Genomic DNA, 57,671 nt, shown 5'->3' on the forward strand with positions numbered 1-57,671 from the left:
AGGCGATCGCTTATGCTCAGGTTTGGGAGTGCTTGGAGAATTTCTTTAGTTTCCATATTAATTCAGAGAGCAACTTATATTACTAATGGTAGTGAAATTATGATAAGCGATCGCCTACAAAAATCTCCACAGTGCGTAGGTGAAGCCTGCCGTTCGCGGAGCGTCTCGTAGAGAAGGCATCGCCTGCAAAATCTTCACCGTGCGATCGCTACGGTAAGCTACACTAACAAATAATCAACTTAACTTATATCGGTAATCGCCTTATCCGGAAAGTTTCGTTACTGACAGAAATAATCGCCCCTAGTTCTAAATCTGCCTGACATTCCCTTAAAACTTCTGTCAAACGCTCATTAATTGCGTTGTAATTTTCATTTCCTAATCTAAACAAAATTACACTGGGTAAATTATCCCCACTAGTGGCTAAAAGTTGGGCAAAATCCAAGTCTACAGTTAATAAAATCCTCTCTTCTGTACGAGCTTTCACTAAAATCTGATCATCTGGTAGTTTTTGCAATCCTTCATCGCGCAAATGTACCACATCATAACCAGAACTACGCAACCAAAACACAGTGCGTAGAGAAATTCCCATATCAGCTAAAAATTTCATTTTACTGAATTAAGCGGTTTTGAAGGGATAAACCCGTTCTTGAGTTAACCAAGCTGCGTAAAGTAAAGATTGACGAATATCCTCTAGTTCTAAATCAGGATATTCTTCTAAAATCTCTTCTACAGATTTGCCATTAGCTACCAAATTAACCACCAATGAAACTGGAATCCGCATCCCGCGAATACACGCTTGTCCCGCCATAATGCGAGGATCAAATGTAACTCTTTCCAAACCTAACATAAATTATTTTTTGTAATATCTTCTAGTTTCTCATAAATTTCCTGAGCATAGAGGGGATGCCTCCAGTTCACCTCTGTACATAATTCTTTGAGTTGTGGAAGTCTTCATCTGGATAGTCACAAAAGTCTTCTCCTTCTCAGTCAGAGAATATATCTAATTCACTACCAGGTGCATAGTCTACAATTGCTGTGATTGCGGCTAGTGCTAATTGGCGTTTTTGCTCATCTTTAGCTTGAAGAACCAATTGCAGGGCTGATTCAGCTATCTTCAGGCGATCGCTTATGCTCAGGTTTGGGAGTGCTTGGAGAATTTCTTTAGTTTCCATATTTATTCATAGAGCAACTTATATTAGTAATGGTAGTGAAATTATGATAAGCGATCGCCTGTAAAAATCTCCACAGTGCGTAGGTGAAGCCCGCCAAAGGCATCGCTCTCTTCTTACTCTGTATCCTCTGCATCTCTGTGGTTGGCTAAAAAGAGCGATCGCATAACCTACTTAATTAAAATACGTTCGCCCTAAACTCGTTTTGGAGTATCGCATTCCCCGATTTGCTGTAAGTGCGATATCTTGGGATTAATTAAGCGTCTAGACCTGACAATGCCAAAGAAAATCAGGGAACTTAAACAAATGTTGGTAAGAGCGAATTTTACAGAAATTCCAGGTAAAGGAAGTCATACAAACTGGATACATCCTTTATATGCAGGAAAACTCACGGTTTCTGGTAAAGACAGTTCAGACGCGAAACGCTATCAAGAGAAAGACGTTCAACAAGCAATTCAAGAAGTAGAAGAAAAACAGCGAGAGAATCAAGAAGATGAGCAAATTTAAATATCAAATGCTAATTCAATGGTCTGATGAAGACAACTGCTTTTTAGTCGGATTTCCCGATTTCCCTGGACAGCCTTTTCGGACACATGGCGATACTTATGAGGAAGCTGTTGCAAATGGTGCTGAAGCATTGGAGTCACTGATAATGGCTTATGAAGCCACCGGGGAAGCACTTCCAAAACCGACTGTTTGTAAGGCGGCTTAAATGGGTAGTGCGTTGACAAAGTGACTTGCTTGTTTTGTCTTGTCTAACCTGACTTTATAAGCTAGGCGATCGTTTGCTTTTTCTTGAAATGCGTAGGCAAAGCCCGCCGTACCCCTACGGGGAAGCAAGCTACACGTAGCGTCTGGTAGAGAAGGCATCGCCTCTTCTTCTTTGTGTCTTAATGTCTTTATGGTTCATTAATAAACAATCTGGTAACAGAGAAAAACCAGTTGTAAGACGCAAAAACGTAGTGATGTGATTATACAAAACACCCCACTCCACATTAGCCTCAGCCAAAGTGAAATGAGGTGCTTTTATTATTGGTAATTAAACAGACTTTAAAATTAATCCAATGACTTGCCAGCTTTACTTAAAAGCTTACCCAATCTTTGAATTGGCCCCTTAAATCCCCTTGGGGCTTCAGTTGCAGCTTGTTGAGTTTGTTCACTCAGTTTTGTCAGCACCTCGGCAAAGTCAGCACCTTTAGCGGTTTTGCGCTTCAAGAGTTGCTTAAGTTCTTTAAGTCCATTAGCAACTTCTTGGAGATTCTCGTTTTCAGACTTATGCAATAAGCTGTACCACGTATCAATTGCACCTTGCGCCGCCTCAGGTTCAATTTTAGTCAAGTCTCCTTCAAGGGTTTCTATTACTGATTCTATGTATTCAATCTGTTCGCGGTCTTCCGCCTTACCTAGTGAAACACCTATATTGCGAAGTTGCTTACCCAACTTCTGTAACGGAGTTTTTAGTTCCTTATCAGTATCAGAAGCAACATTACTTGTTTGCTCACCGATTTCAGTTAGCACTTCACCAATTTCATGACCTGTGGCCTTACCGCTTTTCACCAGTTGCTTGAGTTGCTTGAGGTTATCGGCAATTTCTTTGATTTCTGGCTCTTTAGTTTTGTGTAAATAAGTATACCACTCCTCGATTAAGCCAGTGGCAGTTTCGCTATCAAGAGCAGTCAAGTCTCCTTCTAGTGCAGAAACAAGTGAATCTAAATCCAAGTTATCAGCTTTATCAGCTTTTTTAGCTGCTGTGCTTTCTTTCTTGGCAGCAGTTTCCCCTTGTTTACTATTGGGTTTTTGTTGAGAACTCATGGTGTAATTTCCGTAACAAAATTAAATAAGTGTACAGGTATCACTTTATAAATACTCTACGGAATTGCCCTCATTCTTAGGTAAGACTTACGCACTATATAAATCTATAATTATGTATATTAATAGGAATCAAACTTTTCAGACCTTTAGTGAAAGCCTAACGACAAGTAGTATTCACTTTTTCTGTAAGCTTTCCTATAGAGTAGCTGTTCTCGAAACTAGGGGCTGATTGTAGCATAGGTGTAAAAGTACTAATAAATATTTCTACCTTTGAGCGAAATATAAAAAAATTATCGTCGTCTGACAGTGCTGTGTTGGGCTTAGAGTTCTTCTAGCTAACTCACAGTTTGCTCGGAATTTGGATACAGAACTCAGAGCCATTACCAGGTTCAGAAACATACTTGAGTTGACCGCCGTGTTTTTCTACAATAATTTGGTAGCTAATAGATAACCCCAAGCCAGTGCCTTGTCCAGGTTGTTTGGTGGTAAAGAAAGGTTCAAAAATGCGCGATTGCACAATCTCTGAAATTCCACAACCATTGTCAGCAATCGTAATCAGAACAGTATTCCCTTCTATGATTTCTGTACGTATGCAAATTTTAGGATTATTAATTATTTTTCCACTAGTTACTGAGTTTTCCAGTGCATCGATTGCATTGTTGAGAATATTCATAAACACCTGATTCATCTGGGCTGCATAGCAGACTACTGGGGGCAATTCACCATATTGCTTAACTACCTCAATGGCAAAAGAATTAGTTTGTGGTTGCAGGCGATGTTGTAAAATTAGCAAAGTACTGTCGATACCTTCATGAAGGTCAACAGGCTTCATTCCTGCTTCGTCAAGTCGAGAAAAACTTCGTAACGACAAGATTAATTGAGAGATCCGCTCTGCCCCCATCTTCATGGAAGTCAGAATTTTGGGCAAGTCATCACTAATGAAATCTAAATCCACTGCTGCTATTTGCTTTTGAATTTCTCCTGTTGTTATAGGATACTGTTTCTGATAAAAGCGCAGTAATTTAAATAAGTTTTCGCTATGTTCAGTAACATAAGTGATGTTGCCATAAATGAAACTGATCGGGTTATTAATTTCATGTGCTACACCAGCAACTAACTGCCCTAAGCCCGCCATTTTCTCACTTTGAATTAACTGGCTCTGAGTGTGCTGTAATTCTTTAAGAGTCTGGGTCAGCTCTTCTTTTTGATGTTGAGTTTGTTCGAGTAATTCCGCTTGCTGAAGTCCTACCCCTAACTGAGTACCGATCTGCATCAGCAAATCTACCTCATCTTCTTGCCAATCACGGGGTTTAATATTTTGATAAGCTGCTAGTAATCCCCAAAGTTTCTCACCTTGAAAAATCGGCACAATCATATATGCCCTAGCCTCCATTCGTTCAATCAAGGCAATACAAGGAATAGAATCATCTGTGCTGTAAATATCCTTAATGACCAGAGTTTTACCATTAGCAAAGTTTCCTACTTGATTTTTTTGCAAGTAATCATCTGCATGGGCGTAGCCCGTCGTAGACATCGCGGGTACAATTTTCTTTACTGATGTCCAACCTTGGGCTAAAGACTCAGCAACAAATTCGCCACTCCAATCAGCTCGGAATCGATAGATTGTCACTCGGTCAACTTCTAATAACCGTCGGACTTCTTCTGTACTAGTAGCAAAAATGGTGTCAATATCAAGAGAGTGGCGGATTTTCTCTACGGTTGCAGCCAGGGCCTTCTCTCTTTCGGCTGCTTTCCGTTCTCGTTCGGCGGCTTGAGCCAGTTTTTGGGCTTGCACCTGCATCTGTGTCAAGGATTCAGCTTGCTGTAATGCTACTCCCAATTGAACGCCAACTTGTGCTAGCAAGTTGATTTCTTCATCTTGCCAATAACGAGGCTGGGAGTTTTGATAGGCTACTAACAATCCCCAGAGTTTTTCGCCTTGAGAAATTGGGACAAAAACTTCATTACGTGCATATTTACCTGCTTGTTTTCCTTGCACAAGTACGCGTTCTGTCACTGGCTGCGGCTTAACCATTGGTGTCCAGCCATCAACGATGGAATCAGCCACAAATTCCCCACTCCAATCAGGATAGAAGCGATAAATTGCGACTCGTTCCACTTCTAATAGCCGACGAACTTCTTGAGTAGTGGTTTTAAATATGGCTTCAATTTCAAGAGACTGACGAATTTTTTCTACTGTGTGCGCCAACGCCCTTTGCCTTTCAGCAGCTTTACTGATATCTGCTGCTTGGATTTGCATTTGTTGGATAAATTCTGCTTGCTGCAAAGCTACACCTAGTTGGGTGCCCACTTGAGTAAGCAAGTAAACCTCATCTTTTTGCCAATCACGATATTCAGCATTTTGGTACGCTGCTAGCAAGCCCCAGAGCTTTTGACCGTGGTAAATGGCAACGATCGCATAAGCTCTTGCTTGATATATCTCTAAAATTTTAATGTAGCAGTCACTAAAGCCTGAATTGTAAATGTCATTACAAATTCGATACACTTCACACTGAGTGAAGTTACCACCCTCTGTATCTTGTAAGTAGGTATCAGCGACTGGGGGGTTAGCTAAATCTTTAGTGCTACATTCGCTGACGTTCTCTTTCAATTCTGGCCGTTGCGACTGTCTCTCTATAAGGGAAACCCAACCCTCTGCGACTGATTCAAACACGAATTCACCACTCCAATCGGAATTGAAGCGATAAATAGCCACGCGATCGGCATTTAGTAGCTGCCTAAGTTCTGCGGTGGTTGTGTGAAAAATACTTTCCAAATCGAGGGACTGACGAATTTTCTCAATGGTAATGGCTACGGTTTTCTGCCATAGGGCTGCTTTTTCTCTGGCTTTTGCTTGTGCTAGTTCTGCTGATTGTAGTTTGACTTGTTCCAGGAAATCTGATTGCTGTAAAGCAACTGCTAGATGTTCGGCGATTAATTGCACAAACTCAATTTCTGATGCTTCCCATTGTCGAGGATTACCACACTGATGAATACATAACAATCCCCATAAATCTTTACCTTTGATCAAGGGGGCAGTTATATTGGCACGTACTTGGAATTTTTCCAGAATCTGGATGTAGCAATCACTAGCATTAACTTGATAAATATCAGCTATTGCTCTAATCCGACCTTGCTGATACAAGTGTGCGAACTCTTCGCTAAAGCAGTGGTCGCACACTTTGGCTGCTAATGCCGAATTCCATTCTGTTGCTACATCTTCGTAGATAAATTCTCCTTCCCATGCCAAATCAGGATAAAAACGAAACACGCTAACCCGATCGCTTTTCAGAAGTTGGCGAACTTCAGTGACTGTAATTTTGAAGATAGTTTCTATGTCTAGAGACTCCCGAATGCGGGCAATAACTCTAGATAAGGCTTTTTGTTGCTCATTCTGACGCAAGGAGAATGTCACGTCTGAATAAGATTCTTGCGGTTCTGAATTTGGTTGTGTGGGTTGAGTAGTAGAGGAGTTTTCCATTCCCAGTGGAACTTTAAATATTGAAAGTCTTCTATTTCATGATTCCCGTTGCGATCGCAAAGGTAACAGTTATTTCCTGGGAATGTCATAAAAAACAGTCTAGGGACACGATAGTATCCTTTTGACTCAATCTCAGGGGTTTAAAACTCAGAGGCGATAGCAATGTGTAGATTTTTTGCTCTATTTCCTCTATTGGCGGCATCGGTACTTGTTTTTGCTGCCGCAGGTCTGGATTTCCTGTTTGCGCTGGTCGTTTTCTTGCCATGATGTATCTCTAAGAACATCATTATTCATGTTCCTAGATTACATCTTTTGCTTACTTTTTGCTTAAGTTGACACCAATGGATAGTATCGCGTCCCTACGGGTGTACCTCACGCAAACAAAAATGCTATATATATTACTTTGTTAATTAAGTAATTATTCTGAATTTAGCAGAGGACATATTGTTGACTTGCCCTGTTAGAAGTAAGAAACCTTTTTAAAGTCGGATGAGTATTCACTCCAAACTAATTTTCCACAACCCATCTAGCGGATTAGACAGTTGGAATTGATTATCATTGCTACCGAGCCAATTATTGTCATACACCAACCCAACACTGAATGTTCTATTTAGAGGATATTGTCCTAGTTTTCCAAAACCTTCAATATTCTTTGAGTCAGCGATCGCTTGCTGGTTCAACTGTATAGTTGTTTGGTTGCCGTCGTCAAAGTAAATTGTGGCTCGTTTGTTGTGAAAGCGCACCTGAACTTTGTAGACTCCACCAGTTGCATAGTAATAAGCTCTAGCAGGCAGCTTTTGACCATCAATATTTTGTCCTTTAAGCTCAACTGCCATAGCAGGACTGCATAGCAGCAACAGGACTGGCAAGATTAACCCTAAAACTTTCATTGGTAGTAACAAACACTTTCAATCAACTATTTCTACTTTAAAACATAAGTAGAGCGACTTAAAAAAAGCAGACTATGTGAAGATAAGTAAATACGGGTCGTGATCGCAGGAAAAAACAAGAAGCATACATTTCCGATTTTGACATCCAGCGATCGCTAAAAGATGAAATAAGTTTCACAGCCAATGCTAGAAAGTCGTCTTTCCATACTCTTGTAGAGAGACGCGATATATCGCGTCTCTAACCTTACTCCCTACTCATGAAATAAATCCAAGTCTGTGACAGCACCAACACTACTAGAGGAAACTAACTTAGCATATTTTGCTAAGATGCCTTTTGTATAACGGGGTGGACGGGGTTGCCATTTAGCGCGGCGACTAGTTAATTCTGCATCAGAAATGTTGATTTGTAACAAGCGAGAATTAGCATCGATAGTGATGCTATCACCTTCTTCGACCAGAGCGATCGCACCGCCAACGGCGGCTTCGGGAGCAACGTGTCCAACTACCATCCCGTAAGTACCGCCTGAAAAGCGTCCATCAGTAATTAACCCGACTGCATCACCTAAACCCGCACCAATAATTGCTGAGGTGGGTGCTAGCATTTCCCGCATACCAGGGCCACCTTTGGGCCCTTCATAACGGATGACAATCACATCACCGACTTTAATCTTACCTGCAAGGATGGCATCTAAGCATTCTTCCTCGGAATCAAAAACCCGTGCAGAACCGATAATGCCGGGATTTTTTATCCCTGTAATTTTTGCTACTGCTCCCTCTGTAGCGAGATTCCCTTTGAGGATGGCTAAATGACCTTGGGCATACATCGGGTTATTCCAAGGACGAATCACATCTTGATTGGTGGGTGGTTCATCGGGGACATCTGCTAAAATTTCGCCGATGGTTTTACCTGTGATGGTGATACAGTTACCGTGAAGTAATCCATGTACCAATAGCATTTTCATCACTTGGGGAATACCACCAGCTTGATGTAAGTCTGTGGCGACATATCTACCACTGGGTTTTAAATCACATAAAACAGGGACACGATCGCGGATAATTTCAAAATCATCTAGATTAAGTTCTACACCAGCCGCACGAGCGATCGCCAGAAAATGTAACACGGCGTTAGTTGAACCACCCACAGCCATAATTACAGAAATAGCATTTTCTATAGATTTGCGCGTGATAATGTGCCGGGGTAAAAGTTGATTACGAATTGCTTCTACTAATACCTTGGCTGATTCTTCGGTGCTATCGGCTTTTTCATCATCTGACGCCGCCATTGTGGAAGAATAGGGTAAACTCATGCCCATCGCTTCAAAGGCCGAAGACATAGTATTGGCTGTGAACATCCCACCGCAAGAACCAGCACCAGGACAAGCGCGGCGTTCTAATTCCATCAGTTCGGTGTCGTCAATTTTACCAGCACTGTATTCACCCACAGCCTCAAAGGAACTCACAACAGTCAAGTCGCGACCCTCATAGTGTCCGGGTTTAATTGTCCCACCGTAAACAAAGATAGCCGGGATATTCATCCTTGCTATTGCAATCATTGCCCCTGGCATATTTTTATCACAGCCACCGATGGCAATCACGCCATCCATACTTTGACCATTACAGACGGTTTCAATGGAGTCAGCAATCACTTCTCGTGACACTAGGGAATATTTCATCCCCTCAGTTCCCATCGAAATCCCATCACTAATAGTAATTGTGCCGAACATTTGCGGCATTGCCCCAGCTAGTTTAATTCCAGCTTCAGCGATGAATGCTAGTTTATTAATCCCCATGTTACAGGGAGTGATGGTGCTGTAGGCATTAGCCACACCGACAATTGCTTTTTTAAAGTCTTCATCTTGAAAACCTACTGCACGCAGCATAGCGCGATTTGGCGATCGCTGTACTCCTTGTGTGACAACTTTACTTCTAAAATTATCTGAGGTTGTTTTTTCACTCATTGCTCTGGCCTCAATCAAATCTCTGTACGAGTATGATATGTAGCCTTTTTTGAGATGTCCAATATATATTTATTTAAAATTGAGACCTATAAAGTATCAAAAATATGGGACTATGACACCTGCGCTACTTCATTGCTGTAGCTGAGGAATTACATTTCAGCAGGACTTACACAAACGTATAATTTTATTCAGCAATAAATCGAATGGCTCTCTGCGTTAATATTACTCACCCGCAGAAATTATCAACCCTCAACTCGCGCCACACATCAGACGGTTGCCAGCCAGAGTTACCAACAGAGCGCAAAGGGCGATAATCTTCCCAGGTGTAGTCCGATTCGGATGCTTCGATGTACACAGGTGGATTTGGTTCAACCACCGATTCAGGAATATCTCGACTCTCAGGCATCTCAATGGGTTCAGTCGATGATGGAGTTACTTCTGTTTTCTTGCGAATTGGGTTAGAGGTTTTTTTGATGAGTCGTTGCATATTCATAGTCATCATTTGGCTCTCCACAAGGTAGGATATCCCAGAATACAGTAAGTTATCAGAAAATCCGAAATATTTTGTCGAAAAATTTCATCAAAAATTCCATACTAAAAGATAATCGTTCACAGAATCTGACTGGAAAGTGCTGTTAGCGGTAGCGGGGCGTTTAGCCCGTGCTGTTAGCGGTAACGCTCTTTTGGTTCTACCGCTCCCTTTATGTAAAAAAAATAAATAAGACGAATAAAACAAAATAAATATATAAAAAATAAACACCTGAAAGTCTTGCTATGTAACCTTTTTTAGCATTGAGAATTAAGTGCGATCGCTAACTAGTATCTAATCAGAATAGCATAAATTAAATTCGGGGGTGCTAATAATGACATTAGCTATTGAAAAAATTCTGAATATACCAGGAATAAAGGTATTAAATTGTCAGGAATTTGAAGGTATAGGAATAATTATAGAAATCGAGGCAGAAACGAATTCTTGTAGTTGTCCTAAGTATGGGACTAGAAGTCAAAGCATATACCAAAACCACTGGCACATAGTTCAAGATTTACCAAGCCCCGTTGGGGCGGGTGTGGGGGTGTGGGGTTGCATGGTGGTAGGGGATATCTAGCCCCAACCACCCGCATGAGTCAAAAGCCCAGCTATAAGTTGGGCAACCGTGAAGTCCTTTAATCTCAATCCAAAGGACTTCACCTTACACTCTTAAACCCTTACACCCTTACACCCCTAATGAACCTGGAGCGGCAAAACAGTATTACTCCGAATAAATCGCCGTCAGTTTCGATGTAAAAAGTGTCGTAAAGCCGAAGCGTGAGAATTTAAATTTTGCAAAATTTAAATTGGTATTGTCCCCAATTGTGTAAAAAGGCGCTAATTTCCTAAAAGCACGAAATGAGAAATTTGTACAGTACCTAAATCCTATTTATAACAAAGAGGTAGGAGGATAAGAGTAAAAATGATTATTTATGAGATTATTATACGTTGTTAACGTATTTAGTATTGATAAAAGCATCATACTTAAGAAAAAAACATGACGTATTTAATACTCATTAAGATAGATATTCACGCGAAAATAAACCAGTATTTTATTATTAATTCTACAAAGTATTAATTGTACCAATTAACAACAAATTAACAACAAAAATACGTCAAGCTATGATAAAACTGATTGACTCTGCCATTGCAGCCCGTGATAGTGAAGACAAAGTTAACTCAAAAAGTACAGATGATAAACAAGCAGCAAATATCATTACCAGAGAATTTGTCTTCGATTACTTAATTGTCGGCGCTGGTTTCTCTGGTAGCGTTATTGCTGAACGTTTGGCAACTCAGTCTAGTAAAAAAGTGCTGGTTGTAGATAAGCGCAACCATATCGGTGGCAATGCTTACGATCATTATGATCAACATGGCATCCTCGTACACAAATACGGCCCCCACATCTTTCACACCAACTCCCGTGAAGTCTTTGAATATCTCTCACGCTTTACTCAATGGCGGTCTTACGAACATCGCGTCCTTGCAAGTGTAGACGGGCAACTTGTTCCTATTCCTATCAACCTCGACACCATCAACAAGCTGTATGGTATGAATCTCAATTCCTTTGAGGTAGAGGAGTTTTACAAATCGCTTGCTGAACCAATAGAACACATTAGCACTAGTGAGGATGTGGTAGTAAGTAAAGTTGGTCGAGTACTGTATGAAAAGTTTTTCCAGGGTTATACCAAAAAGCAATGGGGACTCGACCCGTCGGAACTTGATAAATCAGTAATTGCCAGAATTCCTACACGTACTAATCGTGACGATCGCTATTTTACTGATACCTACCAAGCGATGCCCCTACACGGCTTTACGCGGATGTTTGAGAATATGCTTAATCACCCGAACATCAAGATAATGCTCAACACAGATTATCAGGAAATTGAAAAAGCAATACCTTGTCGCGAGATGGTTTACACGGGGCCTGTTGACGAATTCTTTGATTATCGCCACGGCAAACTACCATATCGTTCGCTTGATTTCAAGCATGAGACGCACAACACCACTGTGTTTCAACCAGCGCCAGTAATTAACTATCCCAATCAACACCTTTATACTCGTGTTACAGAGTTTAAATATTTAACTGGTCAGGAACACTCTAAAACTAGTATTGTTTACGAGTTTCCGAAACCTGAGGGAGACCCTTATTATCCTATACCGCGTTCTGAGAATCAGGAAATTTATAAGAAATATAAGGCGCTGGCAGATGAAACTCCAGGGATCTATTTTGTGGGACGATTAGCAACCTACAAGTACTATAACATGGATCAATGTGTCGCTCAGGCTCTGTCTGTGTATAAACAAATCGCGGTCAAGGCTTAAATGATTCGTAATTCGTGAGGGAGTCGGAGTCTTGGTGAGTCCACTTGCCGTCTTGGCGCTTTGCGTCGTTAGCGCAGCGTTAGCGAGTCTTCTCCCTTGGCAGTTAGCCTCTCCCTTTGGGAGAAGCTAACGCCAAGGGCGAACGAGCGTCTGGCAAAGTGGCGAACCCGTTAGCGCAGCGTTAGCGACGAAGGAGCGTCAGGGCGGTTCCCGTCGAGTCCGAACTCCCGTTAGCGAGCTTGCGTACTCTGTAAGAGTTGCAAGCTACGCGCAGCGTCTCGTAGAGAGCGTCACCCGAAGGGTAATTCCGAGGGGGAATCGTAGCTTTTGCGTCCCGTGAGGCAGGCGATCGCATTCCTGCTGGTGCAAAGTGCGATGTCTACGACGGGCTACGCCTACGCACCACAACAAAATTTAGAAAAGTAATACTTCTTGATTAAAAAATGTCTAATTATCCGAGTAATGCCATAGGTTTTATCTTACTAACTCATAATAAGCCTTTACAAACTTACAGGCTAATTAATAAGTTAAATAGTATGTTTAATTATCCTCTAATTGTGTGCCATCATGATTTTTCAAAATCTGATTTATCTGTAAACAGTTTGTCAAAAAATGTTTTATTAGTACGCCCTCACATAGAGACGAAGTGGGCAGATTTTTCTGTTGAAGAGGCTACAGTGAAGGCAATTAAAGTAATGTACGAAAATACAGAACCACCGGATTGGTTTGTATACCTTAGTGGAGCAGACTATCCTATTAAAACTGCAAGAGAAATATTAGATGAGCTAACCTCAAGTTCATATGATGCTTATGTTGAGCATGAGCAAATCACATACGAAAATTATATATCTGATGTAATACCACCAGATATGTTGTGGCTAAAAAATTCCTATCAAAGATACTGTACGAAGTCGTTTTCTTTTCAGTTTTTAAGAAAATACTTTGCTCAACTGAATATAGAAATACGCTTAGAACATCCTTTATTAACGAAACCTTTTCTTCCTTTTTCAAAGAAACTTGCTTGTTTCAGTGGAAGTCAATGGTTTAGTGCCAATCGCAAAGCTGCTGAGTACATTATCGATTTCCACGAACAAAGAAATGCCGTAACCTTACATTACAGTCAGGTCAGGTATACAGAAGAGGGGTATATTCAAACTATACTTGGTAATTCACCTCACCTTAAACTAAAAAATGACTGTCGGCGATATGTCGATTGGTCAACTGGAGGCCCTCATCCAAAAATATTACTTACGGAAGACCTGCCAAATCTGCTTGCATCATCTGCTCATTTTGCTCGGAAATTTGACATTGATATAGATAGCAATATTCTCGATGAACTTGATAGAATTACATCTGAATAGGCATCAAAATGCAGTTAACAATTGCTTCAGAGAAGGTGATGGCAGAGCAAGCAAAGCAATTAACTCAGCGCAGTTTAGAACCAAGCGATACAAGAACTCATCGAATATTTTTAAACAGCAACCAAATGCAGCGCATTTATTTGGATGAGTTAGGCACTCCCAATACTCTTTCGCCATTTTTATAATTTTAGATTGCGAGCTTTATTCAAGTGGCATTTTAATATGAATTATTCATAAAGGGAACGGTAGAACCAATGATATTTTAGTGATTCTGATGGCACAGGTATTAAAAGAGCTTTCTGTATATTATCAGATTGATACTGCCTTAGATTGGCTGGAAGAACATAAGAAGGAAGTTATAGATGTGGTCGAGGGAATAGATTTTAAATACAAGAATGTTTAACAAATATTGCACTTTGTGCTATCTACATCTATCCTACGGGTTCTGCTTGCAGTATGCGCGAAACACAAAAAAAGGATAAGCTAAAAAGCCTATCCCCTCAAAAAAAAATCAACTAATCAGTGTATCAAGTTCCACTTGTCCAAGAATTGATGTACTCAATTTGATCGGGTGTTAGGCTATCAATCGTGATACCAATAGCCTGCAATTTCAACCGAGCAATTTCTTGATCGACTTCAACCGGAATTGAGTGCAAACCAGGTTGCAACTTACCTTTATTCTTCACCAGGAATTCACAAGCCAAAGCTTGGTTCGCAAAACTCATATCCATTACTGCGCTGGGGTGTCCTTCAGCCGCAGCTAGGTTAATCAAGCGTCCTTGTCCAAGAACGACAACTGATTTACCATTTTTCAACTTGTACTCTTCAGTGAAAGGACGAACTTCTTTGATTTCCTTAGCTTGTGCAGCCAAGTATTTCAAATCAAGTTCCAAGTCAAAGTGACCAGAGTTACAAACGATCGCACCATCTTTCATGACATCGAAGTGTTCACCACGAACGACGTGCTTGTTACCAGTCACAGTGACAAAAATATCACCTTGGGGTGCAGCTTCAGCCATTGGCAGAACGCGGAAGCCATCCATTACGGCTTCAATTGCCTTGATGGGGTCGATTTCGGTGACGATGACGTTAGCACCCATCCCACGGGCGCGGAGGGCTGTACCTTTACCACACCAGCCATAACCGACGACGACAATGTTCTTTCCAGCCAACAAAACATTTGTGGCGCGGATAATGCCATCTAGGGTTGATTGCCCAGTACCATAGCGATTATCAAAGAAGTGCTTGGTATCAGCATCGTTAACGTTGACTGCGGGGAAGGTGAGAACGCCTTCTCTAAACATGGCACGTAACCGCACAATACCAGTGGTGGTTTCTTCGGTGCTACCAATCAAATCAGCAATTTGGTGTTGGCGTTCTTGTACCAAAGTTGCAACCACATCGCTACCGTCATCAACAATAATGTTGGGGCGATGATCTAAAGCTATTTGGACGTGGCGGCTATAAGTTGCGTTATCTTCGCCTTTTTGAGCAAAGACGGGAATTTCATGATCGAGGACGAGGCTAGCGGCTACGTCATCTTGTGTTGATAAGGGATTGCTAGCAATTAAAAGCGCATCTGCACCACCGGCTTTCAGAGCGATCGCCAAATGTGCTGTTTCTGTTGTAATGTGGGCACAAGCTACAAGGCGTAAACCAGCGAAGGGCTTTTCAATAGCAAAGCGATCGCGAATTTGCCGCAAAACTGGCATTTCGCGTCCAGCCCATTCAATGCGCTGTCTTCCCAAGGCAGCTAGGCCGAGGTCTTTAACCTCGTGCTTTAATCGGGGAGAAGTTGCGGTCATCAAAAGTTACCTCAAAAAATTAAGAAAGCTGCGTAAAGTTTACGCACTCTACTAGGTTATTCTACTACTGGCGATTTTTGCTTGTATGAAAGCAAATCACTAGTGAATAGTCTTCAGGACTAGCTTGACGTTTGATCGGCAGAATGTCAACTTCCTCCCCAGCTTCTTCCTTTTTGTTTTATCTTTGGTAAGAGTAAGATTCTAATCAGCCTTATCTGCTAATTTTCAATATTTTGTCATCTGTCCAAAGATAGAGGATAAAAAAATCTCAAAATTTCATCGTCTAAAGGGAAAACCCCAACTTTAGATAGGTACATTTACCCAAAATAATTGCGGAGGATAGTTATAGAAGTAGTCACTAGTAGATTTGATTTAAGGAGGTGTTTGAGTGCGTTTTCAATTTTTGGCGATCGCCAGTTCAATGGCCATATGCGTTGTATCTGTGCCAAAAGCCACAGCCCAGATTCCTTTTTTACCGCAACTGCAAGCTCCTAGCAGTGTGAGTAATGATTCAGATAACAGAGTTGTTTCGGGCTGGATTTATTTAGATGGTCGTCGGTTATTTCAAATAGCGGCAACAAGAACCAATTTTCCTGAGCGTTCAGAAGATATTCAAAAGAAGTTGCAGAAAATTGGCCAAAATTACTTTCAATCACCAGTAAAAACAGCAGTTAAGGTAGAAGTTCGCCAAGTAAACGAATTACCAGTAATTTATGTCAACGGTCAATATCTGATGACCGTTACTTCTGAAGATGCTGCACTGCGACAGGTAGATGTATCGACATCGGCAAATCAAGTCAAAGAATCGTTAGAAGAAGACTTACAACAAGCAAAGCAAGAAAGACAAACTCCATCTCTAATCGACCAAGGTAAAATTGCTGCTGGTACCGGAGTGGCAATGGTGATTATCAGTTTGGGGCTATATGGCTGGCAGCGGCGTTCCCAAGAGGATTTAGAACGCTCTATTGCCTCCCAACCGCAAAGGGAACTCTTCAACTACCCAAAACCAGCAGATCAAGCAATTACAACACAACTCAATCAACGGCAACAGCAACATCTCCAAGAAGCCAAGAGACGATTATTTCAGCTCGGTCAAGCCGGAATTTGGGGAGGTGGAAGCTTCTTTATATTGGGTCTATTTCCCTATACACGAGCTTTTCAGGTAGCAATTCTCATAGCCGCCCAATTTCCTTTGCGATTAGGTGTCGTATGTCTAGGTATCTATGTAACAATTCGTTTGACCTACGCCCTAATTGACCGCTTCGCCTCCACTCTGATTAGCAGTGGTGCCTTCCTCACCCCAGAAAGTTCTGAACGGCTGCAACTGCGAGTTTCCACATTTTCTGGTGTAACTAAAAGTATCACTACTGTTATCTGGGTAGGAGTAGGTTTCTTGATAGCGCTGATATCCTTGGGTATAGATATCGTTCCCTTGCTAGCGGGTGCGAGTTTAGTTGGTGTTGCGGTGTCTTTGGCGTCGCAAAACTTAATTAAAGATGCGATTAACGGTTTCTTAATCATTTTAGAAGACCAGTATGCTTTAGGCGATGTGATTAGTGTGGGAGACGTAGGAGGCTTAGTAGAAAATTTGAATCTGCGGATGACCCAACTGCGGGATTCTGAAGGACGCTTGATCACAATTCCCAATGGTGAAATTAAAGTTGTTGCCAATCTTTCTAGTCGTTGGTCGCGAGCCGATTTAACAATTCCCATCGCCTACCAAGCCGATACAGAAGAGGCTTTGAAGTTGATTGCAACTATTGCCGATAAGATGAATCAAGAAATGCAATGGCAGAGTCAAATTTTGGAACCGCCGCAAGTTTTGGGAATAGATCAATTTGGCGATCGCGGTTTGATTATTCGTGTCTGGATTAAAACACAGCCCCTCAAACAATGGGATGTCGCACGGGAATTTCGCCGCCGCCTGAAAGTTGCCCTAGACGAAGCTGGAATTTCCATCTCTGTGCCTCAACAAGCAATTTGGGTCAATGACGATCAGTTGTTAAATGTTCCGAGTAATGGCAAAGATAATTAGAAATTTAGATTCATTACCGCATTTTTCAGTTGATTAGACCCAACTGTGACTTCTCCTAGCAGGAGAGCAGGGGGGACTCGGGGCCCCCTCTGGGGATAGGGGGGAGAGGGGAGCAAGGGAGCAAGGGAGCAGAGGAGAAATTGCAGTAAGTTTTTCCCCTCTGCACCTCTGCACCTCTGCCTCTCTGCGCCTTTGCCCCTCTGCCTCTTGTACCCAATCGCCAATTTCCAATCTTGCGCGATCGCCGACACTAAACCTTAATAAATTCTTATATTAATAAAAAGCTACTATCTCACTAACAAGTATTGAACTTTTCCTTGATTTATGTTTGTCAATACCTTCATCAAACGTCCAGTCCTGACGACGGTCTGTACGTTCATCATTTTGTTGCTGGGAAGTATCTGTATTCCGATCCTGCCTATTTCTCAGCTACCAGACCTCGCTCCGGTGCAAATCACCGTTAGCTCCAACAATATTGGTGCGGATGCTCAAACAACAGAAAGCACTGTTACCAACATTATTGAGCGACAAATTAATGGTGTTAAAGATGTATCTTATATATCTTCTAACACGGGTAATGATGGTTCCAGTAATATAACTGTCTCCTTCCCAACTAACGTTAATAGCGATATTGCTCAAGTAAACGTTCAAAATAAACAATCACTTGCCGATCCTCAACTGCCAGATGTTGTTCAACGAACAGGTGTCACTGTTGAAACGGCATCGAGCAGTCTGCTTCTGGTTTATGGGTTTTACTCAGAAAATAATGAGTATGACAACATTTTTATCAGTAACTATGTTGACCTGTATATTTTCGATCAGATCAAACGGCTTCCTGGTGTAGGAAAAGCCACAATTTTTGGGGAGCGCAAATATGCCATGCGTCTTTGGCTCGATCCCAACAAGCTTGCCCAACATCAACTAACTCCTCAAGATGTGACAACTGCCCTGCAAGAACAAAATATTCAGGTGGGTGCAGGGGCGATTGGTAAGGAACCAGCACCAGATAATCAAAGCTTTGAATTTGCTTTACGGGCAACCAGTCGATTTAAAGATGCGGCTGAATTTGAAGACATGGTGCTGAAGGTGAGTCGAGGTGGCACTAATAGCACCACTAATAGCACCGACACCACTAATAGCACCACTAATAGCGCCACTAATAGTACCCTAGTTAAGGTCAGAGACATCGGTAGAGTTGAACTGGGAGCAGAGAACTATCTTGCTGATGCCAAATTCACCATCCCAGGAAATGCTCCCAAGGCAGCCGTGGGTTTGGGTATATATCAACTTCCGGGTAGTAATGCCCTGAACGTTGCTCATGCTGTTGAAAACCAGATCAAAATATTAGAGAAGAATTTTCCACCTGGACTAAAAGCACAGGTGGCATTTGATACCACTCCATTTGTAGAAATTTCTTTAGAAGAAGTTCTGCACACTCTAGTTGAGGCGATTGTCTTGGTGGTCTTGGTAATTTTTGTCTTTTTGCAAGACTGGCGTACCACGATTATTCCTACTGTTGCGATCCCCGTTTCCTTGATTGGGACGTGTGCGGCTTTGTTGGTTTTAGGATTTCAAATTAATACACTGACCTTATTTGGTTTCGTTCTCGCGATCGGGATCGTCGTCGATGATGCGATTATTGTAGTGGAGGCAGTTGCGGTCAAACTAGAGGAGGGCATGAGGCCCTTTGAGGCGGCTGTCGAAGCCATGAAGGAGTTAACTGGGGCAATCATTGCCACTTCACTTGTGCTCATGGCGGTATTCATTCCAGTTGCATTTATTCCGGGCACTACTGGGATTGTCTACAAACAATTTGCGTTAACGGTTGCTTGCTCGATTGGCATCTCGACCTTCAATGCCTTAACCTTCTCTCCGAGTATGGCAGCCATTCTCATGCGCCCAGCTCAGACTCCACGGGGCCCTTTAGGTTGGTTCTTTACGCAGTTTAATCGGGGATTTAGCTGGTTCACGCGCCGATATGTCGGGTTTGTTAGCTACCTTACCCATGTCAAGCCGATTGTAATTGGGGTTTTCATTACTGGTTTAGTCGCAACGGTTTTGATGTACAGAGCAGTGCCTACCGGATTTATTCCAGAGGAAGACCAAGGTTACTTCTTTGTCATTGTCCAAGGGCCAGACGGGGTTTCTTTGAAATACACTGAATCTGTTATGGATCGGGTTGTCAAGGAAGTCACATCGCTTCCCGAAGTTCAAGCTAGTTTTATGATCAGTGGGTTTGGTTTCGATGGTAATGCTTCTAATTTAGGCATTGCCTTTGCTAACCTGAAACCCTGGAAAGAAAGAACTGAAGAATCTCAATCTGTCTATGGAATACTTCAGAGACTGAACAAAAAGCTCTCTGCAATTACAGATGCTAGAGCGATCGCAGTGAATGCTCCTCCAGTGAGAGGATTAAGTACTACGGGTGGTTTTGAGTTTATCATTCAAGACAAAACTGGAAGTGCGCCGATTGAAACCCTAATTGAGAATGCTCAAAAATTGATTGGGGCGGCAAATAAAAATCCTGTTCTCCAAAGAGTCTTCACTCAGTTCACCGCAGACACTCCTCAATTTGATATTCAGGTAAACCGCAATCAAGCCAAAGCTCTCAACGTCGAACTCAACGATATCTTTGGAACGTTGCAAAGTTACTTGGGGTCGCAATATGTGAATGACTTTGTGCAGGGACAGCGACAGTATCGAGTGTATGTCCAAGCAGATGGGGTGTTCCGCTCTAATCCAGATGATATTAGCAAGCTGTATGTTCGCTCTGCAAATGGTGCAATGATTCCGTTGAGCAGTTTGGTGAAAATTACTCCCTTTGTGGGGCCGAAAACCATCTCCCATTACAACTTGTACAGGTCAATCAAAGTACAGGGCGCTCCTGCTCCCGGTGCTAGTTCTGGACAGGCAATTAAAGCGATGGAGCAAATTGCAGCAGAAGTCTTGCCTCAAGGATTTGGTTATGAGTGGACAGGGACTTATCTCCAAGAGAAGACATCTGGGGGAGCTACGGGCTTGATTTTTGCCTTAGCGATCGTGATTGTCTTTCTGGTGCTATCGGCTCAGTATGAAAGCTACGTTGACCCGATTATTATTTTGCTGACGGTTCCTCTAGCAGTCTTGGGAGCGATGACAGCCCTTTGGCTACGATCAAATATTTTCATGGTAGGTAGCCTCTTCCCCAAAGTGGTGGATGATATCTATTGCCAGGTAGGTCTGGTGACTTTGATTGGTCTAGCTGCAAAAAACGCAATTCTAGTCGTAGAATTTGCCAATCAGCTGCATGAGCAGGGCATGAGCTACACAAGGGCAGCAGTGAAAGCGGGGCAAGAACGTCTGCGACCGATCTTAATGACTTCCTTTGCAGCGCTGTTAGGATTTTTACCCTTGGTAATCTCTCAAGGGGCTGGAGCTAGCAGCCGTTGGTCTTTAGGAACAGCGCTCTTTGGGGGGCTGCTGCTTTCGACGTTCTTGAGTTTGTTCTTAGTGCCAATTCTTTACATCTTAGTCAAGACTCTGGCTCAGGCTATATTTTCTCGCAAGCGATTAGGAGGTTCAAAACCTCCAGATTCTCCAAATGGAACTTCGGGATCAAGACATGAGGCTCTACCTGCTGGCTCAAGTCAGCCAGAGACGCAACTTAGGTCTCAGCAGGATGGGATAACCTAATTGCCCTTAAGTCTCCTAGCAAAGTGCAGATAACCTGAGAATGCTTGCCAGTGTTAGGGGACTTCTCTTAGTCCCCGCATCTTTTTTTTAGCGATTTGAACTATGCAGGTTATAAAGCGTATCAGCTTATCCACAACATCCTCTAACTCTGATACCATTTTCTGTAATTTCCTGCTTGCTAAAAAAATTAGTCGAATAGAAATTAAGTACTTAGATAAGGAAGAGTGAAATGGGACTTAGCGACGGACTTTTGAACCCGACCAAAAAGACTATGGTCATAGAGGACTGTTGCAACATGATCGAAGGACAGCTTGCATCCAAGTCAGGGATGAGTGGTATCGCTTTGAAAACTGCCTTTGCTGCTTTGAAGGGGGTTAAACCAGGGTACATTCCCTATGTCGTTGAGCAGATATTACCGCAATGCTTTACCGCTCTCGATCCCATCTGGAGTCAAGGCCTAGAGAAAGGCGACCCAGTTGAATATCTAAGTGCAAATCGCTCTAATACAGCAGATGCACTACTGAGTGTTACTGATGCGAGAGTCAAGAACTCAAACCGCCAAATCGTACGAGGAACTTATGAAAAACTTCGCGGTTCAGCCAAAAAGCACGTAGAAGAAGCAGTGCCAGACTTAGCCAAAGTAATCGATAATTACACTAAGGTCTAAGCCAGAGAAGTAGAGACGCGATTAATCGCGTCTTTTAGATTAATCGATCGCGCAGTGTCTCTTCTGGAGAATCGCCTTTTTATATCAGTCGATCGATTAGTTCAATTGTCTCGTCTGGCAAGGTGATGTTAATCTGGCGATGCATAATTTTTCACTCAGTTTTGCCCATCAAATTTAATATAGACATCTAAAGCAATACAGTTCAGACCACCTCAAGAAAGTATCTAAAAATACTGCCTAACGCTTTTGCTCTCACTCATTTCTCTGGTTGTTCGACATGAAGTCAATGGAATCCACTGTCGAGCTATTTTCGTTTGCTTTAGTACTGGAGTTTAGATAAAACTTTAATTATTTTCTGTAACATCTGGTAGAACCACTTACACCAAATTGGTCAGAACTAACTTTAAGAAACCATTCACCAAAATTGTCATATACATTTACGTTTTCTTTACCCCCTTGAAATTTCCCTGCAATCCCTATTAAAAAACAAGCAGCATAATTAGAACCTAAATCAACGGTAGATTCACCTTTATCTAGTGGTTGCAGCAAAGTAGTTTCGTTCGTTAATTTAGTATAATTGTAGGCAGTTGGGATACAGTATGCACTGGCACTAACCCCACCCCCAATCTGTTTGGAATTTATTTTTAATATCCATTCTCTAGAATAAGGATCAAGAGTAACTTGTACCTTTTCGGCACCACCCCTAAATTTGCCTGAAATGCTACCTAAGAAACAAACACCATCCCCCTCATTAAAGCCATTTAGATTTATACTAGCTTCTGTTTCGTCGTCATTTTGGCTGAGATTGTAAGGACCAAAAACTGCTCCACTTGCACCTACTAAGTCAGTCCATTGAACACAATAAGCTTCCCCCCTGACACCACCACCAGATTGATCAGAATCCCCGTTGAGAAACCACTGACCGTTTTTTATGTTGATTTCAATCTTCTCTCTACCACCTTCAAATTTACCTTGAATAGTTTTTAGAAAACATACCCCTTTCCTAGCGTTTATCATAGGTTTAGGATTTCTATCAAAGTCTTGATTCCATTCAAACGACTCGCCTGCCATAGCTGAAGATGGCGAAAACACCCCAGAACTGATTAAGACCACGAAACCTAGCTGCTTTCCTAACTGTTTGATAAATTGCATTACTTAATCTCCATTAACAACAAGTGAACTGTACAGTTTCGCTATTGAGGATGTTGATTTTTCCAAACTACCTAAGACAGCCATAGTTTGAACCTCTGTAGTTTCAAAGGATTAATTGTGTTGCAGAGTGTATTATTGCTCTTACAACTTGATATTAGCAGTATACAAAAATTTTAGATAGTACTTAGACTGCATAAAATTTAGAACTTACGCACTGTACAAATTTATAATTTTGTGTGTTAACGAAAATACGTTGTTACAGGCTGCGATTAATCATCCTTTGATAAATACTGGAATTTATACTAAAAGCCATACGAGAGAACCGCAAATCAAATAGTGGTCAGAGTTTCTACTCCATCCATTCCGCCAAAACCATGAGGTATAGCCGTAGCCACATAGTTAGGACAATGTTGATTGCTAAAAGCCTTGATTTCACGCTTGTTTATACTCAGCACGGGCTAAACGCCCCGCTGACGCTAACAGCACTTTGCACTTTGCTATAAATCTCCTGACTGGAAGACCGGACAGTCGCGGGCTAGTAGAATTCGCTATTCAATCGTTAAAAAGCGTACTAGTACTTCACGTAAGACTGAGCAAAAACCTGCTTGATTTCTAATTTTTTTAATTTTTCTTTTTGCTTCTGCTCAACTCAGCTTCCCTGAGTCATTTTGTGCTTTTTAGTCTAAAGTCCAGTTAGTATCGTTACGCAAAAAAAGCGATAATGCTATAGTAGTATGGAAATCCAGCAAGATTTCCCTAAATTTATCGCATTTGAGTGTAGAATAAATACTCAAATGTCTGAATAATATAGTTGGAGAGGTGTCCGAGCGGTTCATGGTGACGCACTCGAAATGCGTTTTGGGGAAACTCAACGGGGGTTCGAATCCCCCCCTCTCCGTCCAAAAGATTACTGAAAATTTAGGCGTTGCTGAATCAAGGGATGATTCTTGTAGGGTGGGCGACACGAGAGCCCTGAAATACAAGGGACGGGCTTTTCGGCCCATCCCACAAAACTAGCAAAATCATCCCGCAAATATGCAACGCCAAAATTTACTACAATGTGGCTGAAATTTGCCTACCTTTAACAATAATCTTGAGCAACTTGTCTGTTTATTTGCAAGTGAAATAGGATTATCGCTTAATAATTACGTAGTCAAATATTTGCTAATAAGCACTAAAATATACATCACTAACACAGATTTTTGGGATAAACTAATGCCATCGTGTGAGGAGTGAACGATGGTAGATCGCAGCTTGAAGCAAGTATTCTCATTTAGTCTTATTAGCATTTGTTTATATCTGGGTATTAGTATAGGAGTCATTATCCGGCTTGGGCAATCACAGCGATTAAACGCTGCTACTACACCTACTGAGCCTGGGCAATTTCCATTAGCTATTCCTGAACTTACGCCATTAATAACAGAACAACAAACCTTTCCAGATACTATTACCATCAAAGCCGTTGGAGATATTATTCCCGGCACTAATTTCCCTAACTATAGATTACCCCGCTTTCAAGATCAATTATTACCAAAGTCAGTGAGAACTCACTTGCAAGGAGCTGATATCTTGTTTGGTAATTTTGAAAGTAGCCTAACTAATTATCCCTATACTGCCAAAGATATTAGCCGAGGACAAGTCTTTGCCTTTCGCTCTCCACCTGGATATGCTCGGTTTTTTGCTGAAGCTGGTTTTGATGTGTTCAATATGGCAAATAACCATGCAATGGACTTCGGCCCGATAGGGTTCAAAGATACAATGAAAAATCTTCAGACTGTGGGTATTGCAACATTAGGTCATAAAAATCAAATTCTTTATTTGGAAGCTAACAATATCCCCGTGGCAATGGTCGGGTTTTCTCCTTATGAAATGTATAATTCCATCCATAATTTAGGAGCAGCTAAAGCACTCGTGGCAGAAGCCAAAAATAAAGCCAATATTGTAGTAGTATCGATGCACGCTGGAGCGGAAGGAACGGGGGCACTACACGTTAAGAATCAAACAGAGTTTTTTTATGGAGAAAACCGAGGTAATGCGATCGCCTTTGCTCGAAACATGATTGATGCAGGAGCAGACTTAGTACTAGGACATGGACCTCACGTTCCCAGAGCGATGGAAATTTATAAGGGAAAAATCATTGCCTATTCTTTAGGAAACTTTTTGGGATATCGGACTTTATCTACAAATGCCCAAACAGGTGACTCAATGATTTTAGAAGTCAAACTCAACTCAGCAGGAGATTTGGTTTCAAGTAAAATTATTCCCGTTCGGATGGATCGGCAGGGAATTCCTCATATTGATCGGAGTTTTCAAACTGTGAGACTTATGCGTTATTTGAATAATCAAGCTTTTCCCAAGAATCCGGTAAAGATTAATAAGAAGGGGGAAGTTGTTATACAGACTAGTACAGCACGGCGTAAATAAACATACCATTTCAAATGGTGTAAAAGCCCGAAATACAATTATGCGTGACTTTTGACTTTTGACTTCCGCCTTGCGGTACTAGGCTCGATCCTTCCTAAAATAATTACTAATTCGGAATTCGGAATTCGTAATTAGTTAATAGGAGTCAGCGCTGTGCTGGACTCACCGCGCTGCTTCACCAAAATCCCAAATTGAAAATCTCAAATTGACTAGTTATTGTCATCCTGTGGCTTTTCCTCAAACTTTTGAATATTCTGGGATTGACTATTAGTCGGTGAATTTTGCTTTTCCAGTGTTGGTACTACCACAGCAGAAGGATCTGATTGTTTGGATTCTGTTGGTGGTGCTGGTGGTATAAGTACGGGTTTTGACGGACTTACGGGTTGAGGGGAGGCAGGATTTTGACTAGAAGCGGGTAAGTTATTTTGTGGAAATGGCAATGGTGCGGGGGAAGCATTTCGAGATGAGCGGATTGCCCGTAGTTTCTCCACTAAGGAGGGTGTGGGTGAAACGCTAGGCGAAGGTGTGGATTGTTCGGAATTACCGCGTTGCGATTCTCTTGTAGGGCTGCTGGTAGATTCTTCTTGGGAAGAACGACGATTGCGGCGACGCTGCTTGGAATTAGAGCCAGATCCTGTTTCCGTTCTTGAGGTAGTGTTAGTCTTTTCACCTGAAGGTGAAGATGTAGTATCAAAATTAGGTGCTTTCGCGCCTGATTCTTGAGTTGGCTTTTCAACAATTGGCTTTGCGGACGGCTGCTGAGATTTGGGTAATATACTCGCGATCCCAAAACCTGCTGTAGCAGCAACTAGGGCTACACCCATACCAATAAATATCTTAGACGATCCTAGCTTTTTAGCCAGTACGGTTTCCTTGGCGATGCCTGGGTTGGGTTGCGCCAACACAGATGGTCTATGAATAGAATTTTGGGCTGTTTTCCCAATTAAAGTTGCTGCTTGCTGGGCTGATAAATTGACAGTTGGCACTGCGTAAGTGGGTAAAACTTGCGATGTCCCATTCACCTCATTTCCAGGTAGCAATTGCAGCCATTCAGCAACTGTCGCTGGCCGAAAACGAGACTCTACCGCCATCCCACGCATTACTGCCTGGTTGACAACAGCACTCAAGTGTGGTTGCAGTTCGCGGGGGGAAGGCATTTGTTCGCGATCGCGCAATAATGCTGGCATAGGAACTTGGGCTGTCAACAGTGCATACAAAGTTGCTGCCAAACCATAAACATCCGTGGCGGGTGTACGCGCCGCTTGCGTCATATACTGCTCAATGGGAGAATAACCCTCAGAAACCAGACCTGTGTGAGTCTGTCTGACACCGCCATTAAATTCTCTGGCAATACCAAAATCAATCAGTACTACTTCCTGTGTTCCTTGGCGAAGAATGATATTATCTGGTTTGACATCGCGGTGTAACAAACCGTTGTTATGTACTACCTGCAACGCTGCTCCAATTTGCCGGATGTAATGAATTGCTGTGGCTTCAGGCAAAGTTATCCCTGGTAATACAAATGCGTCTCCCAAGGTTTCGCCAGGAATGTATTCCATCACCATATAAGGCAGTCCGGCTTCCACAAAAAAGTCACTAACTCGGACTATATTTGGGTGAATACACGTCGCTAATCGTCTGGCTTCATCTTGGAATTGGCGCTCGAATTTGGCAAAATCAGGATGTTGTCGCAGCCGTTCATTGATGGTTTTCATCACCACCTTCTGACCCAAGTAGTGATGTGTAGCTTTAAAGGTAATGCCAAAGCCACCCCGCCCTATTTCTTGAATTAAGGTATATTTTCCATCCTGCAAAATTGTGCCTGCTAACATAAAGAGTCCTGAGTCCTGAGTGAGCAGATAAGTACCGAGTCCTGAGTTTTAAGAGATTTCTCAAAAATTTTCCCATATTTTTATCAGGCAGGGTTCTTGCCTGTCTATTTTACGGGATGATTTAGTTGTTGAAATTCCTGAAGTGAGAAAGACCTCCCCACGATCGCAACAGTTTTATCTTTCTCAGATGATAGCGCGGGAGTGCGGCAAGCTTAAAGCGGAAGACGGGCTAAGGCTATTTTTTAGGTTTTATAGAAAAGTAGGCTAAAGTTTCGTGTCACGCAATAGTTTTGTTATTAAAACAGAATTCAGGAGTCAGGAGCAAAGCCAAAGACGCTCCGCCAAAGCGTCAGAATTCAGGATGAATTCTTTACAACTAGCGAATTTTGTTAAATTTCTGTTTCAACTCACTAGAATCTTGCTTAGTTTTGGATTTTAGATGTATCTGAAATCTAAAATCCAAAATCTAAAATCCAAAATTCTTACAGTTGCCGCACTAATGGCTGACCATCTTTGACTTCACCAATCAAAACTAAATCGACACAGTTAACGAAGATGCCATTTTCCAGAACGCCGGGAATGTTATTCAATGTCTTTTCTAGTCCGGCTGGATCTTCAATAGAGTCAAATCTGACATCTAAGACAAAGTTCCCTTGGTCAGTGATTACTGGCCCAGCTTTTTTTACACCCATGCGGAGTTCTGGTTGACCACCGAGTTTTTTGATGGCACTGGTTACAGGAGTAATTGCCATTGGAATTACTTCCACGGGCACAGCGAAACTAGAACCTAAGCGGTCTACTAACTTACCACTGTCTACTACGACGATGAACTGTTCTGCTAGGTAGTCTACGACTTTTTCGCGGGTATGTGCTGCACCACCGCCTTTAATCAAATTCTTCTGCGGATCGACTTCATCTGCGCCATCAATGGCAATATCGATGCGATCAATAGCATCTAAGGTGGCCAGAGGAACACCGTACTGCTTCGCCAGCACTTCTGACTGAAACGAGGTAGGTATACCAATGATATCTTTGAGTTCACCAGACTTGAGGCGATCGCCCAAAAACTGAATCGTATATGCTGTAGTTGACCCCGTACCCAACCCGACAATGGAACCCGACTTGACTAGGGCGGCGGCGGCTTTGCCAACTTCTTGCTTCATCAACTTTACGGGATCTGCTGCTGTCATTCCCAAAACTCCTGAAAAACTGACTATAGTCCATAGTAGTGGGCAGATAACGTCAAAAGATAAAAGGTAAAAAACAAGTTTTTGCTAGTTTCTACTTCCTTGATTAGGGACTTCCAAAAAATAAAACATCCTAGTGTCCGGAACAAAGGAGATGACTGATGTAGAAATAATGTATATTAATATACGAATTTAATGAACCACCCCCAGTACACCGTTCCTACTTTTAAGCAACTTTTCGCTGAGATTGACCCGGAAATAGCAAATACCTTCACGGTAGAGCAATTAGAAGCGATAAAAAAGGGTTTGTCCTCTCGTGCTAGGACACGTCATTCTATAGACATAAGAGTTTCAGTACCAATTCCCGGATTAAGGTTTTATCTGGTGTTGCTAGCAGGTTCAGAACGTCGCTCTCAAGTGCGTTTACGCTCTGAAAAAGGTTTATATCCTTTTTGGACTCCTGCCAATATCTTGTTCCTCATAGGATTTCTAATCATTCTATCGACTTGTAGCTACACTATATTTTCTTTTGCATTGTCTTCACTTACTCCCACATCTAGCTCCTATTACCCTACTTCAATTCCTTGGATTGACGATAAATCAGAATGTGAACACACTGGTAGAATCTGGAATCATGGGAAGTGCTGGGATACTGAACACAGTCCTAATTTTTAAAATTTATAGCCACACCCTGCGTAGCTAAAGCAACATTGCCCAGCCTAAATTCGTCACTAGCTGAGTTACAGGTTATTAGAAACACCAAATTTTGCGTTAACCTCAGTAACGTAGTTTTTTAAATTCACGTTAGTAGTTAAAAGTGCTTATCATGATGCGTCAGCTTTCAATTTCTCTATCTTTAATGGCACTACTACAAAGCTTGCCAGCAATTGCTCAAGTACCAGAATCTACTTCTGGAATCCCATCTGATTCCATTCAACAGGTAACTGCTGTCAAATGGATGACAAACTTTCCCGATGGCAAATTTTATCCCGAAAGGTTAGTGAGTCGGGCAGAATTAGCCTCGATTATGGTAAAAGCATTTCGCCTAGATAAAAGAGAAGCTGTTACCAAAGAAAATTTAACTATTCCAGATGTTCCTCGTTCTTATTGGGCATTTAATGATATACAGACAGTCTTAAAAACTGACATCATGAAAGGCTATCGAGGCAATGAATTCTTCCCTAACCAAAAGGTGACAAGGGCAGAAGCTTTGGCTATTTTCGCCCAGGCTTATGGTGTATTTCAATTTCCTGATGCCGCTGTGAATGAGATTCTAGCTTCACATCCAGATGAAAAATCTATCCCAGCTTGGGCTAGAAAAGCGATCGCTACAGTCGCTACTGAGGGATTTCTGAATACAGATGCTCAAGGCAATATTTCTCCATTAAAACCCGTAACCCGTGGGGATATGGCTTATGTATTGAGTAAATATTTGCAACGACAACAGCAACAACCCGAAACACCAGAAGTTCCGATGATTCCAAATAGCCCACAATCACCTTAACTAGACTTTATCAAGCCAACGTACTCAAAATCTAGTTTTGACCCGGATTTCTATACTTGTCTTGAAGTTGACGAAGAAGATATAAGGAATTAGATTGTGTTGGTTGCTGCAAGACATTATTCCCATAATTAGTTTGTGGTGGTTGGGTCGGTTGCTGCAAGCCATTATTCCCATAATTAGTTTGTGGTAGTTGGGTCGGTTGCTGCAAGCCATTATTCCCATAATTAGTTTGTGGTAGTTGGGTCGGTTGCTGCAAGCCATAATTCCCATATCCCACAGGGTTTGTGGGTGTGACAACACTTTGACTCGGACTTTGGCTAGAGTAAGGTACAGTATTACTTGGTACTACATTAGGCACTACTTGACCGTTATTTAAATTATTGTAGGGATTTTGCGGTAAGTTCGTACCCGTAGTTAACCCATTATTAGGCAATACCTGACCGTTATTTAAATTCCTGTAGGAATTTTGTGGTAAGTTCGTACCCGTTGACGTGTTGCCTGTCACAGGAGTTAACCCAGTGCTTGGTATAGAATTCTGACTGGTTAAGCTATTGATGGGTGGCATTAAGGTTGTTCCTGGAACGGAGACTTGCCCTAAAGCATTTGTCTGAGTTGCAGTGGTACTATTGAAGCTAGACAATTTCTGGTTTGTCGATTGATTAAGCGCTGCTTGCAGAGGGTTGATAGAGAGAGAATTTTGATTCTTATTGGTTTGATTAGTGAATCCAACATCCAGGCTAGAAGATGTTTGGTCTCCCCCTGTTGGTGCAGACGCCGCATTTAAGGTTTTAAAACCTAGAAACTGGTTACTACTATTAACTGTTCCAGTACGCAATAAATTGTCTGTTTGTTGGACAAAGGGATTTTTCGCGGTTGAGGAGGTGTCGCCGTTAACGCCTAAATCAGGATTTAATTTGGTATTATTAGCAGACTTTTGTTTGTTAATTACATCATCTAATAAGCCTTTGCTCTTTTTTGCCTCAGTCTTTTGCTCAGACCCATTTGCGGTTGATGAGACAGTTGCTTGCTCAAAGTCATTAAATAAAACTGGCAGGTTATCAATATCTGCGGCAATAGCTTTGTTTTCTTGTGACAGGGAGGAATCAGCAGATTTTTCTAAAACGACAGGTTTTTTTTGCTTATAAACGAAAATATCTGGGTTTGACCAGTATTCCCAGGTTGCTAGCCCAACTACAGATAAAAAAATCGCAGTTCCCCAAAAACCAGGCCGCCCTAGATTCCATAACCTGGCTTTTAGATAGCGTAAGTAGGCGGGAGGATAATGACGATTTGGCATGGGATTTGGTAAGTGAGATTTACTAGAAATTGATGAAATTCGACGGAAGAGGCATTGCTGTTTGATGCTTTTATCTGCCTGGGAAGGAAATGTCTCAACTAAAGTTCGATTGTGATTTCATCGTAACTTCTCAAGAAATTATTAGTCATTAGGAAGTCAAAAATTTACTATTTACGTTTTTATACTAAACATTTTAGTTTAACAGGTTTTGAGTATCTTAGCTGCGATCGCCCCAGCTTCCATTTTCGCTATCTTGATTTTCTACAGGACTAACAACTTATTGATGGTGCTTACCGAAGAATGGATAGCTTTTACAATATCTACAATATTCACTTTGAGTAGCAGAGGTGGCATCTGTGTGGTGGAAATATTTAAAATACCCCGCTTTTGTCACTCTCCGAAAACTTTTGCCATAGAAAACTGCTGTAGTTAATAAAAAATAATTACCAACTGTAACTTTTTTGTAACGATTCAGGTGCAGGGATAGGGCAAATGCATCTCAATTTTGACAAACTGGTAAGTAGAGGTGTGTTTAAAGTAGTATAAATAGACTAAATGACTAATTAAGTGAGCGATCGCTAGTTCTACCTCTTTCAATAAATCCTAAATATGTCAGAGATTGCTGATTTCTCGGCTTCTAAGCTTTTGTCGTTAGATTGCGATCGGGGTTTGCGGTGCAGTTTCCGAAATAAGCAGGCGCAGGGATGCGTTGATGTTTAATATAAACCTGTTTTTCAATTTTCAATTAATACCTTTGCCACTTTTTGTAGCAAAGATGATTGACTATTATCACTGATCTTTAAAACATTTTGAGTTAATGTACTAAAATGTAAAGCTGTGATAGGATGCTCGATAAGTTCAGATGTATGAATTGGCGTTTGGGAATATGTCTTCCCAATCAAATGATAAACTCTAAACCCTTTATTAAGAGAACTATCCATATTTTTACCAGGCGGAACATAATACTGAACAAATATTTTGTTTTGCAAATCAAAACATATCATATTTTGTATTCGCTTAATGGGTCTAACTTCACCACTATAATACGATACCAAGGGGAATAATCTACTACTATTCTCATCTTGAATTTCTCGGTTAATTTTTAAAGTTCCCTTTTCCATGTCTTCAATAATACCATTGCGTCCAATTAAAGTTGGTGTATAAAAGTCATTTGTATAGCAACTAATATATAACTGCTCCGATTCATCTACAAAATATTGTTGATCGTCAATTAACTTTTCTGACTTATTTTTCTGTCTTCTTAAAAATGGAAATTCCTTTTCGATCTGTTTCATATCGCGCATTATATTTTTAATATATATGCAACTATCTTTATATAAGAATTCTACTGCTACTGCTTTAGCTTTCTTTTTTCGTGGGCTACGTACATATATAGTAAAAAACTTTTTTTCGGTAAATGATTGAGGAGCAATTTGCAAGCCAAAGCTAGAATCTACAAGACTTTGCCTCATCCAATTCTTAATTCCCAATTCAATCAAGACCTTCTGAAATTCAGGTGCAATATTTACCTTGTAATTATCGCAGAAATTTTTCCATTGTTCGCCATCTGTTTGACCTTTTAAATAGCATAAAATAGAATCCTCTACGTCCAAAAATTTCCCATTCGTAAAAGCTTGTGTATCCTGGCGCAGAGTATCTTCATCAATTTTCTTATCTATATAATTGAGAACAGACCCAGAATATTTTACTCCAACAGCCCTAAATTCTGTTATGTTTATCCCCTGTGTGCTAAAAAACTCTCCTGTATCCAAATATTTAAATTTTCTCTTTAACTGTGAATAGAAATCTACTTTCACTTTATTATCTATTTGTGTTGATGGATACCAGAAACCATCGTCTTTCTGGTAAGCCATTGAACCCACTTCTTTCTCCAACTGTTTATTAAAAACTAAATAATTTTTTCCCTTATCAAGTTTAATATTCGACCAGGAAACCACTTCAGTAATTTTCCAGCAAGGCTCGTCCTCATTTTCCACTACTTGTTCATAAGTACTAACAGTCTTTCCTGAATTATAAAATGTGAGTAAAAATATCCCTTGATGTTTAAGAAAATTTTTCATAAATTGTTTGTCAGATTCAGTCAGATCAATTCCCGTATTGTTAATAATCTCTAATAATTCTACAGATTCTATATTTTTGATAAAATGGTTTTCTAAGTAATGGTCAGCCTGAAAATGAAGGAGATTAAAATTAATACCACACTCACTTAAAAAGCTCTCAAGTTTTGTCATAAGATTTTGATAATGATAAACCTGAGTCTTTTTGAACTTGTCAAAATCTTCCTGAACTTTAGGAAATTGCATAAAATGAATAGAATTTTGGCGACGAGCATCAAGGTCACGTTCAAAGTAGTAGTTCTTATTTTTATAGACTAACAACTCTCCCAAATCATCACTATCTGTAGTTATATACTCATCATTTGGTAACAATAGTCGCCTTTTTCGAGATAAGGTTAATGTGAGTACATTATGGTTGTTGTATTTGATTAAAAGATTCTGTCCCCAGACTATTAGAGCATTTTCTGATTTGCTAAGACTCCTAGAATGCTGTAATAGTAATTCCTCAAATCCATTCATTGTTTCTACAGATAAACCTTGAGACAGAAGATAAAATTTAAAAACTAAGTTAAAAATTCTTTCTTGATTCTTACTAAATAACTGTTTCCATCCAGAATGACTATTATTTGGGGATAAAAAGAACACATTTTTTTTATCATCAACGTAGGAAAGAAAGTATTGAATATCTGAATATTTAGATTTTACTCCATTCACAGAAAGTCGTTCTTGTATTTGACTTTTAATGAATTTATGCCGTTTTTTATAATAATTAGTCTGTGAATCTTCATCTTGGGAATTCTCATCTTCAGGAACTTGATATTCAGGAGTAAAATGCTCAATCCCTATATTGTTCTTAAACAGATATAGGAAAAGTTTTTCAGCAACCTCTTCTGGCTTCATTAATATCTCTAACTGGTTGGTTCTTGATTTATCTGAGAATGCTTTAGTCATTTTATCTTTCATTTTATTTTCCTGTTTGGAATAAAAATTTTTTGAGTATATTAGATTCGACTGGAATATTGTAGCGATCAAAGTAAATCAAATTGCCTGAAAATAAGGTTGATGAGTATTGATGATTTTTTTCTTGTTTTGCGTGCAAATTTAGAAGTAAACCTTTCACAGTAATAAATTCTGGATAGTCTGAAACAATAGCATTCAGCTTTTTTTGGGTTTTTTCCAACGTCTGATTTGAAAGGCGATTTCCCGAAGCTATACTCCATGCTTTAACATCAATACAAAACAGCGTATTGTCCTTGATATAGTACAAATCAAACCGCTCATACAACTTGGGATATTTTTTGAAATCTAACAATTGCTCAAAACCGTAGGTGTCTTTTATAGCTTTCCAGTCTTTATCTTTGAAAACTACATCTTTAATCCAGCGTTCCGTGAAATTTTCGGTCAGTGATGGATACAACACATCATAAAAGAAATGTGGACGCGGAATGTAATTATTAAAAATTTCCGGTTGTGGGATCAACTCGTTGTACAATCTGTAAATTGAATCAGTTGAAGGATTCAACAAGCCAATTTCATTTCCTTCTAAGTCATAGCTTTGAGCGTTTGTTTTGAGATATTCAGGATATAACCGCTTCTGATAAGGATAGATTTTTTCTCCATTGATGCTATCACTGATAATCTGAAACTTTTTCCCATCTTCCTTTACAGAAGCTAAATATGGGGTAAATTCAGATTGTTCAACGTTGTGATAAAATAATGAGTCAAGAAATTCATCAGGAAATAGCTTTAACTCTCTTAAATTTTTTAGATATCTATCTGGCTCTTTAAAAACAACAGGCTCGCGTAAAGCATTCCACTTTTTTGTGATAGCAAAGGTATTGTTATCTTGGTGATGGTGAAAATTATCAATTTCATCTAACATTTTTTCTCTAAAGTTTTGGAAATATAGAAAAGCATTAGCCTCATGATAAACATGCTCATCATAATCATTAATTACTCTTTTTTTCTCTTCTTCTTGAACACTTAAATAAACTTTGTAATTATTAACGGAAAATTTACGGATTTCATTAGGTTCTTCTTGCTTCAGATATCTGTAAAAATTCACTAAATTTTTTCTGGTTTCTTCATTTACAAAAATTTTAATCGCTTGGTTGGGAAAATCACGTCTCTCAGATCTGCCAATAGCTTGCAAAATTGCTTTTCCTAATAAAATTTGGTGTTGCTGGTCTCGAAATGCTCCAGCTTCTGGTTGACTCAGATATTTGTTGAAATCTTTGATTTCCAGATTAGAGTCTCCCAAATTTACAATACTTTTCATCAATGCAAAATGATAACGTGTCGTAGATTTCTCAGACTCTTTTGATTTCTTAAGTGATGGTTTCATGACTGTATAGTAACTGTCCATTAACAAAACCAAAGAGTCAAAATCTTTTTCATCGCCGTTGTGATTTTTTATGATAGGGTTCAATCCTTTTGATGCTGACTGATAAGCCGAGATAAAGAAAATTTTCTGCCCTTCTTCTTCAACAAGCTCATTCAAATATGTTTTTTTAGTTGTTTTATCAAAGTAAAGACTATTGAAGGATGCTTCATAAAAAATTATTTTAATACGAATATTACTCTGATATTTTTTATGCCTTAAGTTGACGTAATATATGTTTGGATGTTCTGATGATTTCTCAAGTCCAAAGTTACCATGATGAAGTTTATCCCAAAAATTCATCAACTTTTTAATCCAGCGTAGGGTTTGAGTAAAAGCGATTGTTTCTTTAATTAAATCTTCTTCAAAGAGGTAAAATAAAAAACGAATAAAATTTTTTATTTCTTGAATTTTGTAAATACTAAACCAAGTACCATCATTTTTACAATCATTAATAAAATCTTTTAAAATATTGTTTTCAAATCTTTCTGCAACTTCTTGAGTTTTGTTATTGGGAAAAGATGATAAATTTTCGTTGAAAAAACTTACTGTAATCTGTCGCTTGGAACCACGCTGATTTCTGATCTCTTCACAAAGCAATATTTCTTCTTCAACCATTGCCTTAAATGAACTTTTACCAGATTCATTACGTAAATTATCTTCTAAATAACGCATATCATAACTTGTACTTAAATCTCCAAAGACCCCTCCTGTTGCTGAGATAAGAAAAATTACATTACTATTATTACATAACATTGAATTTATCTTGAATTCTGGTGAGGTCAATATTGCAGTACTCCCAATAGAAACTTCCCTAAGCGTGTGATCAATCAAGTTATTTTTGGGATTTTGATAACGAGAAATTTCTTTAATATTTATGATAGACTTATAACTTTCATAGACATAGGTACGGTTTAAGTATTTTAGCAGTTGATTTGGTAATGAGCTTTCTTCACTTGCTTTTTGGACTTTAGCTATCTGTTTTGACCAAATATCTAAAGAACGAGATTGAGAATCTTCAGCATCTAAAACATTAGCCAGAAAATCTTTGATGGTTTTGATTTGTAATCGAACAGTCAGAATGGCATAAATCAATTCTGCTACAGAGGTATTGTCTGCAATTTTTTCCTCAGTTATGTGAACATGACCACCGGCAGGTCTGGTTAAAAACAATTTTTTCAGAGATTCAATATTGTAGATGTATAGGTTGTTATATGAGAAAATGCTCATCAATTCATCACTGATTTTGTTGTAAAGCTGCTGAGGAATCAATAAACTTCTATTGTTCTCAAATTTTGAAAAAACTCTGCATAACATTTCAAAATTTAATACAATGGGATTCTCTTGCTTGGAATCATTTAAAATTGCAATAATTTCTTCCCTTGATTTATCAAGCCCTTTTTTAATCGTTACTACCTTTTCTAAAAATTTGATAGAGTTTCCTTCCTCGAAGGTTAGCCGTTGATATACGGGGGCAAACTTTTGCAATTTTGGGTCAATATCTTTGTTTTTATCAAAATGTTCTTGAAATTCGTGGAAAGCTCCTTTATTCTTCTCTACAAAATTTAGAAATTCTCTGTTTTGAATAGAAAAAAGAATAGAAAGTTCCCTAGTAATAGATGATAGTGCATTATTAATTGCCAACATTTGAGGTGAGATGATATCAATTTTTTTATCTAGCATAATTTGATAACCATCTTCCTGCTCATCAAATGCAAGGATAAACTTTCTGGAGTTATTCGTGTGCTGAATAATGTATTTGTCAAGCTCGTTGCTTTTTTTTACCCATGTTTTATCTTTATAGACAAAGTATGGAATAAAGGTTTCAAATTTATCATAAGTAAGCATTAAAATACCAGATTTATCTTGCAGGAGATGAAGGGGAAAAAATATCTCAATTAACTTTAAACATTCATCAGTCCAACTTGAACGCTCCAATTTAGATTTGATTGTAAATTCTAAAAAGTCTTCAAGTAAATTATTTATTTCACGTCTTGCTTTTGTAGTCTCAGAGCTATTCAATTCCTCATCTCCAAAGCCCACAGTTTTGATATACTCAAGACGGCTTATGACTTTTTCTACTGTCTTAAGTTTTTGTTGATTTTCCTGAACCTTTTCATGAGGATATACTTTTGGATCAATCTTCCAAAACTGTTTATTTTTAAGGATTGAATGTATACATTTTTTGTATAATTTTATATATTTATCCGCCATTTTCATTTCTAATGAATTTAGTTTATAGACGGGAATATCTGGATATTGAGTAACGATTGAATTTGGAACACATAAATGTTCTCTTAATGGGGCAACATATATTCCAATTATCTGAGTATTTGGATACTGTTGAATCGTTTTATAAATTGCTTGAAACAATTGGTGAGTCTTTCCTGACCCTGTACCATAATTGATGAGTTTGAGTTGGGAACGGTTTTCTCGAAAACTATCTTCAATTGTTGTAAGGTAGGAATTCAGAATTTGGGAACGAGCAGATTCTGAATGCTGGCTAAAAGAGTTTTGTGGCTTTTGCATTACGTGTCATAGCTTGATTTAAAGTAATACATAATACCTAAGCTTGCTTAACTGACATATCTTTAGCTCAAGGCGGTTGAAATCGCTGTATATTAGGGCAAATTTGGACTGCACTTACTATATATAAAACTTTTCTTAAATCTCAAAAATATACCAGAATCCTCCGTTGATTTACCCAATCTGTCATAAATATATAACAAATATCCGTGTAATTCACCCTGATATTTAGAACTTTTGCGAATATCATTCACTAGCGCTACTCGACTCTATCGATAGCTGTACAGACGCGCTCCTAACTTCTTCTTTGCTTATGCTATACAAGCACCATCAACAAAAGCTGTTGAGATGGATTGCATTGTTTCTAATTGGAACATTTCTGCAATTTTTGTTTTACATCCCGACACCAGTCTTATCTCAAAATTCTAATAGCTGTAGCAATATTACAACCCCGCTCACATCTGAAGAACAAACTTATGCTCGTGCGGCTTGGCAGTATTTTGTCAAAAATTATCAGCCAGCAACGGGATTTACCAATTCTACTGGGGGTTATCCTTCAGGTACACTCTGGGATATGGGTAACTACCTGATGGCATTAAATGCTGCACGATGGTTGAATCTTACCGATCAAGCAGACTTTGATTCCCGCCTCAATAAGTTTTTGACGACTCTCAACAGCCTGAAATTATTTGAAGATGCTTTGCCCAATAAAGTCTATAACGCAGCTACCGCAAAGATGGTTGATTATGGTAACAATCCACTAGAACAAGGTATTGGTTGGTCTGCTTTGGATGTTGGGCGAATACTGGCTGCGTTTGATGTCATTCGTACCTGTCATCCTCAATATAATGACTGGCTCAAGGGAATTGTCGCAAAATGGCAGGTGGCGCGATCGCTCAAAGATGGACAACTTTTTGGCGCTACTGTTCTCCCTGACAAAAAAACCTTACTCGTGCAAGAAGGACGACTCGGCTACGAAGAATACGGCGCTAGGGGTTATCAACTTTGGGGTTTCTCAGCACCCAAGGCTATTGCTTTAGAACCGTTTAAGTTAGTTGAAATTAATGGTGTGCAAATTCCTGTTGATAGCCGTGACTTTCAAAGCACCAACGCTAATAATTATGTTGTGAGTGAGTCTTATATCCTTGATGGGATTGAATTTGGCTTACAAGGTGAGTTAGCTGATTTTGCTGCCAGGGTTTTAGATGTGCAAAAACGACGTTTTGATACCACAGGTCAGTTAACTGCGGTAACAGAAGATAATATCGACCAAGCACCTTATTTTCTCTACAACACCGTTTATGCCAACGGTGCAAACTGGGCAACTATTACCGATGCCAATCAACCTTATCCACAGTTTCGCAGCATCAGTACAAAAGCTGCTTTTGGCTGGCGCTATCTGTTTCCAGATAATGCTTATGCCCAAAAAGTTTTTGATGCAGTCAAGGATCTCCGCAGTCCTGATGATAGTGGTTACTATGCTGGGATCTATGAAGAATCAAAACAACCCAATAAAGCTTTGACGGGTAATACTAATGGGTTAATTTTGGAGATTTTATACTACAAAGCTAGGGGAAATCACCCTTTAATTGCTTCCACTTCTGCGAGTGTGTCTAGTGGTAAGCCGAGTGAAAATGCTTCTGGTGTAACACCCTCAAATCAACCGAATTCTACTGGTAATCCCAGTGAAAATGCTTCTGGTGCAACACCTGCAAATCAACCGAATTCTACTGGCAACCCCAGTGAAAATGCTTCTGGTGCAACACCTGCAAATCAACCGAATTCTACTGTTAAGACACCGATCGCAACTCCTGCGGATACTTCTAAACCTACAGAAGTGACCGTTGCACCTATTCCAGCAGTGGATAGTCCCCAGCCATCATCTAATCTGAAACTAGATCGATCGCTGACGCCTGTTGAACGGCGCTATGCAGAGGCGGCTTGGCGATACTTTCAAGCGAATTATCACGCCAAGAGTGGGCTGATAGACGATCGCAGTGATTTCAAAGGTGCAACCCTTTGGGGATTGGGAGATTATCTCGCAGCACTCCATGCGGCGGGATCGCTCGATACAATTACTCCCAAAGAATTTGACCAGCGCACTCGCCATCTCTTAGCAGCCTTGACAAAGTTACCGTTATTTGCTGGGGAATTGCCGAGTCGGAGTTATGATACCAGAACTCTCCAACCAGTTGATTATGGTGGAAATCCAGTTCCAGAAGGAAACGGTTGGTCAGCTTTAGATTTAGGTAGAATGCTGGCAGCGCTGTACAACTTAAAAAGCTGTCATCCAGAATACACGGCTGCCGTAGATAAAATTGTGCTGGATTGGTCATACTTGCGTGTGGTGCGCGAAGGTATTCTTTCTAGTGCCACCGTTACCAAAGAGCAAGATGGGCGATATCTCACCCGCGTTAACCCCGAAACTCGCTTGGGTTATGAGGAATATGCCGCTCGTGCTTTTCAATTATGGGGGTTTAATCTTGATCGTTCTGCTGTTGGGGGTGAATATCAAACTACCTCAGTGGAGGGATTGAAAGTCCCAATTCAACGCCATCGCACAGATACTAATTCCAAAAACCAATACACAGTTAGCAATCCTTTTGTACTCTATGCATTGGAGTTTGGATTAGATCGACAAATGCGATCGCTCTTTGAACCAATTTTTCAAGCACAAGCTGAACGTTACCGTCGCACCGGCATCTTCACAGCCTCAGCCACCACCTTAATCGATCGTAAACCTTACACTGTCCACAGTACAATTACTGGACAAGGGAAGTCTTGGGTAGCTTTAGGAGATGACGGTAAACCTCTACCAAAGGAGCGATTGGTAAGTACAGCAGTAGCTTTTGCCTATAATTCTCTGCTTCCAGAAAATAAGTATAGTCAACAGTTACTGCAAGGAACCACTGACTTATATAATCCATTAGTTGGATTTTATGAGGGCTTCTATGAAACCACAGGCAAAACAGCAGTTGGTTTTACCAGCAGCACCAACAGTATGATTTTGCAATCCTTGCTATACAATGTGACAAATCGACAACCCTTAATTCGTCCGATTACCACTATGAACTCCCTTTGGTGGCAGACAGTTACTAAGGGAGATTCTGGGCGAGGTCTACCAAACAGCGCCACACAACAAACCAAGTTAACTTCTGATAGTTCTGGAAGTTACTGGGTTTCAAATAGTGAAAATACTCAACTAGTAACTGGCACAAAATAAGATAACTGAAACCCTGTGTTCTAGGGTTGCCCTCATCCCCTAACCCCTTCTCCAATATGGGAGAAGGGGAACTAAAGTAGAGAATTTGCTCCCCTCTCCTAATTTTGGGAGAGAGAGGGGCTGGGGGTGAGGGCAAAACTCATACAGTCAGAAGATTTCAGCTTAAGTTGATACCAAATGATTAATAAATTGCCCCTACAGTGTGTAGTTTTGCATAAATCCTAGTAATATCAAAATTCTTGTAGAGACGTAGCTCAATAGAGCAACACAAATTTTGGGTTGGTCGAGAAAAATTTGTTAGTTACAAATTTAACTAGGGAATACTTGTTTTGATGAGGATGCAGATACATTAACTATTGAGTACTAAGATGACTTCAGTTTCTCTTACAAACTTTTCTGGTAACAGCCGCTCATTACTCAAAAAAAGAACGCTGTTATTTCGCTACCTGGCAGAAATCAATTTAATTTTTGGTATCTGGTATTTGCAATGGCGCGTCACCCATTCCATCAATTTTGATGCCCTCTGGATCTCGATTCCTTTGCTGATAGCAGAAATTTATAGCTATTTCGGTGGCATGATGTTTGTAATTGGGTTATGGCGACCTTTAGTCAGACAGATTAAGTCTCTCGACCAGATGATCCCACCTCTACCCAGATCCGACTGGCCAACAGTGGATGTGTTTGTCACCTGCTACAACGAGCCACCAGAAATTGTCGAAGAAACTGCCAAAGCTGCTCTAGCAATGGATTACCCGCCAACAAAGTTACGGGTTTATGTGCTGGATGATGGTAACTCGGCTGATATACGAGCTATGACAGAAAGATTGTGTATTCAGGATTTGCAATCACCACAACTACAACAAGAAGCAAATCGGATTGATGCAGAACACTCTTGTTTGTTAGAGCGCCTGAAGCAACTGGAAAATCTAACACCTAATACTCAAGCCGCAGAACAATGGCTGCAAGCATCATCAGAATCAGTGGTGAACCAGCCTGCTACTGGATTTGTGCAAAGTTTGCGACAGTTTATTCTTTGGCTACCTTCGACTCATCAAAGTATTAGCGATTCTCCTGCAAAGACGCTACGCGATCGTCTAACTACCGAACGCAAAGCTTTAGAAGAAGCTATTCGTAATAAAGAACTAGAACTAGTTGAACTCGCTCGTTTTCGCTACATTGCTCGTCCCAAACCGGCTGGTGTACCCCACCACGCTAAAGCGGGTAACCTCAATTACGCTATTTTTTCTGGAGAAACTTCAGGACAGTTTATTCTTACCCTAGATGCTGACCATATTCCCAAACCACAATTTCTCAAGCGAGTTGTGCCTTATTTTTACACCTATAATCTTTTAACAGGGAAATATGAGCATAATCAAATTGCTTTTGTACAGACACCCCAAGATTTTTACAACATTCCTCCAGGCGATCCCTTTGGGCATCAAGCACATTTATTTTATGGCCCACTCCAACAGGGAAAAGATGGCATGAATGCCGCCTTCTATACAGGAACAGATGCAGTATTAAGGCGTGAGGCATTGATTAGTGTTGGACTGCAATATTTTGCTGATGAGTATGCCAAAGATGAAAAACGTTTAGATGAATTTCAATTAGTTGGGGGTGTATCCAGTAACAGTATTACAGAAGATATGAATACAGCCATGCGTCTACATGGTGCTGGCTGGAAATCTGTTTATCATCATGAAGTTTTAGCAGAAGGTTTAGCACCAGATGACTTAAAATCTACCCTAAAACAGCGACTACGTTGGGCACAAGGTACTATCCAAGTGCTACTGAGAGAAAATCCATTGACAAAACCAGGGCTAACGTTTTGGCAACGATTGCATTACTTTAAGACAATGTATAGCTATTTTTCTGGTTTTGCTACTGTTGTGTTTATTTCTTGCCCAATCATCTATTTTTTCACAGACATTGTTCCAGTTAAATCCTACGGCCCTGATTTTGCCCTGCACTTTTTCCCAGCTTTTATTATCAACCGGTTGACTTTCATTGCCGCTACTTGGGGCATTCCGGCTAGAGAAGTTTGGCGAGCCGAACAATATGCGATCGCTTTATTTCCCTTATTCATTCAAGCCGTATTAAGTGTGTTTTTCGGGGGTAGCCTCAAATTCCAAGTAACACCTAAGCAGCGGCAATCTGGAATTTATCTCCAATTGGTTTGGCCCCAACTGGTTATTTTTGTCCTCACTATTCTAGGAATATTATGGAGCTTTTACCACTTTGCAATTGGCGATCTAAATAATCCTTCAGTTCACCTACTCAATGGTGCATGGGCTATCTATAACTTGTTACTTTTGTCAGCTATCATCCGCGCCTCTGTTTGGCAACCTCCAAAAGAAGCCTAAGAGGGGAGTATGGCACAAGGAGAAAAACTCCTAACTATGCCAATTTTGGATTTTAGATTGAAGGAAAAATCTAAAATCTAAAATTGAAAAACTCCTTGTTGATAAATCTAATCTAGAAAAACACCTATGAACACTTATTCAGACTCAAACAACTTTGGTCAGCGAAATGTCTTAACAATCTATGCTCATGCTGATGATGAAGTTTTACCTGCTGCTGGTACTCTCAGTCTGATGTCCAAAGCAGGATGGAATGTTCGTTGCTTAATTTTGACTGATGGCGGTTTTTCTAGTTCGCCTATTAAGGGTACACGTCATCAAGAAGCAGATGCAGCTGGTAAAATCATCGGTGCAACTTATGAGTTTCATGCACTTGAGGAGTGCAATTTCTCCACACAAGCAGTGATTAAAGTTACTGAAGAAGCTCTTGGGCGTTGGCAACCGGATCTGATTATTACTCACGCACCACAACCTGAAAAATATGGACATAGAGATCATGAAGTGTGTGCGATCGCAGTTTCTAATGTTGCTACCCGCAAAAATATACCCCTGTGGTATTCAGCACCACCTGTTTTTTTGCGCGGTTTTGAACCCAACTTTTTTGTGGATATCACCTCTGTAATTGAGGAAAAAGTTGCAGCGATCGGTTGTTATGAATCGGAGTTAAATAAAGCATTTATGCAACTCGATGCCATACTTGTTCTGTCTCGCTTTTGGGCACGAGAGTTAGGTCAGAAAGATGGCTATTTTGAAGCCTTTGAAATTTCTCGGCAATGGGTTGATGCTAGCTTTTTTACTGCAATAGCAAATAATAGTAATCGGCAAGTAGTAAAACAAAGCTAATTGCAGACTTTATCTATTGCGGTTTAATTAGGTCAATGCCAAAATATAACTACATAGTTTTCAAGCCAAATAATCGGAAAATAAAACCATGAGTTTGAATGTAAAAGTACTAGAAATATCTGGGATTTTAGATGGTATTAGAGGTAACGAACTACGTCGTGAAGTTAGTGGTCTGCTAGCAAACGGAGCTGATATTTTGTTGATCGACATGAAAGAAGTAAAGTTTATTGATAGCTCTGGTTTAGGTGCTTTAGTATCAGCAATGCAAATGGTACGAACTGCTAACGCTAAACTGTTTGTTTGTTCGATAAGCGATCAAGTCAGGATGTTATTTGAACTAACTAAAATGGATAGAATTTTTCAAACCTTTGCTGACAAAGATGAATTTTACCGCCAAGTGTTAGCAACACAATAGGCTGTTAAACAATCTAAATTTAAGTATACATACCTGATATTCTAACCAAAATTAACTTTTACTAAAGATAAGTCATCATCAAGATTATCTTGAGTATTTAAAGTGAGAATCTTCGTTAAAAGTTGATTGAGGTTACAGGTATTCTGACTATATTTGGTTAGTAAGTCAATGAAAGCATCGATCCCCCAAATTTTACCATCTGACTGATTAATTTCATAAGCACCATCACTAAAGATGTATAAAGTGCTGTTTTCTTCAACCTCAAAAACAGCATCTTCAAATTGAACTTCCGGCAAAAAGCCAATTGGTAAATCTAGAGAAGTTAGCTGTTTAACTTCGATGTTGTTCGTGGAGGTATTAGATAACAGTAAAGCTGGTGGATGTCCGGCATTGGCATAAATGAGTTGACGTTTAAGGCGGTGATAAACTCCATACCAGATTGTAAAGTATTTATCACCGTGCTTGCTCATTTGGAAGGCATGATTGAGGGCTTTTAGGACTTCACTTGGTTGAGAAAAGTTAGTGTTCGGTAGAGATTGCGATCGCAAAACATTCAACACCGATACCGATAGGAGGGCTGAACCGACTCCGTGACCAGATACATCCAACAAATAAATTGCCAAGTGATCCTCGTCAATCCAATGATGGTCGAAACAATCGCCCCCTAGTTGTGCTGAGGGAATAAACAGATTTTCTGTAGTTACTGCTCCGACAAGCGGTGAGGGTAAAAGCGATCGCACATAATCAGCAGCCTCAGCCAATTCTGCTTCTAAAATTTGCTTTTGAGTTTGCAAATCCTGATTTAGTGTCTCCAAAGCTTGCTTTTGACTTTGTAAATCCTGATTTAGCTGGTGTAACCTTAGTCCTGCTCTTACCCGTGCTTTCAATTCATTCATCTCTATTGGTTTAGAGATAAACTCATCCGCTCCAGCGTCAAGTCCCCTAACTCTATCTTCTTCCTCTCCTCGAGCTGCTCCCTTAGCCGTCAATAGAATAAAAAAAGTAGTTGCCAACTCTGGATCTGTTCTAATTCGACGACACACTTCTAGCCCATCTACCTGGGACATCATCCAGTCACAGATAATCAGGGCAGGATGTAGCAGTTGTGCTTTTATAATTCCTTCTTCGCCATTACTGGCTACAGTAGTCTCATAACCCTGCCTTTGGAGTGTACTTTTCAGTACTGCTCGCACTGTCGGATCATCATCAATAACCAGAATTTTAAACATAAATTACAGTTTACTAAGTAAAACGAGCGTAAATAGTTGCTTTAATTTAACTTATATGCAATTGAGTTTTTAATGTATAGTAAAAATACTCAAATTAAATAAACTAATTAAGGAATATGATGATTTAACAATATTTTATTAGTTAAGAAGTGAATAATAAAATTTCTCTCAAAGTCAACACAGACCTGACAGCTTCATCTCAAGTTTTGTCTTGGTTCGAGCAGATAAATCAACCACCTATTACCGATAAACAAATTTGGTGGCAATGTCAAACTCTGATGATAGAAGGCTTTACTAACATTGTTGAACACGCCCACAAAAATTTACCTATTGAAACTCCGATTGAGATGGAAGCTGTGCGGTTAGATGAATATATAGAAATTCGCATTTGGTCTGAAGGTGAACCATTTGATTTAGAACAGCAATTGCGCCAAACATCTGAATTTGAGGATAACGATCAAGAGCGCGGGCGTGGTTTAAAAATCATGTCCGCCATTGCCGACAAATTGAGTTATGAGCCGACAGAAGATAATCGTTACTGTTTATTTATTAGTAAATCGTACAAAAAAGACCTATGATTGGAGTAGGAAGACACTGACTACTGACTACTGATTAAAAACTCTTGGATGCGCTTAATAAACTCTTCTAACTCTACGATTAAGTTAGTAGTACCTCGACGTTCTTGGTTTATCGCTAATTGTTCTAGTTTTTCTGCTGCCAGGTGCATGGTTGTAACTCCCATATTGGCACTAGCACCTTTAATTTGATGGACTTGGAGCGCTATTTGCTCAAAGTCATGAGCTGCGATCGCTATTTTAATTAACTCTAGACGAGGTTGAATATCTTCAACAAACATTTGCAGTAGTTCCAATTCAAATTCTGGGTTGTTTTCTGAAAGTTGATGCAAGCGTTCCCAATCAATTGGGAGGTCAACCGAACCGACATCTGTTGTAGAAATCTGCTCTGTGGCTTCTTTTGCTCTGAATATTACACTTCCCCAATACTCTAGCGTCGCGGCCAAATTTTCTTTCATCACCGGCTTGCTCAAATAGTCGTCCATTCCGGCATCTAGACACATTTGTTTGTCTTGTTTCATTGCATTAGCTGTCATCGCAATTACCACAGGACGACGACCATTAGCAAAGCTACTTTCTTGCCAACGATGAATTTCTTTTGTGGTTTCCAAACCGTCGAGAATCGGCATTTGGCAATCCATCAGAATTAAATCATAAGGAATCTTTTCTAATAGCTGCAATGCTTCTTTCCCATTATTAGCGACATCAGCACTGTAGCCCAGGGTTTTGAGTTGCTTCAAGGCTATTTTCTGATTCACCAGATTATCTTCAGTTAAAAGAATTCTTAATTTATGTAGGTCAGGAGACGGGGAAGAAGACGCGGGGACGCTGAATAACTCCTGACTCTTTAACACCAGTTGCTCCACTTGGGGAGACTCGATGGCTTTTGGTATCTCCTGTTGAGGGAAGACCGCACTGGCTCCTGCCGACTCCTCTGGAATAACAGAAGCGGCAATCGTAAAGTAAAATGTACTACCTGCATTAAGCACACTTTCAACCCAAATTCTGCCACCCATTAACTCGCATAGTTGCTTGCAGATGGCAAGACCTAAGCCAGTACCGCCATATTGTCGAGTAATGGAGGAGTTAACTTGACTGAAGACTTTAAATAAACGCTTCACGCGATCGCGTGGAATTCCGATGCCTGTATCTTTAATACTAAACTGAATTTCGTCAGTATTTGCAGCAGAAGAATGATTAATATCGCTATTCTTGCGGGTTATAACTGAAACTTCTATGCTTCCAGTTTCGGTAAATTTAATCGCATTACTGATTAAATTAATCAAGACTTGGCGCAGTCTGGTGATATCTCCCACTATCGTAGTAGGAAGTTCAGGACTATCTAAAAATGTGAGTTTTAAACCTTTTTCTCTAGCTGTAGGTGCAAGCATATAAAAAGCCTCATGAATGCAATTTCGCAAAGCAAAAGGCTCCTCTTCGAGTTCTAAGTTGCCCGATTGTATTTTGGAGAAGTCAAGGAAATCGTTAATAATTTTGAGTAAAGAATTTCCACTGGTATAAATGGTTTCAACAAAGTCTTGCTGTTCAGCAGTCAATTCAGTATATTGCAGCAAACTGGCCATACCAATTACTGATGCGATCGGAGTCCGAACTTCATGGCTAATCATCGCTAAGAATTCCTGTTTAGCAAGTTCTGCCTGCTTTCGTTCAGTCATGTCTCGTAAAATGTAAACATAACCTTGAAAATGTTCAATTTCTGTTTTTACGATTGAAGATGAAAAAGCTACAGGAATTGTTTTACCACTTTTGGTATAACAAACGGTTTCTACTTCTTTTACTAAAGAATTTATGTCTGGCCTGTGGGATATATCAATATCTTCAATTATCAATGGATACTTATTGACTTCTCTAATAACTTTTGCGATCGGTTGACCAATAAGTTCTATTTCGTTATATTGCAATAAAATTTGTGCGGCATAATTCATTTTTTTTATCTCGCCTGATAGCGTTGTCACTAACAAGGCGTCTGCCATTGATGTCACAATTTGGTCAATATATTGTTTAGAAGCTTTTAAGTTACGTAGCAAAAGATTTGCTTCATTTGCACCTTGAAATAAAGATTGCTCAAGTACCATCCGTTCTGTAGCGTCTTCGACAACGATGGTTAGTCGATTGCTGGAATGGTCTTCTTGAAGATTATTAGTAATACGAATATCAATATACAAAGGAGAAGCCGTATCTTGCGATCGCATAATTCCTTTTAATTCAAAATTATCTTGTTCTCCCTGTAAAATTGCATCAAAAATATCTTCAAGTCCCTCTAATTCTGGAAACACAATCCGAACATCTTGATCGACCTTTAATTCATTAGGAATATCGACAAAATGATTTAATCCCAAAGATATTTCTATAATCTTGAAGTTTTCATCAATTATCAAATATTCAATACTACATATAGATAACAACCTTGTCGAAAATGAATTCATCTTAATTAAATTAAACGAATGGCTAAAGTTTGAAATATTTTATCAACATTATTGCCAGTTTTAGCTGAAGTTACATAAGTGTCTAATATATTAGCTTGATTGGTGAATTGATACATTTGACGAATATTTTCTAAATATTCGGCTGCAATCATATCTGATTTGTTCAGTGCAACAACAACATAACTGTTGGGATTAACAGCTAAAAAAGTTTGAATATGCTCCTGGATATGATTGAGTGTTTCTGCTTGTGTCACATCACCGACTATCACAGCACCTTTAGAACCTTGAAAATAATTGTTAGCAACTGCCTTAAACTTATTACTGCCTTCAATATCCCAAATTATCAACTGTAATTTTTGTTCACTAAGTAGATTTTTTTCGGAAACACTAACCAATTTACGAGAGATTTTTACTCCTACAGTTGAAAGGTATTCATCACTAAACTGACACTCCACAAATTGGCGAATCAGACTAGTTTTACCAACACCAAAATCACCAAATAAGCAGATTTTTTTAGAGATTGTAGACATAGTTGAAGAAAAATAGAGAATGTTTTATCCGAATCATAGCTACTATAAACTTAAAATTGCTTGTTTATCGGTTCTAGAGCGACACAGCGGCTTAACCACAAGGGTTGAGTTTCATCAATTCCTGGTGGTAAATTTGTCCTACCAATGACCTGTAGGCGAGATGGCTTGATGCCTAATTTAATCAGTGCTTGTTGTACAGCCTTTGCTCGCGCCAGTGCCAATTTTTGAGATTTGTTCGCACCAGTATGGTCACTATAACCAATAATTTTTAAATGCTTATTTGGGTGCCGATCGAGGAAAAACTTGACCTGTTGAATCTTATGCGCTATGTCTGCCTTCATTAAACTCGCTGAGTCGGGTTGAAAATAAAATCGAACTTCAATCTGTGGGGGTTCTACTCGCACCACACTAGACACAGATTTTACGCCTGGAATTTGTTCAAATGCATTCTTCATAATCTGAGCATCTGCAATTCGGTTGACAGTTCCTTCAACAGCTACTTTACCAGCGATGTATTGAGCGGAAATTGCTATATCGTCAGTCTGATTTAAAACTGCTGTGACTCGTTTGACTTCAGCAGCAGCTAATACGGGGTCTGCTGGTACATCTACTAATAAAATTTGATTGTTAATCAACCAATTAGGAGAGGTGATTTTGACTGTTTGCTCGGCTTTCTGGCGAAGAAGTTGATTAGGTAATCGTCCTGTTAATTTTAATTTGTTGTGTTCTACTTTTACAGTGAGCCGATATACTGCTAGTTCTGGAACAGAAGTTAGAGCCAACAAAGTTTGATTTTCAATGGAATGTATAACCCCACTACGGTATTGCCAAATACCCCAAGGAATGAAAATGCTACTGATAGCTGTTAAACCTAATACCAGTAACGGTGAGATTTTTGTTTTCTTTTTCTCCTGAATACCTGTATTTTTCAGTTCTTCTAGAAGTGTATGAATTTCAATAGGAATTAAATCTGGGTCGCCATCATACTTTTCAATTAAATCACCATATTTTTTAATGATTGTGCTGAAGACTTGCCGCATTTTCCCAATAAAGTTTTTGCTTGGCTCTCCGCGCACAACAATCGCTAAATAACAGTATCCTGCAACTTCTAAAATTATTTTGGATGTCCCGTATTCAATTGCATCTAATTCTGTTATGCTTCCAGATTGATTGATGCAATCATTAGCAAAGCTGCGAATTGCTGTCAGCATTCCTGCTACCATTTCAGCTTCTAACTGCTCTACATCAGAGTGCTGAATATCTGAGATCACTAAACCAGATGCTTTATGAATCAAGAAAATAGCTTGAATTGTAAATGGTAGAGCTTCTCTAAGAATTAATTCTGCTTCTGAAACTCCCTGTAGCTTGGCACGAATTTTACGTTTAATGCCTTCAACGCTGAGGGTTTCTTCAACTTGTCGGTTAATGGCACGGATTGTCTCTGCCATATATTTGGCTATGGTACTACCAATAACTGGGTAGAGTGCATCCACCACAATATTCTGCTCAATTTCAATTTGCTTTTTTATGGCTCGTCCCATTGCCGGAGCGATCGCATCTGAAACTTCTTCTGGAGCTATAATAATCTGTTGGGAAATAGCTAGAGGGATTACAGGTGCGATCGCCTCACTCATGCTAACTTTATCCTGTTCAGTGCGACTGCGGATAGTCTCATCGATAATAGGAGCAATTATCTTGACAATTTCCTCTTTCGACTCTGTAATCTTCAGCCTTAAAAGCTCAGAAATCAACGGGAGTAGTAGATTTATTAGCTCTTTAGGATCGTAAATTTGATGTTCTATTTTTGTTAATTTTTGTTCGAGTTTAGCTGTAATATTGTTTACTTCTGCTAGCTCATATCCGACCAATATCTCCCGTAATTTTTGCAATGCATCCTCTGAGTTATCTAATTTTTCCTCAAATTCTGTAAATATTTCAATAGATTCTTCTAACTCTTCTTGAGTAGTTTGTGAGTAATTAGATATATCTTGAGGAAAATTAAAATTCGATTCTAAATAAGCTTCACATACTTCTAATGTCACTGGAGGAAGTTGCAGTAATTCAATTTCTTCTGGAATATACTCATTACTATTATCAGTTTCTGATGGTAATAAAGGAGATTGCTCAGGGGATTCGATAATTTTGAGATCGATAAGCAAATGCAGCAAATTGTCAAGCTGCATAGCTGTTTCTGACTTCAACTCAACAGATTGAGAAACCGAATTTTCCACCTGAGTTATCCTTTTTAGAGTGATGTTAGCAGTAGCGGGGTGTTTCGCCCGTGCTGTTAGCAGTAGCGGGGCGTTTCGCCCGTGCTAAGTTAGGGGTTATTAGTTTGGAGTTTGGAGTCATTATCTCCTTCATCTCTCTTTACTTAATTACGAATGTAATTCTGCTCTACTGTTAGAGTGAGTTAACACTTACTTTTGACAACTTTGTAGTTTCTAGAAGCGGTACAGCAGTATATTCGTCGCTGCGTTCATTGGCTGCTTCTCGCAATTTAGGAATAAATTCAGTTTCTTTCAAACGCATTCCTAAGGCAAACAAAGTTTCAGCCATATCGTCTTTAGAAACTTTAGTGTCTGTCAACTGCGAGAAGCGTCGCTCTATTTCTTCTAAAATCAGATCGCGTAATGCCGTAACATCATCTTGTAATTGAACTTTAGTTTGAAATATTTCATCTCGAATCGAGGTAGTTTGGCTATCTAAGGTTTCATCAAGCGACTGAACGCTGCTAGAAAACTTTTTATTAAGTCTATCAACCTGTTGCCGTAAGTCAAGAGTTTCTTCTTGAGTTGCGAGGCTAAATGACTTCAGCTTTTTATCCAGGGACTCAAACCCCGCTTTTAGTTCAGCCGAAAAGTTGGACTTGAGTTGCTCGACATGCAATCGCGTCTGTTGTTGCAGGAGAGATATATCAGACTCCAGCTTGCTAAATCGATTTTCGTACTCTCTTAGCTGTGTTCCAAGAATAATATCGCGGATCTGATCGATATTGCCAAGTCTTTCTCGTACATCGTCTCTACTCATCTGACTCATTAGTAAAACCTCACTTTTCAGGAATCAATTGGGAATAAGAGGTGATGCATTTAACTGACATTTAGGCTAAAAATTCTTAGCTTATGATGCAGCTAACTCACCGAATATACTTTGTTAGTATTCCCAATCGTTCACGCTTTCTATCTGAAAAATAGGAAATGAGTAATGAGAAATGGAAAATCAGTGTTTTTCATAACTTACTCAGAAAAAATGCTCCAGTTAATTTATTAATAAATATTATTTTTTCAGTTTTTGGCGTTACTATCTTTACAGTTCAAAAATTCTTCGATGCGTTTAACAAAGTCTTCTAACTCTACGATTAAGTTACTAGAACCTCGACGCTCTTGGTTTATCGCTAGTTGTTCTAGTTTTTCTGCTGCCAGATGCATGGTTGTAACTCCCATATTGGCACTAGCACCTTTAATTTGATGCCCTTGGAGCGCTATTTGCTCAAAGTCATGATCTGCGATCGCTATTTTAATTAACTCTAGACGAGGTTGAATATCCTCAACAAATATTTGCAGTAGTTCCAATTCAAATTCTGGGTTATTTTCCGAGAGTTGGTGTAAGCGTTCCCAATCAATTGGGAGGTTAACTGCACCGACATCTGTTGTAGAAACTGTTTGCTCTGTGGCAGCTGTTTCTTTTGCCTGGAATATCACATTTCCCCAACGCTCTAGTGCTCCCGCCAATTTTTCTTTTATTACTGGCTTGCTCAAATAGTCATCCATTCCGGCATCTAGACACATTTGCTGGTCTTCTTTCATGGCATTAGCTGTCATTGCAATTACTACAGGACGATAACCACTGGCAAAGTAGCTTTCTTGCCAACGATGAATTTCTTTTGTGGTTTCTAAACCGTCGAGAACTGGCATTTGGCAATCCATCAGAATTAAATCGTAGGGAATTTTTTCTAATAGTTGCAAAACTTCTTTCCCATTACCAGCAACATCAGCACTATAACCTAGACTTTGGAGTTGCTTCAAAGCAACTTTCTGATTCACCAAATTATCTTCAGCTAAGAGAATTCTTAATTTATGGGAGTTAGGAGGTGAGAACCGCGAACTAGGAGAATAATAGTTGCGGTTGTTTTCATAATTTTTCAGTTTTAAGTCCTGAATTCTGACTTCTGACTCTTCTTCGAGCTGCTTTCCTAAAATAGTCATGATGGTATCGAGGAGTCGGGACGGCTTAATAGGTTTGACTAAATAAGCTGCAAATCCTATTTTTAGCGCTCGTTGGATTTCATCGCGTTGATTAGTAGAGGTAAGCATAATCAAGGGTAGCCCAGCGATCGCTGAATTTGCCTTAATTTGTTCTCCTAAAGTCATACCATCTACTTCTGGCATCTGCATATCAATTACAGCTATGTCATAGAAATTTTTTTGCTTGGCGGCTTCCTGAATAGCTTTGAGGGCAGTAGTAGCCGAAGCAGCCTGATCCACTAGCATCCCCCAACGGGTAGCTTGATGGTGGATGATTTTGCGATTAGTAGCATTATCATCTACTACTAACAAGCGCCGATTCAGCAAAAGTTCGCGTTCGCCTTCTAAGGAAATAGGGTCAAGTTGCTTGGCGAGAGTTACTTCAAACCAAAACTTAGATCCTTTCCCCAAGCGACTTTCTACGCCCATTTCTCCTCCCATCAAGCTTACCAGTTGCTTGCAGATGGCTAATCCCAAACCTGTGCCGCCATATTTACGGGTGGTGGAAGCATCTACTTGAGTAAATGGCTTAAAGAGTTTGGATTGATCTTCAGGGGTAATGCCAAGACCGGTATCTGTAATCGCAAAATAGATAGTGGCTGTAGTCAGGGAAAGCGTACGCAATTCTGCTCGTAATACTACCTCTCCCTTGCTGGTAAACTTGATCGCATTGCCAATCAGGTTCATGAGAATTTGTCGCAAGCGGCCAGCATCGCCTTGGAGCTGGGTGGGGACGTTGCTGTAGATTAATCCTGCAATTTCTAATCCCTTATGATGAGCTGAGGGAGCCAATAATTCCAACACCTCTTCTACACAGGTAGATAAGTCAAAATCTAGAGTTTCTAGTGCCATTTCCCCAGCCTCTAGTTTGGACAGATCCAAAATTTCGTTAATCAGGCTTAAGAGAGCATCGCCACTAATGCGAATTGTTTCCATAAAATCCCGCTGCTCGGAGTTTAGGGGAGTTTCTAACATTAAGCTTGTCATTCCCAACACAGCATTCATGGGAGTCCGAATTTCATGGCTCATGTTGGCCAAAAAGGCACTTTTGGTTTGAGAAGCTAATTCAGCTTGGTGACGAGCAATTTCGAGTTCTCGTCGCTGTTGAGTTTCTGCATCTAACATTTGGGCTTGGGCTAAAGCAATACCTACTTGGTCAGCTATTTGTCGTAAAAGATGAGTTTCAAAGCTAGACCATTGGCGAGAACTGCCGCACTGATGGACAATCAGCAAACCGCAAAGTTCTTCTTTGACAAGAATGGGTATGACTAAATTACACTGGACTCCAAATTGTTGCAGTAATTCGAGATGATTTTTTTGGACTTCAGCTATATCTAAGTCAGCAAGCCCCAGATTCGGTTTTTGACGGTACTGTTGTAGATAGTACTGCTGGATGTATTCGGCTTGAAAGTAAGTATCAGTAAGCTTTTTATCTTTAATTGCCAGCCAGCCAGAAATTACTGCCTCAACCACGGTGGCTCCAGAGCCATCAGCCTTTGGCTGATAAATCAAAACTCGGTCGCTATGGAGAATTTTTTGCACCTCGGTTACAGTAATTTGGAGAATTTCTTTGATTTGCAAAGACTGACGAATTTTGAGGGTAATTTCAGTAAATAGTTGCGATCGCAAGTTTTGGCGTTGAAGTTGTTCTTCTGCCTGCTTGCGCTCAATAAACTGCCCTACTTGCTCACCAATCGAATTCATGACTTTTGCCAAATCTGGGTCAGCTTGCTGGATCTTATGGCTAAAGCAGGTAATGACACCGATAACTTTTTTACCACTACGGATCGGAAAACCGAAAGCTCCGTGCAGTTCTGCTTCGGCAGCGATTTGAGAGCGGATGAAACTTTGATCTTTAGCGACATCAGCAATCCAAACAGGTTCAAGACTAGCCCAGACACGACCAGGCAGCCCAATTCCTGGTGCAAACGTAATCTGCCGACTGAGGATGTCAAATTCTTGCATCTCGAAGGAGATTTTATACCATGAATTTAACAAAGACAGTAGATTTGATCGCGGATCTAGCATCCAAAATTCACTTAAATCCCATCCCAAACTTTCGCAGATTCCTTGCAGGATTTGGGGCATGGCTTCGTTGATTGTAGTTGACTCTGCCAAGACGCGGGTTGTAACATACTCAGCTTTCAGATGTTGTTCAGCTCGTTTGCGTAAGCGCAGCTCCTCGAAGACATCGGTGATATCGATACCTGTAGCAACAATGTATTCAACGTAGCCCTTATGGTCTTGCAAGGTAGTGTTAGTCCAGGCAATCAGCCGCCGACTGCCATCCTTAGCTACCCAATAGTTTTCGTACTCATTGGGCCCTTCACCAATTCGCAACTGCTCAAAAACTGCCTTAACTTGCTCTACCTCTTCAGGAAGTAAAAACAGGTTCCAGAAATGCCTTCCTTTCACCTCATCAAATGAGTAACCAGTTATTTGTTCACAAGCTTGATTGAAGCGAACGATTTGTCCTTGTGTGTCAATAACTATTACCAAAGCGCTGGCTGTATCAAGGACTGCTGAGATAAAGTTGCGTTCTTGGTTTAGTGTTTCCTCTGTTAATTTACGCTCTTTTACCTCACGAGAAATTAAATAGTAGACTATAGCCAGAATCAGAAAACTTAGAAAAATAGCAAAAGCCAGTGTCAAAAGCGTGGTGTTAGCACTGGCTTTTGCAGCTTGTGACTGCTGTTGGAGCAACCTTTTATCCTCACTCTCTATCTCATGTATGACCTTACGGATATCATCCATGAGATGTTTTCCCTGATTTGTCTGGATTAACTGCAACGCTGCGTCGAATCCCTGATTTTGACGCAGGTCTATAGTCTTCTTGAGTATGGCAAGTTTTGCAGCTATCAGAGATTCAAGGGTTGCGAACTGCTTTTGTTGGTTAGATTGATCTGCGATTAAATCCCTCAGTTCGACAATTTTGCGATCAATGTTTTTAACTACTGCTTGATAGGGTTCTAGATAACTTTCTTGTCCAGTGAGGATGTAACCGCGTTGTCCAGTCTCAGCATCTTTCATCTCGGACAGTACTTCTTCTAGTTTATTGATTTTATCTTGGGTTTTTTGTACTTGCTTATTTGTATCAATCAATATACGTGTGTTTTGAGAAGAAATCACGCCAATCAAAATTAAAATTGCCGATGCTAATCCAAACCCTCCGGCTATTCTTTGAAAAAATTGTTTGCGTGTCTTCTGCGCCTGTTTGCGTGTATCACTTGCCAATACCAAACTTGCTAAAGTGCGGCGCATTTCTAGTTGTTTAATTACCTGGCGACCGAGAATTCGTAATGCTTCAAGTTGTTCTGGAGAGAGGTTTCTTGGTACATGGTCAATTACACAAAGTGTTCCTAGTGCATATCCTTCAGGGTTCGTCAGCGGGACACCAGCATAAAACCGAACATTTGGGTCAGAGGTAACAAACGGGTTTGTCGCAAACCTTTCATCTTCTGTGGCATCAGGCACAACAAAAACTTCAGGTTGCAGAATAGCATGGGCACAGAATGCCAAATCGCGGGGTGTTTCTAGGGCATCCAAACCAACTTTTGACTTGAACCACTGACGATTAGTATCAATTAAGCTGATTAAGGCAATGGGAGTTCCACAAATATATGAGGCTAAACGGGTGAGGTCGTCAAAGGCAACTTCCGACCGAGTGTCGAGTATTTTATACTCCAAAAGAGATTCGATTCGCTGTGTTTCGTTATCAGGT

Annotated in this window: 39 protein-coding genes, 1 tRNA gene and 2 pseudogenes (1 of these 42 cut by a window edge); 19 read left to right on the top strand and 23 right to left on the bottom strand. The window is 40.1% G+C overall.

Annotated features, from left to right (window positions below):
• Positions 1 to 244: 244 nt before the first annotated feature.
• The 3 genes from HWQ58_RS26345 to HWQ58_RS26355 form a co-directional block, all read right to left on the bottom strand.
• Entirely contained in the window at positions 245 to 607 is a 363-nt protein-coding gene (locus HWQ58_RS26345) for a DUF5615 family PIN-like protein (RefSeq protein ID WP_292869386.1), read from the bottom strand.
• Positions 608 to 616: 9 nt separating this feature from the next.
• Positions 617 to 847 (bottom strand): DUF433 domain-containing protein, encoded by a 231-nt coding sequence (locus HWQ58_RS26350; protein ID WP_292869388.1) that lies wholly within the window; start codon positions 845 to 847, stop codon positions 617 to 619.
• A gap of 136 nt (positions 848 to 983) precedes the next feature.
• Positions 984 to 1,172 (bottom strand): hypothetical protein, encoded by a 189-nt coding sequence (locus HWQ58_RS26355; protein WP_292869390.1) that lies wholly within the window; start codon positions 1,170 to 1,172, stop codon positions 984 to 986.
• Positions 1,173 to 1,445: 273 nt separating this feature from the next.
• Here HWQ58_RS26355 and HWQ58_RS26360 point away from each other — a divergent pair, with 273 nt between their 5' ends.
• Both HWQ58_RS26360 and HWQ58_RS26365 read left to right on the top strand, forming a co-directional pair.
• Positions 1,446 to 1,676, top strand: a complete 231-nt coding sequence (locus HWQ58_RS26360; RefSeq protein WP_292869392.1) for a type II toxin-antitoxin system HicA family toxin — start codon at positions 1,446 to 1,448, stop codon at positions 1,674 to 1,676.
• A complete protein-coding gene (locus HWQ58_RS26365; protein ID WP_292869394.1) occupies positions 1,663 to 1,881 on the top strand; it encodes a type II toxin-antitoxin system HicB family antitoxin in 219 nt (72 codons plus the stop codon). Before HWQ58_RS26360 ends, HWQ58_RS26365 begins: the two co-directional genes overlap by 14 nt.
• On the opposite strand, the gene HWQ58_RS26370 is transcribed toward HWQ58_RS26365, so the two are convergent.
• From HWQ58_RS26370 to HWQ58_RS26400, 7 genes and pseudogenes are all read right to left on the bottom strand, one after another.
• Positions 1,878 to 2,039 carry a hypothetical protein gene (locus tag HWQ58_RS26370; protein WP_292869396.1) on the bottom strand — a complete coding sequence of 54 codons (162 nt, stop codon included), beginning with the start codon at positions 2,037 to 2,039 and terminating at the stop codon, positions 1,878 to 1,880. The two genes, HWQ58_RS26365 and HWQ58_RS26370, sit on opposite strands and share 4 nt — an antisense overlap.
• Before the next feature lie 186 nt (positions 2,040 to 2,225).
• A complete protein-coding gene (locus tag HWQ58_RS26375; protein ID WP_292869398.1) occupies positions 2,226 to 2,981 on the bottom strand; it encodes a hypothetical protein in 756 nt (251 codons plus the stop codon).
• A gap of 340 nt (positions 2,982 to 3,321) precedes the next feature.
• Positions 3,322 to 6,462: a GAF domain-containing protein gene (locus HWQ58_RS26380; RefSeq protein ID WP_292869400.1), complete on the bottom strand. Its 3,141-nt coding sequence runs from the start codon at positions 6,460 to 6,462 to the stop codon at positions 3,322 to 3,324.
• Positions 6,463 to 6,583: 121 nt separating this feature from the next.
• Positions 6,584 to 6,727: pseudogene (locus tag HWQ58_RS26385) on the bottom strand (IS4 family transposase); the annotation flags it as partial.
• 232 nt (positions 6,728 to 6,959) lie between these two features.
• Positions 6,960 to 7,298: a hypothetical protein gene (locus tag HWQ58_RS26390; protein ID WP_292869402.1), complete on the bottom strand. Its 339-nt coding sequence runs from the start codon at positions 7,296 to 7,298 to the stop codon at positions 6,960 to 6,962.
• Between the two features lie 305 nt (positions 7,299 to 7,603).
• Positions 7,604 to 9,310, bottom strand: coding sequence for a dihydroxy-acid dehydratase (gene ilvD, locus HWQ58_RS26395; protein WP_292869405.1), 1,707 nt, complete (start codon positions 9,308 to 9,310; stop codon positions 7,604 to 7,606).
• Between the two features lie 226 nt (positions 9,311 to 9,536).
• Positions 9,537 to 9,812 carry a hypothetical protein gene (locus HWQ58_RS26400; RefSeq protein ID WP_292869408.1) on the bottom strand — a complete coding sequence of 92 codons (276 nt, stop codon included), beginning with the start codon at positions 9,810 to 9,812 and terminating at the stop codon, positions 9,537 to 9,539.
• A gap of 361 nt (positions 9,813 to 10,173) precedes the next feature.
• Between HWQ58_RS26400 and HWQ58_RS26405 the strand changes: the two genes are divergently transcribed.
• From HWQ58_RS26405 to HWQ58_RS26425, 5 genes and pseudogenes are all read left to right on the top strand, one after another.
• Complete coding sequence (locus HWQ58_RS26405; RefSeq protein WP_292869411.1) at positions 10,174 to 10,416, top strand: hypothetical protein; 243 nt, start codon at positions 10,174 to 10,176, stop codon at positions 10,414 to 10,416.
• 545 nt (positions 10,417 to 10,961) lie between these two features.
• Positions 10,962 to 12,164 (top strand): UDP-galactopyranose mutase, encoded by a 1,203-nt coding sequence (gene glf / locus HWQ58_RS26410; protein ID WP_292869414.1) that lies wholly within the window; start codon positions 10,962 to 10,964, stop codon positions 12,162 to 12,164.
• 443 nt (positions 12,165 to 12,607) lie between these two features.
• Entirely contained in the window at positions 12,608 to 13,525 is a 918-nt protein-coding gene (locus HWQ58_RS26415) for a beta-1,6-N-acetylglucosaminyltransferase (protein WP_292869417.1), read from the top strand.
• A gap of 68 nt (positions 13,526 to 13,593) precedes the next feature.
• Positions 13,594 to 13,689: pseudogene (locus tag HWQ58_RS26420) on the top strand (hypothetical protein); the annotation flags it as partial.
• A gap of 110 nt (positions 13,690 to 13,799) precedes the next feature.
• The gene (locus tag HWQ58_RS26425) at positions 13,800 to 13,928 is read left to right on the top strand and encodes a hypothetical protein (RefSeq protein ID WP_292869420.1); all 129 of its coding nucleotides are present in this window, start codon (positions 13,800 to 13,802) and stop codon (positions 13,926 to 13,928) included.
• A gap of 124 nt (positions 13,929 to 14,052) precedes the next feature.
• On the opposite strand, the gene ahcY is transcribed toward HWQ58_RS26425, so the two are convergent.
• Entirely contained in the window at positions 14,053 to 15,330 is a 1,278-nt protein-coding gene (gene ahcY, locus HWQ58_RS26430) for an adenosylhomocysteinase (RefSeq protein ID WP_292869423.1), read from the bottom strand.
• A 388-nt stretch (positions 15,331 to 15,718) separates the two neighbouring features.
• On the opposite strand from ahcY, the gene HWQ58_RS26435 reads away from it, so the two are divergent.
• The 3 genes from HWQ58_RS26435 (at position 15,719) to HWQ58_RS26445 (ending at position 21,704) form a co-directional block, all read left to right on the top strand.
• Positions 15,719 to 17,365: a mechanosensitive ion channel family protein gene (locus tag HWQ58_RS26435; protein WP_292869426.1), complete on the top strand. Its 1,647-nt coding sequence runs from the start codon at positions 15,719 to 15,721 to the stop codon at positions 17,363 to 17,365.
• Between the two features lie 324 nt (positions 17,366 to 17,689).
• A complete protein-coding gene (locus tag HWQ58_RS26440) occupies positions 17,690 to 21,037 on the top strand; it encodes an efflux RND transporter permease subunit (protein WP_292869429.1) in 3,348 nt (1,115 codons plus the stop codon).
• Between the two features lie 229 nt (positions 21,038 to 21,266).
• Complete coding sequence (locus HWQ58_RS26445; RefSeq protein ID WP_292869432.1) at positions 21,267 to 21,704, top strand: hypothetical protein; 438 nt, start codon at positions 21,267 to 21,269, stop codon at positions 21,702 to 21,704.
• Positions 21,705 to 22,052: 348 nt separating this feature from the next.
• Here HWQ58_RS26445 and HWQ58_RS26450 read toward each other — a convergent pair whose 3' ends face one another.
• Positions 22,053 to 22,856, bottom strand: a complete 804-nt coding sequence (locus HWQ58_RS26450; protein ID WP_292869435.1) for a hypothetical protein — start codon at positions 22,854 to 22,856, stop codon at positions 22,053 to 22,055.
• Positions 22,857 to 23,669: 813 nt separating this feature from the next.
• On the opposite strand from HWQ58_RS26450, the gene HWQ58_RS26455 reads away from it, so the two are divergent.
• Positions 23,670 to 23,754, top strand: a tRNA-Ser gene (locus HWQ58_RS26455).
• A 341-nt stretch (positions 23,755 to 24,095) separates the two neighbouring features.
• The gene (locus tag HWQ58_RS26460) at positions 24,096 to 25,280 is read left to right on the top strand and encodes a CapA family protein (RefSeq protein WP_292869438.1); all 1,185 of its coding nucleotides are present in this window, start codon (positions 24,096 to 24,098) and stop codon (positions 25,278 to 25,280) included.
• A 209-nt stretch (positions 25,281 to 25,489) separates the two neighbouring features.
• Here HWQ58_RS26460 and HWQ58_RS26465 read toward each other — a convergent pair whose 3' ends face one another.
• Positions 25,490 to 27,112, bottom strand: coding sequence for a serine/threonine protein kinase (locus HWQ58_RS26465; protein ID WP_292869441.1), 1,623 nt, complete (start codon positions 27,110 to 27,112; stop codon positions 25,490 to 25,492).
• Between the two features lie 482 nt (positions 27,113 to 27,594).
• Positions 27,595 to 28,302 (bottom strand): ribose-5-phosphate isomerase RpiA, encoded by a 708-nt coding sequence (gene rpiA, locus HWQ58_RS26470; RefSeq protein WP_292869444.1) that lies wholly within the window; start codon positions 28,300 to 28,302, stop codon positions 27,595 to 27,597.
• Between the two features lie 192 nt (positions 28,303 to 28,494).
• Between rpiA and HWQ58_RS26475 the strand changes: the two genes are divergently transcribed.
• Both HWQ58_RS26475 and HWQ58_RS26480 read left to right on the top strand, forming a co-directional pair.
• Entirely contained in the window at positions 28,495 to 28,974 is a 480-nt protein-coding gene (locus HWQ58_RS26475; RefSeq protein WP_292869447.1) for a hypothetical protein, read from the top strand.
• A gap of 154 nt (positions 28,975 to 29,128) precedes the next feature.
• Entirely contained in the window at positions 29,129 to 29,803 is a 675-nt protein-coding gene (locus HWQ58_RS26480; RefSeq protein WP_292869621.1) for an S-layer homology domain-containing protein, read from the top strand.
• 31 nt (positions 29,804 to 29,834) lie between these two features.
• Here the strand turns inward: HWQ58_RS26480 and HWQ58_RS26485 are convergent, their stop codons facing one another.
• From HWQ58_RS26485 to HWQ58_RS26495, 3 genes are all read right to left on the bottom strand, one after another.
• Positions 29,835 to 31,100 (bottom strand): hypothetical protein, encoded by a 1,266-nt coding sequence (locus HWQ58_RS26485; protein WP_292869450.1) that lies wholly within the window; start codon positions 31,098 to 31,100, stop codon positions 29,835 to 29,837.
• A gap of 734 nt (positions 31,101 to 31,834) precedes the next feature.
• The gene (locus HWQ58_RS26490) at positions 31,835 to 34,141 is read right to left on the bottom strand and encodes a hypothetical protein (protein WP_292869453.1); all 2,307 of its coding nucleotides are present in this window, start codon (positions 34,139 to 34,141) and stop codon (positions 31,835 to 31,837) included.
• 1 nt (position 34,142) lies between these two features.
• Positions 34,143 to 38,087: a hypothetical protein gene (locus HWQ58_RS26495; protein ID WP_292869456.1), complete on the bottom strand. Its 3,945-nt coding sequence runs from the start codon at positions 38,085 to 38,087 to the stop codon at positions 34,143 to 34,145.
• 310 nt (positions 38,088 to 38,397) lie between these two features.
• On the opposite strand from HWQ58_RS26495, the gene HWQ58_RS26500 reads away from it, so the two are divergent.
• The 4 genes from HWQ58_RS26500 (at position 38,398) to HWQ58_RS26515 (ending at position 44,925) form a co-directional block, all read left to right on the top strand.
• Positions 38,398 to 41,307 carry a DUF3131 domain-containing protein gene (locus tag HWQ58_RS26500; RefSeq protein WP_292869459.1) on the top strand — a complete coding sequence of 970 codons (2,910 nt, stop codon included), beginning with the start codon at positions 38,398 to 38,400 and terminating at the stop codon, positions 41,305 to 41,307.
• 368 nt (positions 41,308 to 41,675) lie between these two features.
• Entirely contained in the window at positions 41,676 to 43,670 is a 1,995-nt protein-coding gene (locus HWQ58_RS26505; RefSeq protein ID WP_292869462.1) for a glycosyltransferase, read from the top strand.
• Positions 43,671 to 43,796: 126 nt separating this feature from the next.
• Positions 43,797 to 44,510, top strand: a complete 714-nt coding sequence (locus HWQ58_RS26510) for a PIG-L deacetylase family protein (RefSeq protein WP_292869465.1) — start codon at positions 43,797 to 43,799, stop codon at positions 44,508 to 44,510.
• 88 nt (positions 44,511 to 44,598) lie between these two features.
• Positions 44,599 to 44,925, top strand: coding sequence for an STAS domain-containing protein (locus tag HWQ58_RS26515; protein WP_292869468.1), 327 nt, complete (start codon positions 44,599 to 44,601; stop codon positions 44,923 to 44,925).
• Positions 44,926 to 44,966: 41 nt separating this feature from the next.
• Here the strand turns inward: HWQ58_RS26515 and HWQ58_RS26520 are convergent, their stop codons facing one another.
• Positions 44,967 to 46,154, bottom strand: coding sequence for a SpoIIE family protein phosphatase (locus HWQ58_RS26520; protein ID WP_292869471.1), 1,188 nt, complete (start codon positions 46,152 to 46,154; stop codon positions 44,967 to 44,969).
• A gap of 149 nt (positions 46,155 to 46,303) precedes the next feature.
• Here HWQ58_RS26520 and HWQ58_RS26525 point away from each other — a divergent pair, with 149 nt between their 5' ends.
• Positions 46,304 to 46,732 (top strand): anti-sigma regulatory factor, encoded by a 429-nt coding sequence (locus tag HWQ58_RS26525; RefSeq protein ID WP_292869474.1) that lies wholly within the window; start codon positions 46,304 to 46,306, stop codon positions 46,730 to 46,732.
• A gap of 20 nt (positions 46,733 to 46,752) precedes the next feature.
• On the opposite strand, the gene HWQ58_RS26530 is transcribed toward HWQ58_RS26525, so the two are convergent.
• The 5 genes from HWQ58_RS26530 to HWQ58_RS26550 form a co-directional block, all read right to left on the bottom strand.
• Positions 46,753 to 49,176 (bottom strand): ATP-binding protein, encoded by a 2,424-nt coding sequence (locus HWQ58_RS26530; RefSeq protein WP_292869477.1) that lies wholly within the window; start codon positions 49,174 to 49,176, stop codon positions 46,753 to 46,755.
• Positions 49,177 to 49,181: 5 nt separating this feature from the next.
• Positions 49,182 to 49,706, bottom strand: coding sequence for a Rab family GTPase (locus tag HWQ58_RS26535; protein ID WP_292869480.1), 525 nt, complete (start codon positions 49,704 to 49,706; stop codon positions 49,182 to 49,184).
• Positions 49,707 to 49,756: 50 nt separating this feature from the next.
• Positions 49,757 to 51,937 (bottom strand): OmpA family protein, encoded by a 2,181-nt coding sequence (locus tag HWQ58_RS26540; protein ID WP_292869483.1) that lies wholly within the window; start codon positions 51,935 to 51,937, stop codon positions 49,757 to 49,759.
• 172 nt (positions 51,938 to 52,109) lie between these two features.
• Positions 52,110 to 52,745, bottom strand: coding sequence for a hypothetical protein (locus tag HWQ58_RS26545; RefSeq protein ID WP_292869486.1), 636 nt, complete (start codon positions 52,743 to 52,745; stop codon positions 52,110 to 52,112).
• A gap of 245 nt (positions 52,746 to 52,990) precedes the next feature.
• Positions 52,991 to 57,671 carry the 3' portion of a response regulator gene (locus tag HWQ58_RS26550; protein ID WP_292869489.1) on the bottom strand. 14 nt of this gene lie beyond the right edge of the window, so 4,681 of the gene's 4,695 nt are visible here — the last part of the coding sequence; its start codon lies beyond the right edge, outside the window; the stop codon is at positions 52,991 to 52,993.

Source organism: Nostoc sp. LPT (assembly GCF_017115165.1).
GTDB lineage: Bacteria > Cyanobacteriota > Cyanobacteriia > Cyanobacteriales > Nostocaceae > Nostoc.

Excerpts from the sequence above, each read along its gene's own strand:
- HWQ58_RS26405 (WP_292869411.1), top strand. The coding sequence starts at position 10,174 with ATGACATTAGCTATTGAAAAAATTCTGAATATACCAGGAATAAAGGTA.
- HWQ58_RS26345 (WP_292869386.1), bottom strand. The coding sequence starts at position 607 with ATGAAATTTTTAGCTGATATGGGAATTTCTCTACGCACTGTGTTTTGG.
- HWQ58_RS26545 (WP_292869486.1), bottom strand. The coding sequence starts at position 52,745 with ATGAGTCAGATGAGTAGAGACGATGTACGAGAAAGACTTGGCAATATC.
- HWQ58_RS26415 (WP_292869417.1), top strand. The coding sequence starts at position 12,608 with ATGTCTAATTATCCGAGTAATGCCATAGGTTTTATCTTACTAACTCAT.
- ilvD (WP_292869405.1), bottom strand. The coding sequence starts at position 9,310 with ATGAGTGAAAAAACAACCTCAGATAATTTTAGAAGTAAAGTTGTCACA.
- HWQ58_RS26505 (WP_292869462.1), top strand. The coding sequence starts at position 41,676 with ATGACTTCAGTTTCTCTTACAAACTTTTCTGGTAACAGCCGCTCATTA.
- HWQ58_RS26460 (WP_292869438.1), top strand. The coding sequence starts at position 24,096 with ATGGTAGATCGCAGCTTGAAGCAAGTATTCTCATTTAGTCTTATTAGC.
- glf (WP_292869414.1), top strand. The coding sequence starts at position 10,962 with ATGATAAAACTGATTGACTCTGCCATTGCAGCCCGTGATAGTGAAGAC.
- HWQ58_RS26445 (WP_292869432.1), top strand. The coding sequence starts at position 21,267 with ATGGGACTTAGCGACGGACTTTTGAACCCGACCAAAAAGACTATGGTC.
- HWQ58_RS26450 (WP_292869435.1), bottom strand. The coding sequence starts at position 22,856 with ATGCAATTTATCAAACAGTTAGGAAAGCAGCTAGGTTTCGTGGTCTTA.
- HWQ58_RS26400 (WP_292869408.1), bottom strand. The coding sequence starts at position 9,812 with ATGATGACTATGAATATGCAACGACTCATCAAAAAAACCTCTAACCCA.
- rpiA (WP_292869444.1), bottom strand. The coding sequence starts at position 28,302 with ATGACAGCAGCAGATCCCGTAAAGTTGATGAAGCAAGAAGTTGGCAAA.
- HWQ58_RS26465 (WP_292869441.1), bottom strand. The coding sequence starts at position 27,112 with ATGTTAGCAGGCACAATTTTGCAGGATGGAAAATATACCTTAATTCAA.
- HWQ58_RS26380 (WP_292869400.1), bottom strand. The coding sequence starts at position 6,462 with ATGGAAAACTCCTCTACTACTCAACCCACACAACCAAATTCAGAACCG.
- ahcY (WP_292869423.1), bottom strand. The coding sequence starts at position 15,330 with ATGACCGCAACTTCTCCCCGATTAAAGCACGAGGTTAAAGACCTCGGC.
- HWQ58_RS26425 (WP_292869420.1), top strand. The coding sequence starts at position 13,800 with ATGGCACAGGTATTAAAAGAGCTTTCTGTATATTATCAGATTGATACT.
- HWQ58_RS26375 (WP_292869398.1), bottom strand. The coding sequence starts at position 2,981 with ATGAGTTCTCAACAAAAACCCAATAGTAAACAAGGGGAAACTGCTGCC.
- HWQ58_RS26520 (WP_292869471.1), bottom strand. The coding sequence starts at position 46,154 with ATGTTTAAAATTCTGGTTATTGATGATGATCCGACAGTGCGAGCAGTA.
- HWQ58_RS26510 (WP_292869465.1), top strand. The coding sequence starts at position 43,797 with ATGAACACTTATTCAGACTCAAACAACTTTGGTCAGCGAAATGTCTTA.
- HWQ58_RS26370 (WP_292869396.1), bottom strand. The coding sequence starts at position 2,039 with ATGCCTTCTCTACCAGACGCTACGTGTAGCTTGCTTCCCCGTAGGGGT.
- HWQ58_RS26360 (WP_292869392.1), top strand. The coding sequence starts at position 1,446 with ATGCCAAAGAAAATCAGGGAACTTAAACAAATGTTGGTAAGAGCGAAT.
- HWQ58_RS26355 (WP_292869390.1), bottom strand. The coding sequence starts at position 1,172 with ATGGAAACTAAAGAAATTCTCCAAGCACTCCCAAACCTGAGCATAAGC.
- HWQ58_RS26495 (WP_292869456.1), bottom strand. The coding sequence starts at position 38,087 with ATGCAAAAGCCACAAAACTCTTTTAGCCAGCATTCAGAATCTGCTCGT.
- HWQ58_RS26490 (WP_292869453.1), bottom strand. The coding sequence starts at position 34,141 with ATGAAAGATAAAATGACTAAAGCATTCTCAGATAAATCAAGAACCAAC.
- HWQ58_RS26535 (WP_292869480.1), bottom strand. The coding sequence starts at position 49,706 with ATGTCTACAATCTCTAAAAAAATCTGCTTATTTGGTGATTTTGGTGTT.
- HWQ58_RS26515 (WP_292869468.1), top strand. The coding sequence starts at position 44,599 with ATGAGTTTGAATGTAAAAGTACTAGAAATATCTGGGATTTTAGATGGT.
- HWQ58_RS26440 (WP_292869429.1), top strand. The coding sequence starts at position 17,690 with ATGTTTGTCAATACCTTCATCAAACGTCCAGTCCTGACGACGGTCTGT.
- HWQ58_RS26475 (WP_292869447.1), top strand. The coding sequence starts at position 28,495 with ATGAACCACCCCCAGTACACCGTTCCTACTTTTAAGCAACTTTTCGCT.
- HWQ58_RS26350 (WP_292869388.1), bottom strand. The coding sequence starts at position 847 with ATGTTAGGTTTGGAAAGAGTTACATTTGATCCTCGCATTATGGCGGGA.
- HWQ58_RS26500 (WP_292869459.1), top strand. The coding sequence starts at position 38,398 with ATGCTATACAAGCACCATCAACAAAAGCTGTTGAGATGGATTGCATTG.
- HWQ58_RS26485 (WP_292869450.1), bottom strand. The coding sequence starts at position 31,100 with ATGCCAAATCGTCATTATCCTCCCGCCTACTTACGCTATCTAAAAGCC.
- HWQ58_RS26365 (WP_292869394.1), top strand. The coding sequence starts at position 1,663 with ATGAGCAAATTTAAATATCAAATGCTAATTCAATGGTCTGATGAAGAC.
- HWQ58_RS26530 (WP_292869477.1), bottom strand. The coding sequence starts at position 49,176 with ATGAATTCATTTTCGACAAGGTTGTTATCTATATGTAGTATTGAATAT.
- HWQ58_RS26480 (WP_292869621.1), top strand. The coding sequence starts at position 29,129 with ATGCGTCAGCTTTCAATTTCTCTATCTTTAATGGCACTACTACAAAGC.
- HWQ58_RS26390 (WP_292869402.1), bottom strand. The coding sequence starts at position 7,298 with ATGGCAGTTGAGCTTAAAGGACAAAATATTGATGGTCAAAAGCTGCCT.